Origin of the sequence: Texcoconibacillus texcoconensis, assembly GCF_014202575.1 — a bacterium.
GTDB lineage: Bacteria > Bacillota > Bacilli > Bacillales > Salisediminibacteriaceae > Texcoconibacillus > Texcoconibacillus texcoconensis.
Window position 1 is genome coordinate 135,774 of record NZ_JACHHB010000003.1, and the last position, 57,671, is coordinate 193,444.

Consider the following 57,671-nt stretch of genomic DNA (forward strand, 5'->3'; position numbering starts at 1 on the left):
TCCATACGCGCTCTTTTTTCGTCCTCGTAGCTTCCATGATCTGAACCTCCCGAGTAGAAAAATTACCACTCCTAAACCATTTCGAAATAAACTGAATGAATTCCTTCTCATTTGGCATTAACTTTTTTTGATATCTCTTCTTTTTTAATTATGTTATACTTCTAAAAAAATTATCAACTTTGGAGGCGTAAGCATTGTTTAACGTTGAATCATATGAAGGTACTTTAACAGAGCAGTACAATAAAGTTACCAAACAGCTTGAGGCACTTCTCGAAGGAGAAGATGATTTCATCGCCAATTTAAGTAACGCTACATCATTATTAAATCAATTTCTCGATAATATTAACTGGGTTGGTTTCTACTTATGGAAGCAAGACCAGCTTGTACTCGGCCCATTCCAAGGATTACCTGCTTGTGTGCGTATTCCTTCAGGCAAAGGTGTTTGTGGCACAGCAGTCGAACGTAGAGAAACGGTTCGTGTAGAAGATGTTCACAAATTTCCTGGTCATATTGCCTGTGACGCAGCTTCAAATTCAGAAATTGTCATCCCTATGATGAAAGATGGTGAATTATTAGGTGTCCTTGACATCGATAGTCCAATAAAGAACCGCTTCACGGCTGAAGATGAACAACAATTAAACCGTTTTGTTGACACGCTGGTCAATTACCTTTAAATCCTATCGATTGGTCATACATTAAGAGGCTGTACTAAAGGGGGCTTCCTTTTTGCGCAGCCTCTTTTATGATCAAACCGTTATTTTTCCGCGGGTTTACTCATTTGATATTGATTTTTCCCACTATTTTTAGCAGAGTACAACGCCTGATCTGCTTGATTAAACAGTTTTTTTAACGATAGGAATGGATCAGTTGCTTTTGACCAACTAGCGACCCCACATGAAATCGTAATCGCTGGCTCTGTTTCCTCTTTCACACTTGACAATATCCGCTTCGCAACTTTTTTAGCAACCTCTTCATCAGCTTTTCGTAAGTAAATCGCCATCTCCTCGCCACCCCAACGGGCAGCAACATCCATGTTTTCACGTATTTGGCTCTTAAGGATATCGGCAACTTGAACGAGAACGTTATCGCCCACTTGATGTCCATAATAATCATTAATATTTTTAAAATCGTCCACATCAATTAAAATGAGTGTCCCACCTTCGTCTTGTCTCATTGCTTTATCAATAATTTCATCAAGGTAACTACGTGTATACAACTTTGTTAAATAATCTGTAACGACAAGGTTTTCTAATTCCTCATGGAGCTTCGAATTAGCAAATGCTAACGACGAATGATGAACGAGTGCCTGAAAAAGCTTGAACGTCTCAAATGTAAAAGCATTCGGAGGTTGACAAACAACGACCGCGACGCCCATTAGGCGATCATTTTGTTTCATCGGTACAGCTATGACCGATCGATAAAGAGGTTCTTCCTGTTCTTCATTTACTGGAATGAATTCTTCTAAATCATTTACAAAAACCGCCTCTTCCTTTGTACGAACGTATTCTAATACGCAACCGAGCGTTCGTTGACAGCGCTTTGTAAAAAAGAACGGACTACTTCCTTCCAAAATATGTTCAGAGTGATCTTTTTCATCAAAGAAAATAAATCCTACTTCTTCAGCTGAAAAAGAATCGACCATACGGTTTTTCATATAACGAACGACTTCAGATAACTTTAAGTTTGAATTCAACTGTTGAGATGTTTGGTTAATGAGGCGGAGTTCAGCAATATATTTTTGTGACTGTTGATATAAATCAGCATTTTCAATCGCATTTCCTGCCATATCAGCTAACAGTTGAATATCGTGAATATCGCCATCTACAATGTAACGAACGTGTTGAACTTGCAATTGTAATACACCATAAACGCCTTGTTTCCCTTTTAAAGGGACATATACTGCCGTGCCACTATCATCTGTTTCTCTCTGTACTTCTCCTGTTATATACGCTTTGGCAGATGGTTTGTCTCGTTCTTGCATTGAATAGCGGAGCTTATGAATCGGTAATTGATCAGAAACATCCCAATCATGTGATAAGTAAAGACAAACATCATAATGAGGATAAATTTCATTAAGAGCAAAAATGATTTGCTTTAAGATCGCACTTACATTCATCGTTGAATGGAAATTTTGATTGACTTTAAGAAGATGTTGTTTACGCGTGTGTTCATCGTACATTCGTTCAAAATCTACGAGTCTCTTCAAACGTTTGCTAAGCAAATCACATACTTTTTGTATGTCAGAAAAATACGTTTGGTTACATATCCCTGTTGAAACTGAGTACATGAAAAGTGCCTGAATATCTCCATCATATTGAACAGGAAATAAGGCGTAGTCAGCAGGAGCACGTTGGCGATCAAAAAGAGCCATTTTTCCGACATGACATTTACTTATCGCGGAGTAACCTTTACTTTCAAACACTTTCTCATTTTCTTCCCATTTTTCAAGATCTATCGAATAATCGTCAGCACTTTCAATCATCTGTTCGTTTGTTGATGTTAGTAATTGAAATTGCTCAATGATATCCTCAAAAATAAAAAAGGAATAGTCACCATCTACCATACGACTCTTGAGCAGCGCCAAACATTGTTGAGCAAAAGTTGACAGATGGTTCATATCGTCCGTTTCATGTAGTAGAGACATCATTTCTTTTTCGATGTCATCACGTTTGAAAACTTGCTTATGTCCTGCCTCTTCCTTAGCTTTGAGTGAAAAAGAAATCATTTGTCTTGCCAACATTAAAAATGGACCAGTTTGAGACATCTCCACTTCATGATCTACAACCATGAGACCGACGGATGCGTTTCCCGCCTTGGTGTCGTACTCTAATGAAACGTCCACGAGATCAAAACGAAAACCCTGAAACAAACTCGTCTTTTCGCCTAATGTACGTGAAGCTTTCCAACGACAAAACGCATCGAGCATGTCTTCATTAACATCTCCAATTTCCTTCATCAAAATGACATTGTGCTGTTCTGTTATTAAAAACAATACTGCCCGTTGAAAATAATCAGTCAACGTTGCGTCAAGTTGAAACATATCTTCTAATAACATGTTATAATCGACCTTCTCAATGATTCTGTCCGTCATGTTTACCACCTACTTTTATTTAAACGGAAGGTCTACACTCCGATATTACTAACTTCTACTGTCATTTTACTAGAACTCACGTTTCAAAACGACCATTTTACTCCATTTTTTCAATATGAATCAAATAACACAACAACCTTGACAGTAACAAAAAAAGATTATACACTATTCTTTGTGTTAAATAAGACAGCCAAGGTGAACATCATGTGACGCATTTTATTCCCATTCCCAGCGGCTGATTACTGGAATAATGAGGTGTATCGCGTAACCCCTAGCTGTCGGGGCGAAGGTACATGAAAATAAAATGCCCATGTGAGTGAGATCACCCCTGTTTTTATTTTTTCACAAAATAAAGACGATAAAGGAGGAGTCTCCATGGCTCGATACACAGGTCCAACATGGAAAATCTCCCGTCGCTTAGGTATGTCCTTAAGCGGTACAGGGAAAGAATTACAAAAGCGTCCTTACGCTCCAGGACAACACGGTCCTACTCAACGTAAAAAACAGACTGAATACGGTTTACAGCTTCAAGAAAAGCAAAAGCTTCGTCACCTTTACGGAATGAACGAACGTCAATTCCAACGTTTGTTTGATGAAGCTGGTAACATGAGCGGGATCCACGGTGAAAACTTCATGATCCTTCTTGAATCTCGTTTAGACAACCTTGTCTACCGTATGGGTCTTGCACGCACACGTCGTGCAGCTCGCCAGCTTGTTAACCACGGACACGTAACAGTTGACGGTGGTCGCGTTGATATTCCATCTTACCGCGTTAAGCCTAGTCAAGTGATCGGCGTTCGCGAAAAGTCCCACAGCATGGACGTAATTAAAGAAGCTGTTGAAGTAAACGACTTCGTTCCAGCTTACTTAGACTTTGATGCTGAAAAGCTAGAAGCTACATTCACACGCCTACCAGAGCGTTCTGAACTACCTGCTGAAATTAGCGAACAGCTCATCGTTGAGTGGTACTCTCGTTAATAATGACGCATATAGTCAGAAACCCTATTTCAGGGTTTCTGACTTTTTTTGTTGCTGACACCGTTATACATTTATAGAATCGGCGATAAAAGACGAGAAATCGCTTCTTTAAATTTGATAAATAGAGGTCGCTTCTGATACCTTTCTAAAGTCAATTCTGAACAAACTTCACGATCTTCCAAGAACATTTCATGGAGATCGGCAGCCACTTGCTGGTCATAAAGTAAGGTGTTAACCTCAAAGTTCAATTTGAAACTACGGTTATCAATATTCGTCGTACCTACAGAAGCCACTTCCCCATCAACGACAATCGCCTTGGCATGCATAAACCCATTTTCGTATATCAATATTTTCGCACCATATTTTAAAAGCTCTCCAACATATGACCAAGTAGCCCAATAAACAAACGGATGATCCGGTTTATTCGGAATCATAATATGTACATCAACACCAGATAACAAAGCAACTTTACACGCATCCATGAAGCTAGCATCAGGAATGAAATACGGCGTTTGTATGTACACGTTTTTTTTCGCAGACATCATGAGTTTGATATACATGTTTTTTATGTATTCGGTTTCAGAATTGGGGCCACTTGCAAGCACTTGGGCTGAACTCTGTCCATCATGATTTTTAGTTCGAAATGAAAATTGTTCACTGTTCAATTGTTGTTGTTTCGTAGCATAATGCCAATCTAAAATAAACCTCCCTTGAATTTGATCAACAGCTCCCCCTCTCACTCTAAGATGGGTATCACGCCAATAACCGAACTTTTCATCATGCCCTAAATACTCTTCACCTACGTTAAACCCACCAATGTAACCTACTTCTCCATCGATTATACAGAGCTTTCTATGATTTCTATTATTGATGCGAAAGTTAATCAGTTTCAAAAAGGAAGGAAAGAAAACGGCGACTTCACCCCCATGTGCCACCATTTCTTTAAAATAGGAAGGTGAAATTTTACGTGATCCAATTTCATCGTAAAGAATACGTACTTTTACACCTTGTTTCGCTTTTTTTGTCAGTTCATCGCGGAGTTTTTCGGTTAGTGAATCCCTTTGAATGATGTAATATTGGATATTAATTTCTTTTTCAGCCGCACGAATATCATCAAATAATGCAGCAAATTTCCGATGCCCGTCATTAAAAATTTCTACTTCATTGTCCGTTGAAACCAACGCATTCGGTGATTTTAAGTTCATTCGAATTAAACCTAAATATTTTTCAAATAAATGCTTTTGCCGATAGCTAGGATCCTTTAGTTTTTCCAACTGTTTGTCTACAGAAGATTGAAGGTAATCTTGTTCTTCATCAGTAAGTTTGTAAAAGTTTTTTTGGTTGATACGACGCCCTAAAAAGATATAGAAAATAAACCCTAGAAGAGGAATAAAAAATAAGACCATCAACCAAGCCCAAGTGTGTCCGATATCTCTTCTTTCAATAAAAACAACGACACAAGCTAACAAAATATTTATGATCGGAATCATCGATAAAACCCATGTACTAATATTGGTTAATTCCATATATAACTCCCTTCATAAATTACTAAAAGTAATTCTCATTTGTTGTCGTATTATTTCCGATAAACCAATCGACATTCTCTAGCTTCAAATCAAAAACGGGCATGATTTCAAATCACTCATGCCCGCAAATGATCAAACTTTTAAAATGTAATGAGGTAGTATTTCTTTTTCCCTCTACGTAAAACGATGAAACGATCATCTAAACGTTCTGCTTGCTCAACAACTTTTCCTGTATCTTGGCAACGTTCTCCATTAATGTAAATCGCACCGTTTTGAATATCTTCTCGTGCTTGACGCTTTGATGAAGAGATCCCTGCTTGAACAAGAAGGTCAACGAGACCGATTTCTTCAGCTTCGCAATGATAGCTAGGTACATCTTTAAAACCTTGCAAAACTTCTTCAGCTGACAGTTGTTTCAGATCTCCACCACCAAACAATACATCTGTAATTTTTTGCGCTTGGGCTAGTTTTTCATCACCATGAATAAAACTGGTCACTTCTTCTGCCAGTTTACGTTGTGCCTTCCTTTCATGCGGACGCTCCTCAACTTCACCTTCTAATTCAGCGATCTCTTCTTTCGTTAAGAATGTGAAGTATTTTAAGAAAGTGATAACATCACGGTCGTCTGTATTCAATAAGAATTGGTAGAACTCATATGGTGATGTTTTTTCTGGATCTAACCAAACTGCTCCACCTGCTGTCTTACCAAACTTGGTACCATCACTTTTTGTCACAAGTGGAATCGTCATACCAAATGCTTCTTGTTCAACATCTGTTTCTTCAGGGTTTTCACGGTGCTTACGGATTAATTCTAGGCCAGCAGTGATATTGCCCCATTGGTCACTGCCTCCGATTTGTAAACGACATCCTTCACGTTGAAATAGATGGTAGAAGTCAAGTGACTGTAAGATCATATAACTAAATTCTGTGTAGGAAATCCCTGAAGAAATACGAGACTCAACAGAATCTTTAGCAAGCATGTAGTTAATGCCAAAGTGCTTCCCTGTATCCCGAAGGAAATCTACCACTGACATGGAACCGATCCAATCATAGTTGTTGACCATTTTCGCTCCGTTTTCACCATCAAAATCTAAAAAGCGAGAAAGTTGTCCTTTAATCTTTTCACTCCACTCTTCAACAACATTTTGTTCATTCAAAGAACGCTCAACATTTTTACCACTAGGGTCACCAATTAACCCTGTTGCACCGCCGACAAGCGCTAATGGTCGATGACCATTTAATTGAAAGCGGCGCATCGTTAAAATTGTCAGTAAATGTCCGATGTGCAAACTGTCCCCTGTTGGGTCAAACCCGCAATACAACGTAATGGAATCATTTTCTATTGCTTTTTTCAGACCTTCTTCATCAGTGACTTGGTTAACAAGTCCACGAAACGTTAAATCTTCATACAATGACATGTTTTATCCCTTCCCTTTCTTTGATAACTCTCTTTATATTTTCCATAGAAAAACAAAAAAACTCCTCCCTAAAAAAGGGACGAGTTGATCGCGGTACCACCCTCGTTGAAAGCTTACTTCTCGTTTACTTTCCACTTCAAAGAACTAACGGTCTCACCCGTCGCATGCATTTAGCTCACAATGCACGCGAAAGCTCCGAGGACGTAATTCATTTGCCATCTTTGCGTTGGTTCACAGCAACCACCAACTCTCTGTAGCAGGGAGATGACCACTACTTCATCCTCATCATTGCTTGATATTTTTCTTTATTGATTTATGTAATATTTCTCTTTTACCATATTTCTGCTGCAAATGTCAAACTTTCTATATCTTACTTTTCGACGTATTTCATCTTTTGTTTGATATGCTATAATGAATGTTGTATTTTGAGGAGGTTTCGACATGAGCAATAAACGATATACAAATCGCCAAGACGCTAAAGGGCGTTCATTTAATCGCCAATCTTGGTTCAAAAACCTACGTATTACTTCAAAAGTCGTTTGGAACTTATTTCTTGTCTTTTTAGCTACTATTCTTATAGGAACAATGTTCGTCGGTGGGGCTGGGGCTGGTTATTTCGCATCCCTCGTTAATGATGAGCCTATTCGTAGTTATGATGACATGAAAAAAGATATTTATGACTACGAAGAAATCAGCGAAGTCTATTTTGCCGATGACATGTATTTAGGTGAACTTCCATCTGAATTGGAACGACGTGAAATTCCTTTAGAAGATATCTCCGACCACTTAATCGAAGCGGTCATTGCAACTGAAGATGAGTATTTCTTCAACCACGATGGGATTGTACCACGTTCTTTAATGCGCGCTACTTATCAAGAATTCTCTGGAGCCCCTGTGCAAACCGGTGGAAGTACACTCACACAGCAACTTATTAAAAACCAAATCTTATCAAGTGAAGTTTCCTTTGAACGCAAAGCAAGTGAAATTTTATTAGCCATGCGACTAGAAAACTTCTTTGAAAAAGACGAAATTCTTGAAGCATACCTAAATGTTGTTCCGTTTGGTCGAAATGCATCAGGGCGACAAATAGCTGGTGCACAAGCTGCAGCTCAAGGAATTTTTGGTGTGGACGCTAGCGACTTAAACCTTGCACAAGCTGCATTTCTCGCTGGAAAACCGCAGAGCCCTTTTGCTTATACACCATTCACTTCAGTTGGAGAAGTCAAAGATAACTTTGATGCTGGTCTCAACCGTATGAAAACTGTGTTAAATCGAATGAAAGGCGCAGGGTTTATTGACGAAGAAGAGTATAATGAAGCGATGGATTATGACATTCGTGAAAACCTTACAGAAAGCACACCGTCTACTTATAGTAAATATCCTTACCTGACACAAGAAGTTGAAAGACGCGCAGTTAGGATCGTTAAAGAACAACTGCTCGAAGAAGACGAAATCAACCTTGATGAAATTGATAACATTGAACAACGCCAACAACTGTCTGCTGATTATAGTCAACAAGCACGTCGAAACTTAAGACGAAACGGGTATCGTATTCATTTAACGATCGATAAAGAGATTTACGATGCCCATCAAGAAGTGGTACAAGATGATTCATTATTTGCCAACAATAAATCACTTGACGGGGAAGATTATCAAGAAGAAGTTGGATCCGTCATGATTGAAAATGGAACGGGTCGAATTCTCAGTTTCGTCGGTGGACGTGATTACGAGATTCAAAATTACAATCATGCAACGCAAATGTTCCGTGATAATGGATCAACGATGAAACCTTTACTCACTTATGCTGTTGGGCTTGAAACAGGACATTTACAGCCTGGTTATATTACACCAGACATTCCATACGAGTATGAAACCAATGGGCAGCAAGTACGCAACTTCGATCGTAACCACCTCGGCTTTATAACAGCTCGTGAAGCGTTACAAAGATCTCGAAATGTTCCTGCTGTACGTGAATTTAATGAATTAGATCACGACGTTCTTCGAGAGGGTCTTCTAAATAACGGAATCACGAACCTAGATGACCACCAACCTTATGAGGCTACAGCATTAGGCTCTCACGGCACGACAGTAGAAATGAATACAAATGCATTTTCCACATTCGCTAACGGCGGTGAACACGTTGAAAGTTATATGATAGAAAGCATAGACACCCCTGACGGCGACTCTATTTACGAGCGCGAGTCTGAAACAAATGAAGCATTTTCTGAACAAACTTCATACCTTCTCGTAGATATGATGAGAGATGTACTTAAAAGTCCTGGTACAGCATCCGGACTTCCGGGTATGCTGAATTTCCAAACAGACCTAGCGGGGAAAACCGGGACCTCTAGTGATTACGCCGATTCCTGGTTTGTTGGTAGTAATCCAAACGTAACACTCGGTGTTTGGATTGGTTATGATGATAGCCGCTTACGTCTTACTTCAGTGCACGAAGGACGATCATACGGAGTCCGTACACAAAGAATTTGGGCTAACTTAGCAAATAGCGTCCATGATATCGACGAAAACATCTTTTCAGCTAATGAAGAGTTTCAAATGCCTAATAACATCGTTAGACAATCCGTTTGTTCAATTTCAGGTAAGCTACCATCTGATATTTGTGAAGAAATTGGACTTGTTGAAACAGATTTATTCAACGCAGAACATGTTCCAACTGAGTCTGACGATAGCTTAACAAAAGCCGAATACGTTCAAATTGGTGATGATTTATACACTGCATTAGAATCTACACCAGAGGTATTTTTACGCGAGGGTGTTGCCGTTGACGAAGAATACTTTGATTTCCTTGATGGAGACACTGCTGAACTACTCAACTATTTTCCTGACGATTGGGAAGAGTCGTTAGTTCCAGATGAAGAAGCTCCTGATAACGGCAATACACCAGAATCTCCTAATGTCCAAGAAATTGACGGGCAGATTACATGGGAGGAACATCCAGAAGAAGATGTCGTTGGTTATAACATCTACGAACGAAGCGACGAAGACGACAACTGGTCAGAAGTAACTAATATAAGAGCTGACGAATCTCTCGCTTATGAAGCAAGTAATGGCATGATTGCTATCACAGCCGTTGATGTAGCAGGAAGAGAATCAGATTATACTGAAGTCATCCTTAACGTAATCGATGACGAAGAGGATGAGCAAGATCGTCAAGATGAAGAAGACGGAGAAAAAGAGGAAGAAAAGGATGAAAACGAAGATTCTGAGGACGATGACCAAGACGAAAGCGATGAATAAACGTACACTTTATCTGCTTCGTATCAATATTATGATATATTCGTAAGAAAAAACGGTGACCATTTTCGGTCATCGTTTTTCTTTTATTCGCATACATAGTAATGAATTGAATTAAACGCTCCTAAAATGTCACCATCGATCCTTTCAGTATGATATATTATTTGTAACAAAAGTATTTTCCTTACTTCCTTACCTATACCATTCAAAAAGGCAGGTTATGCGAATGGAGCACAACAAAACGTATCATTCGCTCGAACTAAATTCAAAAACGCCTCCCTTCATCGTCGAAGGACCGATTACAAAAGAACAATTCGTTAGGTATGAAATGGACGAAGGACTCATCGCGTTTCGTCAACCAGATAAACAACGTGAAGCCCTCAAAAACGTCCTAGAGTTACCAGAGAGTCGATTAATAATTGCTAGAGACCATCAAACGATTGTCGGTTATAGTATTTTTTTATACCCCGACGAAATCGAACGATGGTCAGAAGCAAACCTTTCTAATTTACTAGAATTAGGTGCGATTGAAGTTTCCGCAAAGTATCGAGGTTATGGGATTGCAAAACATTTGTTGAAAGTGGCGATGGCAGATGATGCTATGGAAGATTACATTATCATTACAACTGAATATTATTGGCACTGGGATTTAAGAGGGGCTGGTTTATCAATTTGGGAGTATCGAGACATTATGCAAAAAGTGATGAATGTCGGCGGTTTAGAATGTTATGCCACAGATGACCCTGAAATTTGTTCACACCCTGCAAACTGTTTGATGGCTCGAATTGGTGAACGTGTCGATGCTGAATCTATTCACGAGTTCAATCGTATTCGCTTTAAGTATAAGTACATGTTTTAGCACTTTGACGATTATGAAAGGGGATTCGACTTATGATTGTGCGACAATTGATGAAGACAGATTTTAATAAGGTTCATCAATCAACGACAATTGCTGAGGCGATTGCATTATTGGAAGCTGCAAGAGTCCGTCATTTAATTGTTACCGATGAGAAGGAAAATATGGTGGGTATCGTTTCCGATCGTGATTTACGTGATGCCAGCCCTTCTACGCTGAACAATAAAGAAAGCGCTTACTCAATGGAAAAACCGCTATCTTCCGTAATGACGCACGATGTCATCACCGCTCACCCTGATGATTTAGTTGAAGAAATCGCAACACTTATGACCCAGCAACGTATAGGGTGCGTTCCTGTTCAGCTGCATGATGAAATTATCGGTGTTGTTCGGGATAAAGACATTTTACGGATGCTCGTTAAGTTAATGGGGGCTGATCAACCAACCTCTCGCATAGAAGTTCAAGTTCCTAACGTTAGTGGTATGTTAGCTGAAGTATCAGCAATTATACAAAACTTTGAAATCAATGTACAAAGTGTGTTCATGTACCCAGCTAAACGGAACGATAAAAAAATGTTAGTTTTTCGTTTGCAAACGATGGATCCACGCAAAGTTATTGACGAGGTCCGAGATCACGGCTATGAAATTCACTGGCCGATCGGTCCGGAGATGAATCGTTATGAGTAAAGGTAAAGATGCTGTTTTCATCTATTCAGATGAACAACAATCATATAAATTTAGCAATGACCACCCTTTTAATCAAGACCGTTTGAAAATGACACGGGAACTCCTTCACACATTAGGCGCTTTGCAAAAATCAGATGAATTGAGCGCACGGATAGCGAAGGAAAATGAGCTATCACTCATCCATAATCAAGACTTTATCGATGCAGTCAAAAAAGCAAGCCATGGTACATTCCACTCTTCAATGCAAACAACATTTGGTATTGGTACCGATGACACACCTATCTTTCCCGGTATGCATGAAGCTGCTTCTTGGTTAGTGGGCGGAACGTTGAAAGCGGTGGAAGCCGTTTTTGAAGAAGGGTATTTGCATGCTTTAAACCTTGGTGGCGGGCTACATCATGGGTTTCGCGGGAGAGCATCAGGATTCTGCATTTATAATGATAGTTCCATCGCCATCCAGTACTTAAGAAAATATTACGATGCGAAAGTTATGTATATTGACACAGATGCCCATCATGGGGACGGCGTTCAGTGGGCATTTTACAATGACCCTAACGTTTGTACTGTTTCCTTGCATGAATCCGGACGTTTTTTATTTCCAGGTACGGGGTATGTGAATGAAAGAGGGCATAGTGAAGGTTACGGGACGGCTGTAAATGTACCATTTGAAGCTTTTACTGAAGATCAATCTTGGCTCGATGCTTATTACACCGTTATAAAGGAAGTAGCTGCACAGTTTAAACCTGATGTCATCCTATCCCAAAACGGTGTAGATGCACATTATTACGACCCTTTAACTCACCTATGTACGACGATGAACATTTACCATCATATCCCGACTCTCGCTCACGAACTGGCACACAAGTATTGCAACGGACGATGGATTGCTGTTGGTGGTGGTGGTTATGACATTTGGCGTGTCGTTCCGAGAGCTTGGTCGATTATATGGTTAGAGATGACAGATCAACGACATTTGCTAAATCAATCTCTTCCAACCGAATGGCTTGATCGTTGGCAACAGGCAGCACCAGTTACGCTACCAAAACAATGGTACGATGAGGAAAATATATACCCTTCAATTCCACGAAAAAGAGAAATTGAAGAAAAAAATAATAGGACGGTCGAAAAAGCGTTACGCCCTTTTCGCGATAAAAAAAAGCGCCCTTTCTCACCTAATTACTAGTTTGGATTGATTTCATTGATTAAGAGAGTAAATTCTATCTAAAACAAAAAGCTGACTTAAAACGGTAGATTCCTTTACAAGTCAGCTTTTATTTTATTCATCTTCATGGGCAGGATCAGAAATCACAATGACAACGCGGCGATTTTTTTGCATGTTCTCTTCACTTGTATTTGGTGCAACAGGTTGTGTTTCGCCATAACCAATAGCTGAAAAGCGATTTAAATCTACGTCAGCATGTTCATCAATAAAGCGGATGACACTACTCGATCTTGCACCTGATAATTCCCAATTAGAAGGGTAACGATAGTTTTGAATAGGACGACCATCCGTATGCCCTTCGACTTTCACGTCATTTGGAATCGTTTCTAATAGCGTCCCTACTTTTTCTAAAAAGGGTTCTGCTGCAGGCAAAATTTCTGCTTCAGCGGTATTAAACAATGTTTGTTCTTGAAGGACAAGAACGACGCCACGTTCATCCCTTGTTGCTGATATATTTTCATGCAAATTATGCGTTTCTAAATAATCATTGACTTCAGCAAGAAGATCATCCAATTCGTCTTCCCCTTCTTCAATCACTTCTTCGTCAATAAACTGTTCGAAAGGATCTACCTCTTCTTCGAATGGATCATCTTTAATATCTCGATCTTCTGCTGGATTTTCAAATGGAACGATAGACGGATAATCATCGAAAATGGCGCGATTTTGAAACGACTCAGCGATCGCATTAAATCTTTTTGCATCAATAACAGACATTGAAAATAGTAAGATAAAGAAAACGAGAATTAACATCATCATATCAGAAAACGTCTGCATCCATTTCGGCGACCCTTTCTCTTCTCGCTTTTGTTTCCTACGCTCTAACATCTTCAGACGCCTCCACTTCCTCGTCATCTTGATCTTTAGCGTGGTTTGGTAAAAAGGCACTTAGTTTCTCTTCTAATATTTTCGGGTTTTGACCTGATTGAACACCGATAACTCCCTCAACGACAATCTGCTTAACAAACACTTCCTCTTCCGTTCTCATCGATAGCTTATTTGCCATCGGAATGAAAACAAGGTTCGCTAATAGCGTTCCATACAATGTTGTTAAAAGAGCAATCGCCATGTTTGGGCCTAGTGTTTCTGGGTCATTTAAGCTCTGTAACATGAGGACAAGTCCAACAAGTGTACCGATCATTCCCCATGCTGGTGCATATTCTCCTGCTTTTTCAAAGATTGAGCGCCCTTTACGATGACGTTCTTCCATCGCCACAACTTCAGCCATCATAATATCTTTAATGACATCAGGCTCAATCCCATCAACCGCCAAAAGAACACCTTTTCTTATAAATGGATCTTCTACTTCTTCCATCCCTACTTCCAAAGCAAGTAACCCTTCCCGCCGTGCTTTCGTTGAAAGTTCAACAAACGTGTTAATGAGGTCTTCGAGATCATGATCATCCGATTTGAATGTTTCTTTCAATACTTTCGGAAGTAACTTTAATTCTTGTAATGAAAAGTTGATAAGTATTGCAGCTGCAAGCCCTCCAAATACAATAAGTATCGATGACCATTGCACAAAAAATTGGACATTGCCTGCCCCTGCATTCGAATAAATCGCAAAGAATACCATCGTTAAACCGACGAATATTCCAACCGGTGTCAAATAATCTAGTTTCTTCATAATCCTCTCCCTAGCCACGTCTTGTTCTATTTTCTCTCTCTCAATTCACGCTTTAGTTAACTGACTCACCTTTTGTTGATTGGCGGTCTTCAATTCGGTGCGGTAAAACGACGACATCTTCATCTACATTTTCACCGTTCATCAATTTGGTTAACAAACGCATTGAAACAGCACCAATATCATACATTGGTTGTACGACTGATGTGAGCGTTGGACGTACCATCATCGCTAAACGTGTGTTATCAAATCCGATGACCTCAAAATCTTCTGGCACACGATAACCACGATCTTGAGCACCGTGGATAACACCTAAAGCCATTTCATCCGTTGAGGAAAACACAGCCGTAGGCTTATCTTCAAGAGATGTTAATGATTCCATAGCTTCGATTCCTGAATCATATGTATAGTCACCAATGACGACATAATCTTCATTAAAGGAAATGCCATGTTCTTCTAGAGCACGTTTGTAGCCTGCGTATTTTTGATATCCGTTAACTGGATCTTCGAGCGTTCCTGTTAACATCGCAATTTTATTGTGTCCTTGATCAATAAAAGATTTGACAGCGTCGTAAGACGCTTGTTCATAATTTATATTTACAGAAGGTAATTTTCTTTCTTGATCAAGTGTTGCAGACATTACAACCGGAACTGGAGACTTTTCAAATGCTTCGACATGATCATCAGTAATTTCGCCTCCCATAAACACAATCCCATCTACTTGCTTTTCTAACATTGTGTTAATGAGATGAATTTCCTTTTCTTTGTTTTGATCAGAATTTGACAAAATCATGTTGTATTTATACATTGTTGCAATATCTTCAATCCCTCGTGCTAATTCTGAGAAAAAGATACTCGAAATATCAGGAATAATAACGCCTACCGTCGTTGTACGTTTACTTGCTAAGCCTCTAGCAACCGCGTTTGGCCGATATCCTAAACGTTCAATAGCTTCTAAAACGCGCTTTCTTGTTGTTGGTTTAACATTAGGGTTTCCGTTTACAACCCTTGAAACTGTCGCCATTGACACCCCAGCTTCTCGTGCTACATCGTAAATCGTTATATTCATTTTTATTTCCTCCTTGATATTTTTACCATTTTATGGCTTTCATACTTTCATAATGTATTGTCATGATACGACAATTTCAGCAGGGGCGCAATCTCAATAATAATATCGACAAAATTTGCACCCGTTTTCAGTTTTCTTCAAAATTTTTTATAGAAAATTCCTTATTATTTCAATTGTATTGAAGAAATGTTTAAGTTGGTGACTAGGAAGAGGTTATGATTTCTTGTTATCGTAGTTTCATTGGATCCATTTCATCATTCATATTTCACCATTCATATAATGACTCATATGGCACCTCTGTATTAGCTTGGCACTTTGTGAAAAGAAGTATACGTTTTCGTGAATTTTTTTCCTTTAAAACAACAAGAAAACGCCGAACCTACGCTTATCAGCCAATGCGATAAGCTTAAAGGTTCGACGTTTAGAAGAAAGACCGCATTAAACGCGTACATCTTGTAAATAACCGGACGTTCTTAAAGCCTCCATAAATTCATTAAATTGTGGAATATCCATTTGTTGAGCTGAATCGGAGAGGGCTACTGCAGGGTCTGGGTGAACTTCCGTCATCACACCGTCAGCGCCAATGGCAAGCGCAGCTTTTGCTGCTGGCAATAGTAAGTCCCGTCGTCCTGTTGAATGCGTCACATCCACCCATACTGGTAGATGTGTTTCTTGTTTTAAGATTGGCACAGCTGAAATATCTAACGTGTTTCTAGTTGCTTTTTCATAAGTACGAATACCACGTTCACATAGCATGACTTGATCATTTCCTTTTGCTAACACGTACTCAGCTGCATTCATGAACTCTTGAATTGTTGCCGACAATCCTCGTTTCAATAGGACTGGCGTCTTAATATCTCCGGCTGCTTTTAATAATTCAAAGTTTTGCATATTTCGGGCACCAATTTGGACAACATCAAGGTATTCAACCGCTTTTTCTAAATCGGCTGGATTGACAATTTCACTAATAACCGTTAAATCATGACGATCGGCAACACGTCGTAAAATTTCCAACCCTTCGATTCCGAGACCTTGGAAATCATAAGGAGATGTTCTTGGCTTAAAGGCTCCTCCTCGTAAAAATGGAATGCCTTGTTCTTTAATCGCTTTGGCTACTGCATCCACTTGTTCTTCATTTTCAACAGAACAAGGACCAGCAATAAGTTGTTGTGTACCATTTCCAACAGGAACATTGTTAAGGTCGATAATCGTATTATCTGGATGTTTCTTACGTGATACGAGCAACGCTTTACTGTGATCATCTTCTTGCAATTCTAGACTTGCTTTAAATATTTCTTTGAAAATATGTTGAAGAGTAGATGTTTCAAAAGGGCCAGCATTATTTTCAGAAATTGTATCAAGCATATCCCGTTCACGAACAGGATCAAAACGATTTGACCCTTGTGCACTCTTTACTTTACCAATCTCTTGTGCAACCCTAGCTCGTTCATTAATAAGATCTAATAACTGCAAATTAACATCATCTAATTGTTTTCTTAATTCCTCTAGCTGCTCGTTTGCCATAAACCAAAACTCCTCCCCTTCATCTTTTATGCTATGTTCTAAATTAATTAGAGACTATTATAACTGATTGGCAATTATCTGTCACGTAATTTTTCTTTAATCATTAAACGCTTTTAAGCATTAAAGTGACGTAACCATTTTTCTCCCCCTCTTCTGTATCTCATTGAATCATGTATAATAAGGGCAGAGACAACATCATATTCCATAATCCGACAAATGCCATTGAGTTTGAAGTAAAGTAGAGGTGGACATATGAACGAAAAAAACTACGAGCCTATTTTTGCACTTGATATCGGAACACGCTCCGTCGTAGGACTTTTATTACATAAACAGTCTGACGGATACAAAGTCATCGATATTAAGCAACGTGAGCACCGCGAGCGTTCCATGTTAGACGGACAAATTCATAATGTCATTGCCGTTAGCAAAATTATTAGCGAAATTAAAATGACATTAGAGGAAAAACACGGACCACTAACATCTGTTTGTGTTGCTGCTGCGGGCCGGTCACTTAGAACTGAGCGTGCTGAAATGACTGTCGACATCGAAGGAAAACCGCTGTTTCAGCAGAGCGACATTTTGCATTTAGAATTGAGCGCAGTCCAGAATGCTCAATATGCACTTGCACAACAAGCAGAAAATGAAAACCAACCTCTCAATGATCATTGTGTTGGTTATTCTGTATTAAATTATAAGCTGGACGGCGAAGTGATCGGAAGTTTAGTTGACCAAAACGGAAAGCAAGCATCCGTTGAAGTGATTGCAACCTTTTTGCCAAAAGTCGTCGTCGAGTCATTGTTAGCGGCCCTTCATCGTGCTGAGTTAAGACTTGAAGCTTTAACATTAGAGCCTATCGCGGCGATTAATGTATTAATTCCACCATCTATGAGGCGATTGAATGTTGCGTTAGTTGATATTGGGGCTGGTACTTCAGATATCGCTATTACAAATGAAGGGACAGTCACGGCTTATGGAATGGTGCCCGTTGCAGGTGACGAAATTACAGACGCGATTAGTGAAGAGTTTTTGCTCGATTTTCCTGATGCCGAGTATGTAAAAAGAACCGTTTCAGAACAAGAAGAAGTAACAATGATGGACATTTTAGGTTTTGAAACGACTTATCATCAATCTGAAATCATTGAAAAAATAGATCACGCAATTGAAAAGTTGGCGGAAGCGATTAAAGACGAAATATTGTCTCTGAATCAACAGGCACCTAAAGCTGTTATGCTTGTCGGAGGCGGAAGTATGACATCTGGGTTAACCGAAAAACTAACTGAAAAACTTTCACTACCGACAAATCGTGTCGCCATTCGTGGCATTGATGCGATCCAATCATTAGCAAGTGATCACGAACTAAACCCGACACCTGAGTTAGTCACACCAATCGGGATTGCTATCGCTGCGAAAGAATCGCCTGTCGAATATTTAAGTATTGAAGTCAATAACCAAACGGTTCGACTATTTGATATGAAACAATTGACCGTTGGAGATGGGTTACTAGCTGCCGGTATAGAGATTTCAAAACTTTATGGGAAGCCGGGGATGGCAAAAATTGTCGAAGTTGACGGTCGAATTGTCTCATTACCTGGGAAATACGGACAATCACCAGTTTTAACGAAGAACGGACAAAATACAACTTTAGATTCTTCTCTAGAAGATGGGGATGTGATTTTTGTCGAACGCGGATCCGAGGGACATGATGCTGAAGCTACTGTTAAGGATATCATTGGATCTCTCCCAAATCTGACTGTGACATACAATGATCGACCTGTGACAATAGAGGGGAAAATATTCATCAATGATGCCCCTGTCTCATTAACAACGACCGTTAACGACCGTGACATCATAACGACCCAAGTTGCTTCGACTGCCGGCGAGGTCGTTAAAGAGATCGAACCAGGCTCACCATTGGATGAAGGGTTTATCCGTATCACCATCAATGGCTCTGAAAAGCGTATGCAAACCGATGATGTGTTACTAGAAAAAAATCATCGTTCAGTAAGTGCTCGAACGCCCGTTCAAGATGGTGATCACATTCATTATAAGCGAGCATCTTCACCTATACTTGTGGCACATATGCTCAAAGAGTTGGAAAGACCACTCACCTTTACAATCGATGTTTCTTTTAACGGTGACCGAGTTAAGTTAACGAAAACGTTAATTAAAGTTTACCGACATGGAGAGATATTAAATGAGCATACGGAATTACAAGACGGAGATGAACTAACTATCAATGAGCAAGATGTCAATCAAGGGACGTTTATTTTTCAAGACTTATTTAACTACGTTGATGTCGATACCTCTCCTAAACGTAATCAGAAACCTGTCCTTTTACAGAATGGAGAAAGCACTTCCTTTTCTGCCCCTATTCAACATGGGGACGAATTGGAGATACAATGGCTCCCGATTTGATTTAAAACAACATTTTAACCGTAAAAGGACTCTAGAAGGTTGACTTATCCTTCTAGAGTCCTTTTTGAAGTATCTTGCTATTGAGATGAAACAGCATCACTAAGCGCACTCGTCGTGATGTTAAAATGAGAATCGTGCCACACAGCGCGATCATTTACAATAAGAAGCACCTGTGGTGACTGGTGTTTAACGCTATAATACTCAGCGATTGCATTGGATAAAGGTCTCGCTTCCTGAACATTCAAATAATAAGTCGGCACATTAGCATGGTTATTGGCAAATGTTTCGTAAGCTTTGAATGCTTCATCACTAATCGGACATGTCGTGCTGTTTTTAAACAAGAAAAACGTTTCCTGCTTCTCTTTTACTTCCTTCCAATCGTTTTCGTTTTCGAGCACCTTTAACTCCATGTCTTTTCCCTCACTTTACTTTTCCTCTTCTTGTTGTTCAGCAGATTCTTGAACTTCCTTAGCGAGTTTCTCAACGGAACGCTGTAAATCTTCAACCTCTTTCTTTACTGAAGCTGCGAGTTCTTCGCCGACACCCTGTAAATCTGATGTTAAATCTTCAGCTGAGTCTGTTAATTCATCTACATCCCTCTTGACAGAACTGCTTAATTCTTTCACTTTATCAACAAGGTTTGTCGATTGAGTAGATACAGTTTTCGCCCATTCACTTGTATTTTCACGTGCAGATTGGGCGAATTGGTTTCCTTTTTCAACAGCTGTCGTTTTCAAATCCGATGTCTTATCCCTTGCTACTTTCGCCCCTTCATTTAAATCTCCTCTTAATTCTTTTCCTGATTTCGGTGCCAACAACAAAGCAGTCGATGCACCAATAATCCCTCCAACAAGCGTTCCAATTAACAAATCCTTTGAATTCATGTTCTTATCACTCATTTACGACCCCTCCTTAGATTGATGATGATCGCTAGTCACTGCTTCTTTTTTAGCTTTCCATTTGCTCCACAAGTCAATCATAACATGTCCCCATTGGACAGCTTGTGCGGTATTGTCAGCTTGTTCTTCAGCTTTCACCGATACTCGCTCAGACACATATCTAACAGACTGGTTAACTCGTTGCAAGGAGTCTCCCAACTCCCTTACCGACGTAAACACCGTATCAAGCGATTCAGATTTTGTCTGAATATCATCCGCTAAACGGTTCGTTTTATGTAAAAGCTCTTCCGATTCCTTTGTAATCCCGTCCATCTGTTTTTCCAAACTTTCAACAGTACTTGCGACATTTGTCAACGTTTTTTCTAAGGATTTAAGCGTTCGAATTAAGTAAACGACAAGAAAGGCAAAAGCAATCGCAATGATTGCGATACTTATGTAAAGTAACCAACTCATATTATTATTCACCTCCCACTTTCAGTATGACATTCCCGTTTTTCAAAAGGTGCAAACATAAACAACTACATACGTTTCCTATATTTCGTTATCATCCGGCATAACCCTTCCCGAGAAAAAAATTTTCTGTGACGTGGCCTCATTTGTTCGTTATGATAGAATATGTACCATTAAATAAAGTTTATAAAAGGAGGCAATTCTATGCGTGATCAACGGCTGCAAACGTTAGCCAAAAACCTGATTACTTATTCTATTGATTTGCAAAAAGGAGAAAAGCTACTTATTGAAAATTTTGGTGTCCAAAAAGAGCTTGTTAAAGCACTTGTAGAAGAAGCTTATTCAGTAGGTGGTCTTCCTCTTGTATCATTAAAAGAACCAGAAATTAATCGGACGATCTTAAAAGATGCTACAGAAGAACAGCAACAGTTAACAGCTGAGTTGGAATCATATGCTATGGCACAAATGGATGCTTACATCGGCCTTCGTGCGGGTGATAATATATCTGAACTTTCTGATGTTCCTGCAGAAAAACTGAGCCTCCATTCAAAGACAGTTGGAACGAAAGTCCATCGTGAAATCCGCGTACCTAACACGAAATGGTGTGTACTCCGTTATCCAAGTTCATCGATGGCACAATTAGCAAATATGAGTACAGAGGGTTTTGAAGACTTCTATTTTAACGTATGTAACCTTGACTACAGTAAAATGGAACAAGCGATGGATGCACTTGTCGATTTGATGAATCAAACGGACAAAGTTCAAATCAAAGGGCCAGGTACAGATTTAACATTTTCCATACAAGGAATCCCTGCTGTAAAGTGTGCAGGTAGACTCAATATCCCTGATGGTGAAGTATATACTGCACCAGTCCGTGATTCAATTAACGGCCACATCACATATAACACTTCTTCACCATATCAAGGGTTTACATATGAAAACATATCTTTCACCTTCGAAAACGGAAAAATCATCGATGCTTCTGCCAATGATAACGAACGGATCAACAATGTCCTCGATACAGATGAAGGTGCTCGTTATATTGGGGAATTTGCAATTGGTGTCAATCCTTATATCCTCCATCCAATGCAAGACATTTTATTTGATGAGAAAATCGACGGCAGTTTTCATTTTACCCCCGGACAATGTTATGACGACGCACCAAACGGAAATCAATCAGCCGTTCATTGGGATATTGTTAATATTCAGCGTCCAGAATATGGTGGAGGAGAAATCTATTTTGATGATGTGCTTATCCGAAAAGATGGTCGTTTCGTCATAGACGATTTAAGTGATTTAAACCCTGAACATTTAAAGTAAGTTTGTTTATAATCGATAATATAAAAAACTTTAAAAAGGTCAGCCTACAGTACGTATCAACCATGCGTGGTTGAAAAACGATTGGAGGCTGACTTTTGTGTACTTCCATCATTGTTGTTCATATGCTTGTTGGAACTTTTGAATATCGCCTGCACCCATAAACAACAATACGTCGTGTGCATGGTCCTTTAGTTTAGACATGTCTGTTTGCTCAATGAGCTTCGAACCAGGCAAACGCGCTAATAAATCATCAATCGTTAATTCTCCGCGATTCTCTCTTGCTGATGAGAAAATATCGCATAAATACACATAATCTGCGTCTTGCAAACTGTTCGCAAAATCATCGAGAAATGTTTTTGTTCGTGTAAACGTGTGTGGTTGGAAAATCGCCACAATTTCTCGATTAGGATATTTTTGTTTGGCTGATTCAATCGTTGCGGCAATTTCCGTCGGGTGATGCGCGTAATCATCGATTAACACTTGCGTTCCAAATGACTTTTCACTAAAACGACGTTTGACGCCTGAAAAGGATTGGAGTTGAGCGGCGATCAGTTGTTGGTCAATCCCTTCATAATGACACAACGCAATCACGCCTAAGGCATTTAAGACATTGTGCGACCCAAACGTTGGAATTGTGAATGTGCCATAAAAACTGTTACGCACAAAAACATCAAATTGTGTCCCATCTTCATCAACTTTCACATTACGTGCTTGAAAATCATTATCCGACTCATAACCATAAAACACAACAGGTATTTGTGGCGTTAACTTTTGTAAATGCGGATCGTCACCACACGCGATAATTGCTTTTTCTACTTGATCAGCCATTTCCTCAAATGCTTGAAAAACATCATCTACATCATGGAAGTAATCTGGATGATCAAAGTCAACATTGGTCATCAAGGCATAATCTGGGTAGTAGTGAAGAAAATGACGCCGATATTCGCATGCCTCGAAGACGAAATATTCACTATTTACTTCACCTTTTCCTGTTCCGTCACCAATTAAATAAGATGTCGGTTTTGCCTTTGATAGTACATGAGACAAGAGACCGGTCGTTGATGTTTTGCCATGTGAACCTGTAACAGCAACGCTCGTAAATTGCTTGATAAAAGAACCTAGGAAGTAAGGGTAGCGTTGAACATCAATACCATGTGCTAATGCAGTTTGAATTTCTTCGTGTTCTTCCTTATATGCTGGTGAAGCGATTACCTTGTAATCAGATTGAATATTTTCTTTTTGAAATGAAAGGATTGGGATTCCTTTATTTTCTAAAGGGGTTTGTGTAAAGAAGCGCTTTTCAACATCAGAACCTTGAACACGGTAGCCCATGTCATGCATGATCTGAGCTAAAGCACTCATACCTGCTCCTTTAATACCGATAAAATGATACACTGTCATTTTGGACCTCCACGATCAATTAATCGTATCGCACCAATGCGAACACTTTCTTTTCTTTATAATGTATTGTATCCGTTGTATTTCTATTCCGTGAAAAACATATAAGCTAAATTTAGGCAGACTTATTATAGCAAAATGATTTCACTTCACCAACGGGATATTTCACATTGTGCGAACTTCTATTTATTATGTATTTTCCACATATTACGCCATCATCCATACATCTCATCCTTGTTTGATTACAATCTTTTCTCATCAACGATTTGGGCTACATTAGAGGTACCATATAAAGATGATATAAAGATCATTTTGTTTCCACAAACATACATGTGGATGTATGGTATCTTACAAAACAAAAAGGAGGTTCACAATTAACATGAACCACCTTTAACTTAAAATGGTTAATCAACTCGTTCAAGACGAGGGTTCGGTTGAAAATTTCGCCCTGTTTTCGCCTCATGCTCTCCGTTTAATAAAACATTATCACCTGTAAAACCGATGTTGATTTTTAACAAACTACTACCAACACCATACATATCAATGGGTACACCGATTCTTTCATACTCTTCAATACGCTTTGCGTCAAAACCACCTGATGCGACAATTTTCACATGATAAAACCCTTCAGCATCCAAGGCTTCTCTTAGTGCAAACAGCAATTGCGGGTTTACACCTCGAGGGTCAAAGCGTCCCATCATCTCTGGATTTCGGAAAAAGTATTGATCCACAAGTGTCTTGGAAGTATCGATACGTACAGCGTTCAACTTATCTCCAAATTCACGAGCTACTTTTAAAGAGTCATTGATTACATCATTATTGTAATCTACAAGAGCCATAATATCATCGTCGGGATAAGTTTCGTGATAAGCTTGGGTTGCTTTCACAACATCACCACGAAATAGTTGAATGAGTGCGTGGGGCATCGTCCCCATTCCTTTTTTGCCCCACCATTCATTCATCGCATGTGTCGCTTGTGCTTTGGAGCCACCAATATAAGCTGCATAACCATCTCCTGATTGCTGCGTGAAGTGGTCATCACGATCTCCCATAAAGATGATTGGCTTTTCTTTTCCAGACGTTTTTGCTGCCTTAACAACATTGTACACATTTGTCGCTACAGACGTACGGCGACCTAAAATTCCGTCTATAACCCCTTCAAGAAATCCAAATGACTGATAAGACCCCTCAATTGTTAAAACTGTTTCATAAGGACCGATCTTATCTCCATCCTCCAGAGAATGAATTTCTAAGTCTTCTGGATCTGTAGCGAAAGTTTTAATTAGCGCGATCACTTCATCCGTACCGCATAGCACAGCATGTTCCTTTTGAAAAAATTGCATCGTTACGCGATTATCTGGAATGAAACTTTTAGCGATTTCTTTTGTTTTTAAAAAATATACCGCAGAAAACCAACCATCACCTACTCGTTCATCAAACTTGAACGTTTTATTGGTTAACCGTTTTAATTTCCCTTGCATTTTTAAATCAAGTTCTTTCATAGGTACATTTACTCCTCAATGTTTTCCTTGCTTGATTGATTGATTTCGTATTTTGCTTAATTCCTCAATGGTAAAACGGATCTTGACGGTGTTCTTCAATAACTGCTTCCACAATTTCTTTGACTTCAGCATCTCCAATTTGTTGTAACCCGTTCCTTAAGACAATTTCTTGTTCTAATTCCGTTTCTCTTAATAGGGGTTGTAAGTGTGGCGAGACAAATTGTAAAAGGTTCGCGATTTGAATCTGTTGCATACGATCTCCTCCTTCATAAATGTAGGATGATACGTCTTGCACGTGATTCATTGAAAAAACCTATAAAATTGCCTAATTCCAAGTTCTGCATCGAGTGTTTAACTTTAACATTCTACACTATTAGAGACTGGTCATTTTCCAACAACAATGGATCCAAGGAGCATCTTACAACCTTTGAATGAAACAAAATTATTATAACATATATCCAAGCCATCTTGGATGATCTAATGATCTCCTATGGCTGAATGCACCATCATTATTCATGATAATCATTTTACCCTTTTTGTAATATTGTTGCTTCAAATTGCTCTTTTGTCAAATGAACATCTCTCGGCTTACTACCTTTTGGTTCTGAAACAATTCCTCGTTCTGCCATCATTTCGACGAGTCGAGCGGCTCGATTAAAACCGATACGAAAATGTCTTTGTAATAATGAGGAAGAAGCCATTTGCTGTTCCATCACAAAGTAACATGCATCGATAAATAGTTCATCCTCCGCTTCCCCATCATGTTGATTTTGTTGTAGTTCTTCTTTTTCAAAAAGGTAGTTTGGATTTGCTTGGTTACGCACAAATTCCGTCACACGTTCGATTTCATCATCTGAAACGAATGTACCTTGCAATCGTACTGTAGAAGAAGCACCGTTTTCGTAGAATAACATATCTCCTTTTCCTAGAAGGCGTTCTGCTCCATTCATATCTAAAATCGTTCGTGAATCGACTTGAGACGATACAGAAAAAGCAATTCGAGTTGGAATATTCGCTTTAATTAACCCTGTAATGACATCAACAGATGGACGCTGTGTTGCCACAAGTAAGTGTATCCCACAAGCTCTTGCTTTTTGTGCAATTCGGCAAATGGCGTCTTCTACATCTTGCGGAGATACCATCATTAAGTCTGCTAATTCATCAATGACAACGACGATATAAGGCATTTTTTCATCAGGTTTACCTGATTTCTCACAACGTTCGTTAAATCGGGTAATGTCCCGGCACCCTGTTTCTGAAAAACGTTCATAGCGACGCTCCATTTCACTAACTGCCCATTTTAAAGCTTGGGTTGCTTGCTTTGGATCATTGACCACCGGTGTCACAAGGTGAGGAAGATCATTATATGGTGCCAATTCTACAACTTTTGGGTCAATGAGCAGTAATTTCACTTCTTCTGGGCTCGCTTTATATAAAAGACTTAATAATATTGAATTAATACATACACTTTTACCTGACCCTGTCGCACCAGCAATGAGACCGTGTGGCATTTTTTTCAAATCTGTCACTACTGTCTCACCACCAATATCAACACCTAGAGCAGTTGTAAGTGGTGACTCAGCTTTTTGAAAGTCTGGTGTTCGCAATAATTCTCGTAATGATACAGGCTCACTCACATCATTAGGTACTTCTATCCCTATCGAGCGTTTTCCTGGTATTGGCGCTTCAATACGTATATCTTTCGCTGCTAAATTTAACTTTAAATCATCGCTTAAATTTGTAATTTTATTTACTTTCACACCTGGTTCAGGTTGAATTTCTAAGCGGGTCACCGTTGGGCCTTTCGTAACATCAGTCACTTTGGCCTTTACTTGAAAAGTTGCCAACGTTTCATCAAGTAGTTCACGCTTTTCTTCAAGCCATGAAGCATCTTCATCCGTCGTTTTATTCGGAATGTCTAACAACTGCAAATGCGGGCGAGTAACCCCGTTGCGTTCTTGATTCTGTTTTTTCTTTTCTTTTATGCGATCTCTTTGAAACATCATCACATTTAAAGGAATTGCCTGAGCGTTCGCTTCTTTTTGATCGTTCTCAACTTTATTATTTTCTTTCGATTTTTTCTCCACTTGCTTCGCATGAGCCGATGTTACTTCTTCTTGATCATGATATTCTTGATCATTAGGTTTCATATCATTGATTGTTTCTTGCTTATCTTCTTGTTTACTTTCTATCGGAATAATATTGCTTACTTCAAGCTCCGGCTCACTTTCGTGATAACCTTCTACTTCTTCAAATTCAACCGAGTTGTTTTCCAAGATTTCATCTTCATCTTCTTGAACTTTTTCATTGAGATGTTGACTTTCTCCTTGTTCATATTCGGAAACCCGTGGTTTTACCTCCCAATCGTCTTCGCTGTTGAAAAGCTTTTCTTCCTGTACATATTCGTCTTTTTCCATTTCTAATTGGTCTGTTTCACTAACCTCTTCATGCTCTTCACTTTCTTGGTAAGGGTTGACTTGATCCTTATACTCGCTTGCCTGTTCAAAATTGGCGTTTTGACTGAAGTGTCCTTGTTTACCATCGTATTCAGTTTGTAACGTTTGCTCTAGTTTTTCGTCATCAAAAATAACAGATTTTTGTTTGTTTTGCTTCGATCCAGGCGTTTGAAAGCCGTGGATAGGTGATGGAATATCTCGTACTTGAAAAGGCTGTCTTTCAGATCGATCCTTTGAAGTATTCCATTTCGGTTTATCAGTCGATAAGGGAGGATGTTGTTCAGTTTCACGTTCATTCGAATTTACCTCAGGTCGGGCTTCACTTTGATTAGAAGGAGGCTGCTTTTCTTGTACGCCTTCATCAACATCAAGCGGAAATCGAAAAGAACCGCTTTTTGGATATTGGTGAACAACTTTCGCAGTTTCTTCTCTGTGAACCGATGATATTCTTCCAGACCGAAATGGTACCGGTTGACTTGGTTCTTCCTTCTTTTCTTCAACAGGTTCAGAACTTGTATCCTCTTTTTCAGGGTTAAAATAACTTTGAATGCTTTTAAATAAATGTTGCCATCGCGATGTCACTTTTATCACCTTTTCTTTCTCTATTCAATCAGCACAGTTTGGAGCCATTCAATTATGTAAAATGTGACCATATTTGATTCTATCAAAAATTCCTTGTTTTTGTTGCGCTGATTTGATTTTATAGCAAAAATGCATCGTATCTCTTAGTTCGCACAAAAAGCCACCTTCAATTTCATTCGCTAAGTAAACGAACTTAAAGGTGGCAGCGTTATTTTTATTTAAGACTTTATTTTTATTGTTTACCATCCTGCGGTTTCTTTTGTGCAAGAATAAAGATCGGTTCTAAGTCACCTTCTTCATAGATAAATGGAAGCGCAGTAATAGGCACTCGACCTTCTGAGAAAAATTGGAACACCATTTGAGCTAGTACATCATACCCTCTCTCATTAATGATATCACCGAAAATTAAAACGTCTTGGTGAGGAATGGCCACCGTTAATGTTCCTTCTACTTCACTGGCCATTTTTTGTAACAAACGCTCATCGAGAATACGGCTTGCATCATAACCATCATTTGTATTCAAAAAGTAAAACGTGTTTCCTGCCACTTCATCTTGAGAAAGTTTCTGTGGTAAAGAACGGATGTTAAAGCGAGCGGCTTCCTTTACCGACTCAAAACGAACCCCTTCTTTTTCGAGCATTGACTCATTAATCAGTGTATAAGTTTTACCGTGATCATAAGCATAATAAATTCTTGATTCTGCTGTATGTTCTTCATAGACAAGTGTCTCTCCCTCATCCGTTTCAGTCGGGAAAGATGGCGCGCGTAACACAGGGTAGATATTCGATTCATTGCCTGTTAACTGCACTGTACGTGTCATTGCTGTTAGCGCCTCGCGAACATCATGAACAACTTGTTGAAGTGCTCCCTCTTTATCTTCTTTAAACTTTTCAGTTAATGGCGGTAAAGAAATGGTGACTCCTTTATCAATCGTCTTGTCAACGATACGTAGCTTTTCTGCATCTTTATCGTAAGAAGTCATCCAATGACCTTCTTGCAAATGTTCTTCTAATAGTCGTTTAATTTCAATCGGTTTCATCGTTTCCTCCTATCAACTGACGATTACTCATGTTAAGAGATTATACATTTTTCGGGATACTTTGGAGAAATTGAACAATTTCTTCTTTCGTTTTTCTATCTTTACTCACATAACGGTCCACTTCTTTTCCTTCCTGAAAAACAACAAAGCTCGGAATGCCGAAAATGTCCATTTCTTGACAAACTTCAATAAATTGATCACGATCAACGTATATAAATGTCATATTCGGAAATGTCCCTTCAATCTCTGGTAAATCCGAATCTAACACAACACAATCCGGACACCAATTTGCAGAGAACATCAACACTGTCGTTCCCTTTGCTGTTTCCTCGTTTAATTGTTCCACTGAAGTTAAGTTTTTCATAACCTTTCCTCCTCATCATTGTTGTATCCTCATATCACCATCGCGAATCCACTGTTTTTTGCGCATCCATATCGCTAGTGGCAAACTTACAATCGCTGGAATAAGAAAATGGAAAAAGAGAACTGCTAATGCCACATCAATATGAAAACCCATCGTTTGAAACGTCATAATTTGACCGACAAATCCGCTTGAACCCATGCCTGCACCTGCAGGGTTGTTTTCCATCACGAAGACAGTTGTTGCAAATGGAGCAACTACTGCCCCCGCTACCGTTGGTGGAATGAGTATAAGCGGGTTTTTCACCACATTTGCAATTTGTAACATCGAAGTTCCTATACCTAAAGATAACAAACCTGAAACCCCATTTTCACGAAAACTGCTTATAGCAAAACCAACCATTTGTGCTGTACAACCGACTGTTGCTACACCTGCTGCCACTCCTTCAAGTTCTAACATAATGGCAATCGCTGCACTCGATATTGGTGCTGTCAATGCGAGCCCCATAAGCGTGGCAACAAGAACCCCCATGATGATCGGTTGTTGGTCTGTTGCCCACATGACAAGTTGTCCAAAAGAACGCATGCCAGATTCTACATTCGGGCCTATAAAAGCTGCTATCACTGATCCAACTGTGATCGTCGTTAGAGGCGTTACAATGATATCAATTCTCGTCTCCTTTGATACCATTTTTCCACATTCTGTAGCGATCAGGGCCGTAATATAACTACCAGCTGGTCCGCCTAAATCTTCACCCGCGGCACCTGCAATGGCAGCGGCAAATAACACGAGAGGTGGAGCTTTTAAGCCATATGCAATCGCGACACCAATCGCAGGACCTGTCATACTCATCGCTAATACGCCTACTTCTTCTACGGATGGAAGGCTTAGTTGTTGACCTGTCGTTTCGATAATTAATCCAATAATTAAACTCGAAAATAGTCCTAACGCCATAAAACTTAACGAGCGAACAACGTATGTATGTAGCGAAGGGTTAATCCCTTTTCTTTGCAAAAAAGCTTTCACCTGTACTCCTCCTTTCAGTATATATGTACTAAAAAAAAAGAATAAGAGCAATGCCCTTATTCTAACATACAAATTTATCATTCACTCTTTTCTGCGGAGCGAACGATATCAAACATCTCTTCCGTACCTTCTGCCAAATCACTAATTGGTAGGATTGATGAAATTTTCATTTCATTAAAGCCGATCACAACTTCATAATTTTCACTATCTTCATCGTCACCTTCACCATGATCGTAAGGTTTAATGAATAGGAACGTATCCCCGCCGTCGAAGTTTTCCATTTCTAAAATAAGAGGTTCGTCTTCAATGTTTAACTTCTCTTTTAATCCACCAATGTCTTTAGGCATGTCCATGTATTCATCAGCAAATAAGACATACATGCGATTTCTTTCTTCTATCAAGAGGTTGTTTTCATCTTCTTCATTAATCGTAGCAAAACTTGGTAAATAAAGGTCAAAATTGTCTGTTTCAGTATTTTGTTCTGCAGGTTCTGTCTCAACTTTCTCTGCAAACATTCCTTCAGCGTAATCGATCACTTCTTCTTCTGAAACCGAGCACCCAACTAAAAGTAAACTTAAGGCAGTTGTTAAAAAGAAAAACGTCCACTTTCGTTTGACTAACACGATTGTCCCTCCCACTCCTCAATCTAGGTGTCTGGAGCATCGTATCATTACGACACTTGACATACCCATTACCCCTATAATACTAAGGGAAGTATATGTATGCAATAGTTGCTTCGACATTATTTAACACAATGTTACACCTTCAAGGGTCTAAGAATAAAAAATCATTGTGAAGCAAGTAATCATTATTATGCAAACAATGAATTTCATTCAGAACTAGAGAATTTTCCAAAATTTGATTAAACTGTAATTACATCATATAAAAGGAGTGGTCGAGATGAGACTTACCGTTTACTTAGCAGGTCAAATTCATGATGATTGGCGTCGTGAAGTGAAAGAAAAGGCAGAAAGCAAAGGGTTACCTGTCGATTTTGTCGGTCCGATGGACAACCATGAACGCTCCGATAATATTGGGGAAGAGATACTCGGAGAACAACCTAATGCCATTTATAAAGATGAAGTGGCATCGAGAATGAACAACTTACGTACGCAAGTATTACTAGAAAAATCTGACATCGTCCTTGCTTTCTTCGGAGAAAAATATAAACAGTTTAATACAGCGATGGATGCTGCGACTGCTATTTCCATTGGGAAGCCGCTCATTCTTATTCGTCCAGAAAACTTACACCATCCATTAAAAGAACTTTCTCAAAGAGCGAATGTAACTGTGGAAAATATCGATCAAGCTCTACAAACGATTCAATATATTTTTGACACAGAATAATCCGACTACTTAAAGGTTGTACAATGAAAGTCTGCTTTCAGGCTTTCATTTACGACCTACAGTTTGGTCGTTTATTGACAGCAATTTATTTTTTAGAAAATGACCATTGTCCAAACAATCCTCGTACAATCATTTCAAATAAATCTGTACGAGATACGAAACCGTTGGTAAGAATCCCTACAGTCCCCTCGTTTTTACTCACTTGATGCTTGTGCGTCCACTGATCAATCGCCTCCCCTAACGTATGTCCTGAACGGATTAGATGCGCAACATCCTTTGGGATTGGAAGTCCTAGTCCAGAAGTGAAAAACAACTGACCATCATCTGTTTTTAAAGCTCCCCAATTACAAAGCCACATCGAATCATCTTCATCGACAATCCCTCCTTCTAACCCGATTGCAGCCATCGCATGAGATGAAGATAGGGCACCTTCAGCTCGATTGGCTGCACCTCGTTTTGTTTCATTCTGAGAATATGGTTGCTCTGAGACAAAGGACGGCACATCTTGACTATATACTTCATAACCGTATGGCTGAAAAACACGACTTACGGCATTGATTTTCACTCGATTTGTTGAGCCTACTACGATTGATTTCACCTTTTCACCCTCTTTAAAATTTCCCTTTATCAAAAAAACGACGCCTCCCCCCATCTACAAATAAAAATGGGTGAGAACGTCGCTTACGTCGAGATGAGCGACTTTTATGTATTCGCTCGAATCGTATCCAAGGCATTGCGATCTGTTTTTTTCGCTAGTTTAACAATCAATTCTTTTGCCGCTTCATAGTCATCGACGTGAACAATGCTCGCTGATGTATGAATATAACGTGAGCATATACCGATAACAGCTGAAGGGACACCGTTATTTGCCATATGAACACGCCCTGCATCTGTTCCACCTTGAGAAATAAAGTATTGATACGGAATATCTTCTGATTCTGCTGTATCAAGAACAAATTCACGCATACCGCGATGGGTGATCATCGTCCGATCAAAAATTCGTAAAAGCGCTCCTTTACCAAGGTGACCAAAAGCATCTTTACCACCTGTCGCATCATTAGCTGGACTTGCATCAAGTGCGTAAAACACATCAGGTTGTATCATGTTTGCAGCGACTTGAGCACCTCTTAAACCTACTTCTTCTTGTACTGTAGCTCCTGAATAAAGAATATTAGGTGTATTTTCCCCTTGCAACTCCTTAAGAAGTTCAATTGAAAGACCTACACCGTAACGGTTATCCCATGCTTTGGCAAGAAGCTTCTTCTCATTGGCCATTTTTTCAAGCGGGCAGATAGGAACAATTTGTTGACCCGGCTTAATACCAATTCTTTTCGCATCTTCGCGGTCATCCGCACCAATATCTATGTACATATTCTTAATATCCATTGGTTTATTTCGTTTTGACTCATCTAAGAGGTGGGGTGGCGTTGAACCTACGACACCAGTAACTGGTCCTTCATCGGTTATAATTTGGAACCGTTGTGCTAATAATACTTGGCTCCACCACCCACCTAATGTTTGAAAGCGAATTAACCCTTTCTCGGTAATTTGTGTCACCATAAATCCGACTTCATCCATATGTCCGGCAACCATGACTCGTGGTCCTTGTTCGTCTCCCTTCTTCACACCGAACACACCACCTAGACGATCTTGGATCACGTCATCCGCGTACTTTTCTAACTGGTTGCGTACGTATGCTCGAACGTCGTGTTCAAACCCTGGTGCTCCTGGGATTTGGGTTAATGTTTTAAACATTTGATATGTTTCTTCTCTCATGACAAACTCACTCCCACACGATTTATAATATGTATGTCCTTATTTTATCGGAAGAATTCTTTCATTTCCACTTTTCAAAAGAATTCTTGTCTATCTTGACCACAATTTGGCATTTCGTACATCGTCCGATATACTAAAGATGATGTCACTCGTTTACGATTCTAAAGAAAATGAGGTGTTGATATGAGTTTAAAACGATTTATTTTTGGATTAGGTGTAGGTGCTGCTGCAGGCTACCTACTGAAAAATCAAATCGAACAGTCCGGCGTTCAAATGTCACCTGAAAAAGCATTACGAGAAGTGAAACGACACGTTGAATCGATTGGTACCATCGATGGCACTTGGATCCATATGGTTCCCGAAACGTATACCCAAAACCAACTTGACTACGATGTGTACCGAGGTGGTGTGTCATGCACAACAGATGATGAGTTGAAAACATTCGAGTTCCTCGTTGATGCTTCAACGGGAACCGTTTTACGGCTATATGAACAAGAATCATAATCCGCGCATAATGAAACGCCCTTTATTGATTAAGCAAAGGGCGTTCTCTTCTTCATTTACTTCCGCTGTCTTTCAAGTGATCCGATGACACTTCCATTTTCATCCAACTTCAGCGCACGGTATTTATAATCATGGTAAAACAAAAACCACGCGTTCTGTTTTATCGCAGGTAATAAATGCTCTTGCTTCATAGCAATCGAATCCATTGGATAATCATCAAACGCTAATACCCAAAGGGCATTTTGGTGTGCGTGGGTCGGCATTAAATCCGCCATATGCACGATGTGTTCACCTTTGCGGTCAATCTTTAAAATCGCATGACCTGCACTATGTCCCCCTGTATGGATTAAACGAATGCCTTCTACAACTTCATAAACATCCTCATAAGTTTCCACTTGGTGACGGATCGGTTTCCAATTCATTTCAAAATACGTACTTCTGGAGCGGATATTCGGATGTAATAACTCTTCCCATTCCGTTTCTTGAACAATCACCGTTGCATTTTCAAATGTCGGAACAAGTTCACCAACTTCATTATAACGAGCTAAGCCACTAGCATGATCAAAATGCATATGCGTCATTAGGACGGTATCAATATCCCGACAAGTTAACCCTAAATGTTGTAAACTTTCTTCAAGCTTTGCTTCCTCAAAAATACCAAAATTGCGCATTTGTTTGTCGGTAAATTTACGATTGCCTATACCCGTATCAATCAAAATGTTTCTACCTTCTACTTGCAATAAAATCGGGTCTGTACGCAACTCAACTTGGTTTTGCTCATTACACGGGTATTTTTTACTCCAAAGCGGTTTTGGGACGACTCCGAACATCGCACCACCGTCCATATGTGTGACACCGCCATTCAACCATGTAAACGTCATATCCCCTCTTTGGAATTGTTCCAACATACCCACTCCTTACGTGTTCATTACGAAGGGAAAGAAGCTTCACAACGATATATTCGATTCCCTCGCTCTGAAAACTTTTCCTCATATTCAGTCATTACATTAAATGATATGTCGCTATTGTGTAAATCTAAACTAATGTTTTGTAACTTTAAACCGTACTTAGAAAAGCTTTCGAGTGAGTATTCAAATAAGCCTTGATTATCTGTTTTAAAATGAACTTCACCTTTCGGCTTTAACACTTCTTGGTACATTGATAAAAAACCTTCATGAGTGAGTCGGCGTTTTGCGTGACGCACTTTCGGCCAAGGGTCAGAAAAGTTGAGATAGAGTTGATCAATTTCCCCTTCAGCAAAAAAAGAACGTAATTCTTGCACATCTTCATTTAAAAATACAAGATTTGGTAAATTCGCTTTTTCTGCACGTTCAATCGCACTTACGATCACGCTATCAAATTTCTCAATACCAATAAAGCAAACATCTGGGTATGCTTGAGCCATTTCAGTTAAAAACTTTCCTTTCCCCGTCCCTACTTCGACATGGATAGGACCATTATGATTAAAATAAGCCGCCCATTCTCCACGGTATTCTGACGGATTTGGCGGAACAATATTTGGGCTGTTAGCGATTTTTTCTGCCGCCCAAGGTTTGTTTCTTAAACGCATTTTTTTCACCTCTGTTTGTACATTTATGAATAACCCTCTAATTATCACTGTTCATCATGCGAGGGAAATTTAAGCAAGTATCAAATAATACAAGGTCGGACATTCCTAAAAAGAGTGTTAATGAATTGATGAGGAGGATGTGTTTCAATGCCAATGAACGAACATCATCAATTACAACTATTGATGGATATTTTAACAAACCAACAACAAGAGCACTTTGGCACTCACGATGAGCTTGTTCAAATGGAACAATTAGCAAGCTCTCTCTTGAAAAAAGATACTGTAGATGATGAGTTAAAACCTGTGCTCATGGCGATTGAACAGTACTGTCACCAACACTTACAAACTGGAGAGCAACAATTACATTCTACAGAAGAAATTAGTCAATGGCATCAAGCCATTTTCCGTCATGAACAAGCAAACCATACACCGTTTCCTTGATGGCTTGACTATTTTTTAAGGTTATAAAAAGGGCTGAAGCTTTCTTCGGCTCAGCCCTTTCAAATCATCGTTTCAATATCATAGTAAAGAGAGCCTTAATTTTGCGCTCCTTCGAACTGTTCTTTCGTTTCTGTAATCAATGATTGCAACCCATTTGTCCATCGAATCACTTCTGAATATGCTTCTCGTTCTGTATGCCAAATGATCGCTTCAACGGATTGAGAGATCATATACCAAAGCATTCTTTGATATAAGTCTTTCGTAAACGCTATTCCATATGCTTCAAGCCACTTTTCCCAATCTGATCGAGGTATATATGAATATAATAGCAAACTAATATCAAAAGCAGGATCAGCAACCATCGCTCCGTCCCAGTCAATTAAGTAAAGACTTCCATCGTGACTAACCATCCAATTGTTATGATTCACATCACAGTGACATACAACCATTTCATTCGATTCGACTCGGTTCGCGTATTTATATAAAAGCATCATTGCATCATCGATATGATCATTTTGCACATCTTGCTCCGCAAGCACCATTTCTAACCCTTTTAAAATTGAAAAAGGGGTTAACGGCTTATTTCCCATTCGTTTAAACATTTCCAATAGTTCAGTAGAACGGTGAATGGTACTTAACAGTTGTGCAACTGCCGTTTGGTTCATTTCTGATTGTTCAAGCCTTCTCCCGTTGATCCAACGCTGTGCAGTAATGACATCGCCATTTTCCAGGCGTTTTGTCCAAAGAAGTTTCGGGACAATACCTTCAGCGGATAATACGGCCAAAAACGGGGAAGAATTTCGCTTTATAAACAATTTTTGATCGCCCTGCTGAGCGATATACGCTTCACCAGTCGCCCCTCCAGCAGGATGCAACTGCCACCCTTCTCCTAAGAAATGTTTCAACCAATTCACCCTCAATTTCGTCTAGACTTGATGAATATAATCACAATCGCCAAATCAAAGGCTTTGTGATCAACGCCGTTCCCGCTCGCTTAGCCTTCCCGAAAGGTCTTACTTTCTGCACGTTCATGACGTCCTCAACGTTTATAACCATCCCTTTTTAACTTCCTAAAAGGGAAAAGTCTTTTATCATTGTAAAAAAGAATCCTTCTTTGTTCAACTTAAGAACCAAAATTTTTAGTTCTTCAACTCAAGTCATGGACTCTGCTCTTTAGCCCAACCTAGAAGGTCATCATTAATATAGCGCCACTCTTCGATCGTCATGGCTGGTAAAATTTGCACGAGTGAGCTTTCACTCTTGTGATAGCCGATTTTCTCCTTCAAGTCTTTTTTTGCATCTTTAAACCGTGTTGCAAAGCAGACTGTCTCTGGCCATTCCTGCACGTATAAGGCTACGCCAATCGTTCCTACCCAATCATACTCTTTGCGTACATAAATGGTGTACTGATCATTTCGTTTATTATGAGCAGGTTGATGTTTCTCAGTGCTAATCACGCTTCCCCCTTTTTTTATAACATCAATAAATGTCATTATTTCTCTCTCCGTCATATAAGGTGAATGCTTGACGTATTATACGATGTAAAAAGACAGATTTCAATCACTTTAAGACGCTTTGTTAACATCCTACACCGTTTTTTCATTAAAAGTCTTCATCATCACTATTTTCGCTTTTATCTGTCGTTGTCATACAATGGAATAATAAATGCTCAACAGCTTTTAATTGATTGTGCTTCACAGGTGAACCATGTCTAATCAATGACTGACGCCATTGATAAAGCGAGCGCTTATCAATATGACGTACAGTTGGGTGAACATCAACTCGGTCAATGAAGCTATCTTGAGCAAGGAATACGCCTTTCAGACGAATGTCACTGCCTATTTCTTGAAGTATTGGTGAAATCACCGTTCGCATCCGTTTCAAACGGATCATCGGATTTAAAATACGTTGGCGGTCTTCTCCGACTTCTTTCACCCAATAGCGCTCACTTTCGTAACGATAAATTGTTTGATCATCCCCAGGGAGTGGAACAATCATTTGTATATCAGTTGGTGTTACAAGCAAAATATCTAACTCAATGGGTGCTTTATTTGACTGGAAGATCGGATAGTAAAATAAAAACATGTTATCTGGACACTCTTTTACAAAACGAGATAACCAAGGGTCATGATAATATGCTTTTTTAACACGAGACTTTTCCGTTATTGTAGAACTCGCCCAACTAATTTGAAAATGAAAAATCTCATCGAGAAAAGCTTGTTTTAATGCTTGTTCAGAAGAACGATAGGAAGATGGTTTCTCTGACTTTACATTTACTTCATCTATCTTTTTCCCATTACCTCGTTGGAATGGAAGCCATGACTTTATGCGAGACAACGATTTCCATAATGGTTTTGTCTCCCCTTCAGCAGTAACTTCATAAGCATCTTCAATGCTTTCGTTTAGCTGATTGTCATGGTGCCCCCACTCTGCTTGCATTCGTTTCCAACGTTCTTTCTTTAGCCGAACAAGTTGACTTGGATAACGATACATATCCAATTCATACCTAGACACATAGTCTTCCAGCTTCACAAGATGAGCCACTGATTCTCCTCCTCATATAAAACGAACTCCATTATTCCTCTACTTATTTTACCATAATCATCGTTCATTTCGCTCTGAATCGTTATTTAATTGAAATGTTAGACACTTTCTTATACATAGGTTCTTTTGTCGGGCTGACTGTAAATATACAAACATTTTCAACATTCCAAGTCATTGGTTCTAGCGTGAGGTTTTGACGATCAATCGCAAAAGAAGACGACGAACGTTTATTTTTTTTCGCTAACGTAATATGGGGACGAAAAGGTCGCTTGTCCACAGAATAGCCCTCATTTTGTAACATCGTCTGAACTTGTTGGTGCAAATCATTTAGGGCCGCTTGTTCTTCAATTCCACCCCATACAACGCGTGGCTCACTAACCGAACCAAAAATACCGACATGAGATAAGGTTAGTGAAAAGGGACTCATTTGTTCAGCTATTTTTCTTATTTGATGGTCTAATCGATCACGCCCCTCATCAGAAACGCCTCCTAAAAAAGCAAGCGTAATATGAAAGTCGTCTATATGGGTGCATCTCTTAAAATGTTCAAAAACATTTAACTGTTCTTGCTTCGTCACCAACAATGACCTTACTTTATCGGGTAATGGCAACCCGATAAATGTATGTTCCCCACTCATGTACTACCTCCTTTTGTCGCTTGCAGCTTACTTATGATAAAATAAAGGTTAGATAACTGATCATACTGATCAACTTTATGAACGAAATGTTGAACTAACATTGTAACCGATTAAAAGGATGTGATAACAATGCGCGTTGTAGAAAATATGGCTGAATTGATCGGCGATACACCTGTTGTTAAACTTAATGAGTTACCAGATGCCAATGGTGCTGACGTTTACTTAAAGCTCGAATTCATGAATCCTAGTGGGAGTGTTAAGGACAGAGCTGCTTTTAATATGATCGTTGAAGCTGAAAAACAAGGTTATTTAAAACCAGGTTCTACCATTATCGAGCCTACATCAGGAAACACTGGAATTGGCCTTGCCATGAATGCCGCTGCTCGCGGTTATCGAGCAATTCTTACGATGCCAGACACAATGTCTCAAGAAAGAATTAACCTCTTAAAGGCATATGGCGCTGAAGTTGTACTCACCCCAGGAGAAAAGAAGATGCCTGGTGCCATCGAAAAAGCACACCAACTTGTAAAAGAGATTGACGGTAGTTTTATGCCAATGCAATTTGAGAACGAGTCAAACCCTGATGCCCATCGTAAAACAACGGCTCGTGAAATAGAAAAAGCTGTAGAAACGATTGGTAAACCTCTTGCTGCATTCGTTGCTGCATCCGGAACAGGTGGGACTGTCACAGGTACAGGTGAAGAATTAAGAAAGTCATTCCCTGATGCGACCGTTCACGTTGTTGAACCAAAAGGGTCTCCTGTTTTATCTGGTGGAAAACCAGGCCCTCATAAACTCGTCGGTACAAGTCCAGGATTCATACCACCAATCTTAAACCAAGACGTATACGACGAGATTTTAACGATTACTGACGAAGATGCTTATCGTATTACACACCAACTCGCTTCCAAAGAAGGGATCCTCGTCGGACCGTCATCTGGAGCTGCTTGTTTTGCTGCCCTTGAAGTCGCTAAACAGAAACGTTCAGATGAAGTCGTCATCGCCATTGCATGTGATACTGGTGAACGTTACTTATCGACTGATTTATTTGATTTTGATAAGTCTTAATACTGAAGGGTCAGGCCCATGTGGTCAGACCCTTTTATTATTTTCTTTTTGAATATGTATGATTCACTGCGTCTCGTTGGCCAACTCATAGATTGCTTGTGCATAAATCGCGGTCATAGCTAATAGATCATCAACATGAATATATTCATCAACTTGGTGGGCTACATCGTCTCTTCCTGGAAAAACTGGTCCGAAAGCAACACCCTTTTTCAAAGCACGAGCATAGGTTCCACCACCAATTGCTAGTAAATCACTGTTTCCCTGCGCTTGTTCATAAATGGATGCGAGCGTTTTAACGAGTGGATCTTTAGGATCTATATAATGAGGACGTTCGTGGGAATGGATGTCCATCTGCCAACCATCTTCACGAAAGTGGTCCGCTATTCTTTCTATCATTCGATCACCATCTATGCCATTCGGATAACGAATATTTAAACCAAGCTTTCCTTTTCCTTCACACCACTCAATGACCCCTGCATTGACACTAACACTTCCAAGCTCAGAGTCAGAATGAGCAATCGCCATTTTCTCCCCGTATGGGTCGTCTATAATGGTATTGATGAGTTTTTCAAGAAATAGCATATCCCCTTTTGATAATGGCTGCTCTCTTAAAAATGTTGCTAGGTAAAACCCTGCATTCTCCCCTTTTTCGGGCGTACTACCATGGGCAGCCTTCCCATTCACTACAAGGTGAACTTGATGATGATCTATGAGCTCTGCTTTGCCTTTCAGTTTCCTTTGATCTAAAAAGTTTTCAAAACGATCTATGAGCTCATTTGCTAAATGGCCTTCTACATAAACTTCTGCTTGATCTGGGACCATGTTCAGGCGTTCACCCGCTCTCATTTCCTTCATACAAAGAGCTTCGCTTTCAACATTCATTGCTTCTAAATGATAGCCTAGTTCGATATCGATGATTCCCTTTTCAGCATATATAACAGGAAATGATGCATCCGGTACAAAACCTACATGAGGCATTTGTTCATGACGAAAGTAATGGTCAACACACTCCCAATCCCTTTCTTCATCAGTTCCTAAAATCAATCTTACCCTTCGTTTTAAGGGCAGATTCAACTCTTTAATGATTTTTAAAGCATAAAAAACAGCCATCGTGGGCCCTTTATCATCAACAGCTCCACGCGCAAATAATTTTCCGTCTCTTACCTCAGCTTGAAATGGAGGAGACGTCCACCCTTCATTTGCTGGAACAACATCCAAATGACCTAGAACGCCTACAATTTCCTCACCATCACCATATGTAATGTGCCCTGCGTACCCATCGATATTTTTCGTTTCAAAGCCAGATTGATAACCATGATGAAGCATGAAAGATAAAGCTTCTGCAATCGGCTTTCCAAAAGGAGCACCTAGTACAATCGATTCTTCTTCATAGGTACTTTCAATATTTAGCAAATCCATTGTATCTACCAATAAGTCATTTTTCCGCTTTTTTACTTCCTCTATCCAATCAATCATTATGTTAAACTCCCTTCTTTTAAAAATACCGCGCCCTAACAGTAAATAATGTATTGTCTTTGCGATTTTTCAGAAATTCAGTTAAAATAGATATAGCCTTGGACGGAATATGTGGCCAACCCATATCGTTATATGATGCCGATCACCGTCCTTAACCTTTAAAGGAGTGGTTTTTTGAAGCCTTCGACTGACCGGATGTTGACCCGGATCAAATCGATCTACCTTTACATTAAAGAGAAAGGGACCGTGACGACAAACGAATTAGTTGAAGAATTCGGTACGACAAAGCGAACCATTCAGCGCGATTTGAATGTACTCGAGTATAACGACCTTGTTCACAGTCCGAGCCGTGGCCTATGGACAGCAAAGAAACGGGACACGAACGTTTCCTAACAAAAAAATCAGGTAAACAAACTTTGAAAGGCCAAAGAAGACCTCTCTTCTTTAGCCTTTTTTCTTTGTACATAACTTTCTTGCTAAGCCTCCGCTTTTAACATCTCATACTCTTCTTCCGTCAAATCACGGTATTCACCTGGTTCTAGGTCTTCATCTAGCTGTAACGAACCCATCGCTTCTCGCTTTAAACGGACGACACGATTTCTGCGAGCAGCAAACATCCGCTTCACTTGATGGTACTTCCCTTCATAGATTGTGACTTCTACAACATCCCCATTTTCATTCTCGGAACATAGTTCTGCTGGTTTTGTCACATAGCCATCGTCCAATTCAATCCCTTGCTGAAAAGCTTCTATATCTCCATCTTTTAAAGGCTCTGCTAACCAAGCACGATATTTCTTCGGAACGTGCCTTTTCGGTGATGTCAATTGGTGCGCAAACTTTCCATCATTCGTAATGAGCAACAAGCCTGTTGTATCTTTATCTAAGCGACCAACGGGAAACGGCTCATACCTTACATCTTCTGGTTCAAGGATATCAATGACCGTTTCTTGGTTTATATCTTCTGTCGCTGACAAAAGACCATCAGGTTTGTTCATCATTAAATAAATATAAGGTTTGTATTCAACTTCTACACCAAAAACTTTTACTTCTTGCTCATCTGGGTCTACATGCATTTTTCCATCCTTGGCAACTATACCATCGACGGTCACACCACCTTTTTTGAGCGTTTTTTTCACTTCTTTTCTTGTTCCAAATCCGCTATTCGCTAATAGTTTGTCAAGTCTCATCACGTTCTTTTACCTCCTGCAAAACACGTTGTCCAAACGTACCAAGTTTCCCTTGATGATACGCTTTCGTTACTCCTAAAACAATTTGCCGACTTGCATAATCGATGATTTGATCATCAATCGATTGCTCTTTTAATTCTTTTTGTAACATCGTTACCATTTCAATCGTTCTTTTTGTTGCTAAGCGGTTCACTTCTAAAACGTCTTCTTCTGCTCCTTCAATAACAGTCATATTTTTCCCTAACAATGCTTGAACATGTTCTCTGTCCTTTTTGTGTACGGGTGTTACAACAGCTAACCCTTCACCGTCTTCCTTTAATTGATCAGCTTGGGTCACAAATTTGCACGCAACAACGCGCTGGCCCTCTTTTAAATAAGGGATGACATCACTTTGCGTCGCTTTTGTCACTGGCAAATAAAATGTAGCATTACCTGGAAATTCCTCTGCGTATGTAGACAAAAACGTCTTTAGTGCTTGCACAGGTAAAAATAACCACACGTGCTCATAAGCAGCAAATTGATCACTTTCTATGCTGACAATACGTTGATCGTTTTCTTGTGCAGTTCTTATCCGTTCTTGCGTTCGATTGTAAATTGCAACCTGCGCAGATGGCGGCATTAAAGTTAACAAAGCTTGAGGTAATCGCCCATACCCGATAAACAAATCCATAACACAGCCCCCTTAAGTAGAAAGAAAAAAGGGAGCGTAAACGTTACTCCCCTTTTCCAAACATATAATGTTTTGTACGCATATTAACATTTAAGACGATCCCAATCGCAATCATATTCGTTATTAAAGCACTACCACCATAGCTAATAAATGGTAAGGCTAATCCTGTTATTGGCATAACCCCGACAGCCATCCCGATATTTTGAAATACTTGGAAAACAAGCAGCCCGACCGTACCAGAAACTAAATACGTACCAAACGTATTATTACATGTAAAAGCAATAATGATCATTCGATAAAACATAAGAAAATAGATAACGATCAGTACAGTCGCACCAAAAAAACCAAACTCTTCCGCTATAACAGTGAATATAAAGTCTGTATGGATTTCTGGAATAGCACCACTTTGCGACTTAACACCTTCGGTAAAACCAGACCCGTAAAGCTGACCAGCACCTATTCCCTGCAATGCATGGATTAACTGATACCCGATGTCTGTTGGATAATTGTAAGGGTCAAGCCATGCATAAATTCGGTTTAATTGGTGCGTATTAATAAAATTCGTGAAGAACTCGAAAAAATTATTGTGCAACCATACAAGAAATCCGATACCAACTGTAATCGTGCCAACGATTAAACCAATCATCCTCCATGTCACACCAGCCATAAGAATCATCGTTAATATCACAGCTCCGACCACAAGAGCTGTCCCTAAATCAGGCTGTTCCAAAATCAAGACAAATGGAGGAAGGCCAATCACAAGGACACTCCCCACAAGTTTACAATCTTCTTTAAATGTCTTAGGCCTAGGTCGTTGAGAAATATGATAAAGATAGTGCGCCAAAGCTAAAACAACAAAGATTTTAACAAACTCCGACGGTTGAAATAACAAGAAGTCTGGATGCCCTAGCCAACGTTGAGCACCATTTTGCTCAATACCAAATAGCGCAACCAACAAGAGCAAGAAAATGCCTAGACCATAAAAGGGAATCGAGAAATTTCGAAATAAGTCGTAATCAATACTCATTGCACCAACCATAAGTACAACACCAATTCCGTACCATACAACCTGCCTTCGCAAAAAGAAGGTTGGGTCATTCGGAAAATATTGACCCGAAGCACTATAAACAGCTAAAAAGCTAATGCACATGAGCAAAAACAACAAAAATAAGAGGGTAAAATCTATTTGCTGAAACGCGGTTTTTCGTTCTTGCATCGCATCCTCCACATCTATCACATAAGTGAAATCACCCAATATACGGCTGGGAAATATCACTTTTTGCTGAAACTGAACTTTCTTCACGCTCTTCTAAACGTGATTCCTCCTTGGTCATTTTCCCATTGTAACGATCAATATTCAACAAAATTCCGATAAAAATGAACGTCACTATAAGAGAAGAGCCTCCATAGCTTAAAAACGGAAACGGTATACCAGTAATTGGTAAAACGCCACTAACTGCACCTGCATTGAATATCACCTGTATAGCTAATTGAAAAGAAATTCCGAAAGCCAATAGACTTCCAAATGTGTCAGGACATCGCAATCCAATTAATAAACCACGCAGAATAATGAGTCCTATCGCTCCAAATACAAATGTAACACCTAGAAACCCTAACTCTTCACTAACAATAGCAAGAATAAAATCAGTATGGGCTTCAGGTAAATAAAACAATTTTTGTACGCTTTGTCCTAGCCCCGCACCTGATAGACCACCATGAGCAATCGCCATATATGATTGAATTAATTGATAACCATCACCACTTGCACTTGCAAATGGATCCATAAAACCGGCGATACGGTTCCAACGATAGTCTTCTGAAAAAGCGTAATACGCCACAACACTGACACCAAAAATGGACATTGCAAACAAATGCCACGTTCGCGCACCAGAACAGAATACGATCAAACCACTCACAATGACGATCGATGTCGCCGTTCCTAGGTCAGGCTGCATTAAAATTAACACAAAGAAAACAGCAATGACACAAAGAGGCGGAAACACGCCACGCAAAAAATCATCGATATAAGATTGTTTACGGGAATAGACGTAAGCTAAATACATGATTGCAGTCAGTTTGATAAATTCAGAAGGTTGTATCGTAAAACCACCGAATCTAATCCAACGTTGCGCACCATTCACATCATGTCCAACCCCAGGAATAAACACAAACAGCAAGATGAATACTGATGCTAAAACAAGGATTGGAGCTAATTTCTTATAGCGCCGATACGGAAAAAAAGCAAAAAAGAACAGTAGCATAAATGAAATAATGATCCAAACTAAGTGGCGTTGAAAATAAAACGTAAAATTGTCGTAAAATTCAAATCCTAAAACATAACTCGCGCTATAAACGATCACGAGACCGAAAAGACTTAAAAGTGCAACTACGATCAACAGTGTCCAATCAAAATGTCGTCGTTTTTCCTCATTCATAGTAACCCCCAGAAGCTTATCTTACTAATAGCTTCTCTCCTATCATTTATTCTAGTTTATATATTATAACAGAGTCTCTACAACGCTAAAAGAGACGCTATACTCAAATTAGGCAAAGATGAAAATAAAAGGGTGGCTCAGCAAGCCACCCTTTACTTCGTTTTACATGCTTAATTATGCAAGGCACCTGCAACACGCGTTACACGAGCACCTAATCGTTGGGCCATCGTTAAATCTCGCTCATCTGGCTGCAAACTTCCATCCGTACCTGCAATTGTCGATGCACTGTACGGTGAGCCACCGATCGCATCGGATGACATAAGCTCCGGGTTTTCGCCGTACGGTAACCCTACAAAAATTAACCCAAAATGAAGAAGTGGAACAATCGAAGTAATCGCTGTTGTCTCCTGTCCACCATGAACAGACCCAGTACTCGTAAACACAGCTGTTGCTTTTCCTTCTAACTCACCATTTGCCCAAAGTCCCCCTGCAGCGTCTAAGAACTGTTTCATTTGCGCGGGCATTGCCCCATATCGGGTAGGAATCCCCCATATAATACCATCTGCCCATTTTAAGTCATCATGAGTTGCTTCAGGTACCTCCGCTTGCATTTTTTGCGCCTCAACATAAGCCTCTTGCGAAGACATTGCTTGTTTTGTTGCCTCAAATTCAGGAATTTTAACCATTTTCGCATCAGCTCCTGCTTCTTGAGCACCTTTTTGAACTGCTTGCGCCATCGTATATACATGTCCGTATGAACTATAGTAGGGGATAAGAATGTTCGTCATTATATACCAGTCTCCTTTTCGTTATTTCATTTCTAGGATGTCTAGATTTCAAATCGATAAACAAAAAGTTGGCATCTTTTATCGATCTTCACGAATGCCCTATGATGAGCCGTTTCAGCTTTTTCGCTTTTTCGGGCTCTCTTCAATTGTCCGGATAAACTTGGGTTCGGACAGGTATACTGCTTTTGCTCTGCAACCTGTCCGAAGAACGCCTACCTTCGGACAGGTCTACTGCTTTTGCTACCAAAACTGTCCGAACATTCCTTGGCTTCGGACAAGTTTACCTTTTTCCTCTGCAAACTGTCCGAAGAACGCCTACCTTCGGACAGGTCTACTGCTTTTGCTACCAAAACTGTCCGAACATTCCTTGGCTTCGGACAAGTTTACCCTTTTTCCTCTGCAAACTGTCCGAAGAACGCCTACCTTCGGACAGGTCTACTGCTTTTGCTCTCAAAACTGTCCGAACATCTCCTACCTTCGGACAGGTCTACTGCTTTTGCTCTCAAAACTGTCCGAACATCTCCTACCTTCGGACAGGTCCACTGCTTTTGCTACTCAAACTGTCCGAACAACCCCTACCTTCGGACAAGTCTACTGCTTTTGCTCCCAAAACTGTCCGAACATCTCCTACCTTCGGACAGGTCTACTGCTTTTGCTACTCAAACTGTCCGAACATCCCCTACCTTCGGACAAGTCTACTGCTTTTGCTCCCAAAACTGTCCGAACATCCCCTACCTTCGGACAGGTCTACTGCTTTTGCTACTCAAACTGTCCGAACATCTCCTACCTTCGGACAGGTCTACTGCTTTTGCTACTCAAACTGTCCGAAACTCGACCTTTAGTTCACATATCAGCAGCGTATTTTTCTCCAACAGGAATTAATTATGAGATTTCACCACTATTTGGTGATGAAACGTTGATATATCGCAATAAAAAAAACGCATGTGATTTTCTATTTGAAAATCAATGCGTTTTCCTTTGTGATTTGATTGTTTGCACCTCTGAAGTAAACCGTTACTTTTAGATAAGAAATGCTTTCTTTCACGGTCTATTCTTTTTGCTGTAGAGGTCTTTTTTTGTTAAGAAAACGAAAGCGATGTCCTAATACGTCTCCAGCTAAACCAGAACGTACAGTTAATAAGAAATACGTAAGCGTCCCGACTACAACTGGAACAGCTAAAGAAATTAGGCTATTGCCCCATGATTCTAACGGGAACCATTGTTGAAGCAACCGATTCGTTAAAATGACGACAACAGCCATTGCAAACGTGAACATCACAATGAGAAGTGAACGTTTCAAGAGAAACACATAGTTATAAGACGTATACTTAGAGATCGCCCAAATCGTTATTGCAATCGCAGCTAAATACCCTATCGCTGTTGCAAAAATCGCCCCCGTTGCCCCTAACCAACTGATTAACAGTGTGTTTAACAACGCTTTTAACAACACGCCAACCGTTAGTGCAATGACAGCATATCGTTGCTTATCTATTCCTTGGAGCAGTGCAGCAGAAACCGGAAACACTGAGAACAAAATCGCAACCGGTGCGTAGTATTGCAAAATATCTCCACCAATTTCTAGATCATCAAGTCCAAATAACGTTGCATAAGCCGGATCAGCTAGCAAAAATAAACCAATTCCCGCTGGTACACTAATAAATAAAATAATCTGGAACGTTTGTGTCACTTGTTTTTTTAACCCCTCATGATCACCATGTGTATATGATTTTGTTAGTGCTGGTAAAATCGTCAGTGACATCGCCGTTGCTACAGAAACAGGGATTAAAATGAGCTTGTGAGAAGCTGATGTAAAGGCGCCAAAGTATCTTTCCGCCTCATTTTGACCAAATCCAATGTCCATCATCGCTTGGTTAAATGTAAATAAATCGACCATTTGAAACATCGGAATCGCTAAGCCGACAAACGAAATTGGTAACGCATATGCGATTAACTCTTTGTACATTTGCTTTAAAGGAAGACGATGGTCAACCTCACTTTGCTCAATTTGTACAGAAATCGCGTTTCTCCTTCGCCACCAAAATATAAATAAGACGACAAGACCACCAAGCGCACCAATAAACGCCCCAAATGTTGCAAATCCTACAGCAACACCGAGCTCGCCCTCAAATATATGAATAATCAGATAAGCTGCTGTTAAAATAAATACAATTCTTACAAGTTGTTCAACGACTTGTGAAACGGCAGTCGGTCCCATCGATTGAAACCCTTGAAAATACCCACGAACAATCGACATAATCGGTACGATAAGAAGAGCAACACTTACCATTCGGATCGTAAATACGACATCTGCCAAATCATTACCTTCCATATTGTTCGGGTCAATCACTTGTCTAGCAATCGGTTCAGCTAGAAGAAACAATAATAAAAACGCAAAAAATCCTGTCACTGTCATGACGAGAAGTCCTGAATGGAACAACCTTTGCCCTGTTCGAAAATCCCCTAAAGCTTGATATTTTGATACAAACTTCGAAACCGCAAGCGGTATCCCAAGTGTCGCTAAGCTTAGTAACACGGTATAAGGTGTATAGCCATAATTATAAAGCGCTAAGCCGTCGAGGCCTACGATCGCTTGAAAAGGGAATATGTATAATAATCCTAGTGTTTTCGAAATAAAAATAGCTGCTGTTAAAATCATCGTTCCACGGACGAGTTGGTTATTTGACATTCTATTCCCGTTCCTTTCAAGTTTCATCACTTAATGAAAACACACTTCAAGCATTGTACCATAGATCGCCCGCTTCGTTCGATAAAAAAAGGGCCAGACATGCATTAAAGAAGTCTGCCCCTTATACCTTTATCCTGCGATCACTTTCACATTGACTTTACGATGTCTCGGCCCATCAAACTCACAGAAGTAAATGCCTTGCCATGTACCAAGAACGAGCCGACCATCTTGAATGATAACTGCTTGTTGCGGTCCAACCGTACTTGTTTTCAAATGTGCTGCAGTATTCCCTTCCATATGACGGTCTTTTTTATGTTCCCAAGGGAATACTTCATCTAATCGCATAATCATATCTTTTTTTACGTCTGGGTCTGCATTTTCGTTAATCGTGATCCCTGCTGTTGTGTGCGCTGAAGCAATATGTACGACCCCTTCACGCACGCCTGACTCTGCCACGATAGTTTCAATGTCTGATGAAATATCAATCATTTCGTCTCTTGCTTTCGTCTTTACACTTAATGTTTTCACGTTGCTTGCTCCTCCTTTCTTTTCCTCTACAATAACAAAAAAGGTTGGCAACAAGTAACCACTCTTTCTTTCATCGCTTTTATCAATAGCGACTTGTTTACGAATACACATTCGCTGAACACGACAATTTTTTTAAAGAAGTTACTAAGAAGTTTTGCAATCGATCTTTTGTCTGATAAGGTAAATAAGTAAATATATCAAGTTAGGAAAAAGGTGATAACCTATGGCGTGGGACGTCATCGTGATCGGTGGGGGACCTGCTGGCCTTATGGCTTCAATAGCCGCTAGAGAACAAGGGGCTTCAGTTCTACTCATCGATAAAGGGAATAAATTAGGAAGAAAACTCGCCATATCTGGCGGAGGACGCTGTAATGTAACGAACCGAATGGAGGAACAGCAGCTCATCGAACACATACCTGGGAATGGTCGCTTTATGTACAGTCCATTTTCCGTATTCAATAATGAAGACATTATACATTTTTTCGAACGCTTAGGTATTCGTTTAAAAGAAGAGGACCACGGTCGCATGTTTCCAGTGGATGACAAAGCGGTAACTGTCGTGCGTACACTTTTAGATCAAATTCATAGGCTCGGTGTATCCATTCGAAAAAACACACGCGTGATTGATATTGACTACAGCGATGATCAAACAGCTGTTGAAGCGGTCCACATTGAAGGCGGAGAACGCCTTGAAACAAACGCCGTGATTATTGCTACTGGCGGGAAGTCTGTTCCTCATACTGGTAGTACTGGTGATGGGTACCCATGGGTTGAAAAAGCTGGCCACAAGGTGACAGAACTATACCCAACCGAAGTTCCACTTACTTCTAGAGACCAACTTATAAAATCGAAAAAATTACAAGGACTATCATTGCGCGAAGTCAAATTAAGCGTCATTGACCCAAAGAAAAACAAACCGCTCATATCTCATGTTGGCGATATGATTTTTACACACTTTGGTTTTTCCGGTCCGATTGCACTTAGGTGTAGTCAGTTTGTCGTAAAAGCATTGAAAAAACATCACGTTCAAGATGTGAACCTTTTGTTAGATGTATTCCCCTCTCAATCTAACAATGCGCTCATCGATCAATTACGATCTTTACTTGAACAGGAACCCAAAAAAGCGATCCGTAATATTTGGAAATCTTTTGTTCCTGAACGACTGCTAGATGCGATCTTAGAGCAACAAGAGATTGACCCTTATCATACGGTTTCTACTCTTTCAAAACAGGACCTTGAGCGTTTTGCAAATACACTCAAGTCGTTACCCTTATCTACAAATGGAACCCTTCCTATTGATAAAGCATTTGTTACAGGTGGGGGGATTTCTACGAAAGAAGTGGACCCAAAACGTATGGCATCAAAATGGATACAAGGTCTTCACTTTTGTGGTGAAGTGATGGATATTCACGGTTATACTGGTGGCTATAACATTACTGTCGCCTTCTCAACAGGATTTACCGCTGGCAAAGCGGCAGGTGAGGAGTCTCAATACAACAATCATTAATGCAAAAAAGCAGCTTCTAGAGGAGTCTGTACTCCTTCTAGAAAGCTGCTTTTTTATTAATTGGCAACAATATTGACAAGTTTCCCTGGAACAGCGATCACTTTCCGTATTGTTTTCCCTTCCAATTCCTCTTTCATTTTCTCTTCGTTCTTGGCCAACTCTTCCATTTCTTCTTTCGTCGCATCTTTTGCTACTTTTATTTTTGCTTTTACCTTGCCATTTACTTGTACGACAATTTCCACTTCATCATCAACAAGTTTGTCTTCATCGTACGTTGGCCATGCTTCATAACTAATTGTTTCACTGTGGCCTAGCTTCTGCCATAACTCTTCAGTGATATGTGGTGCAACAGGTGCGAGAAGTTTTACGAACCCTTCCATGAATGACTTTGGTAACACTTCTTGTTTATAGCCTTCATTAATAAACACCATCATTTGTGAAATGCCTGTATTAAAACGTAAGTGTTTAAAGTCTTCACTTACTTTTTGCACCGTTTGGTGATACGTCTTCTCAAACTCTGAATTGATATTCGCATCGTCAGTGATTTTCGAATTTAATTGACCTTCATCTGTAACATATAAGCGCCATACACGATCAAGGAAACGACGCGCCCCATCAAGGCCTGTTGTGCTCCATGCTACAGATGCATCGAGTGGCCCCATAAACATTTCATACAAGCGAAGCGTATCTGCACCGTGGGTTTGAATAATATCGTCAGGATTTACGACATTGCCTTTCGACTTACTCATCTTCTCGTTATTTTCACCAAGAATCATCCCTTGGTTATATAACTTTTGAAACGGCTCTTTCGTTGGAACAATGCCAATATCATATAACACTTTGTGCCAGAAGCGAGCGTACAGCAAGTGAAGAACAGCGTGCTCGGCTCCACCAATGTAAATGTCGACAGGTAACCAATGTTTTAATTTTTCAGGGTCTGCAAGCTGCTCTTCATTGTCTGGATCAATATAACGTAAGTAGTACCAGCAGCTTCCTGCCCATTGCGGCATCGTATTCGTTTCACGGCGCCCTTTCAGGCCTGACTTTTCATCATAAACGTATAACCATTCTTCATTGTTTGCTAGTGGTGATTCACCTGTTCCAGAAGGTTTAAATTCATCCATATCCGGAAGCGTAAGCGGTAATTCTTCCTCTGGTATCGGTGTCATCGAACCATCTTCCCAATGAATCATTGGAATGGGTTCACCCCAATAACGTTGGCGACTAAACAACCAATCGCGCAGACGGTACGTCGTTTTACGCTCACCTTTTCCGTTTTCTTCTAACCAATCGATCATTTTCGCGATCGCTTCTTGATTGTACAATCCGTTTAAAAAGTCAGAGTTTACGTGTGGCCCATCTTCCGTGTACGCTTCTTTTGACAAGTCACCACCTGAGACGACTTCTTGAATCGGTAGATCAAACTTATTAGCAAATTCGTAGTCACGCTCATCGTGACCAGGAACCGCCATAATCGCACCTGTTCCATAACTAATAAGCACGTAATCAGCAATCCAAACCGGCAACTTGCCACCAGTGATCGGGTGCACAGCATAAGCACCTGTGAAAACGCCTGTTTTATCTTTAGTTAATTCCGTTCTTTCTATTTCACTCTTTTCACTTGCTTTCTTTTGATAAGCATCCACAGCTTCGCGCTGATCTTCTGTCGTAATAGTTTCTACAAGTTCATGTTCTGGGGAAAGGACAATATATGTGGAACCAAAGAGCGTATCAGGTCTTGTTGTAAATACTGTAAAAGACGCATCATGACCTGAAATATCAAAATCGATGTTTGCTCCTTCAGAGCGACCGATCCAATTGCGTTGCATTTCTTTAATACTACCTGGCCAATCAAGCTCTTCTAAATCTTCTAACAAACGATCCGCATACGCAGTAATTTTTAACATCCATTGTTTCATCGGGCGGCGTTCAACAGGGTGTCCCCCGCGTTCACTGACACCGTCAACGACTTCTTCATTTGCAAGAACAGTACCTAATGCAGGGCACCAGTTTACTGGAACTTCATCGATGTACGCTAAACCGCGTTCATATAATTTGATAAAAATCCATTGTGTCCATTTGTAATAGGACTCATCTGTTGTGTTCACTTCACGGTCCCAGTCGTAAGAAAAACCGAGTGATTTAATTTGGCGTCGGAAGTTATCGATGTTGGCAATCGTAAATTCACGTGGGTGCTTACCTGTATCTAGCGCAAACTGCTCTGCAGGTAAACCAAAAGCATCCCATCCCATTGGGTGCAATACGTTATAGCCTTGCATCCGCTTCATGCGCGATAAAATATCAGTAGCTGTATACCCTTCAGGATGTCCAACATGTAAACCAGAACCCGATGGATACGGAAACATGTCTAAAGCGTAAAACTTTTCCTTTTGGCGATCTTCTGTCGTTTTAAACGTTTTGTTCTCTTCCCAATACTTTTGCCATTTCGTTTCAATTTGTTGGTGATCAAAAGCCATGACAATACGCCTCCTTCAGAATGTTATCGATTGATGAATTTGTCTTCGGTATCAAAAAAACCCCTCGCCCCAATAAAGGGACGAGAGGTATCATCTTTACCTTCCCGCGGTACCACCCAGCTTAGTACAACGCGTACTCACTTTCACCCGTAACGAGGGTAACGACAAGAGCTAGGAAATCAATTCACTCTTGCAACTTCAAGGCGAGTTCGTGAGCGCGAGTGGATGACTTGCACCGACCGTCATCTCTCTAAAAACACCGCAAACTTCACTACTACTCCTCTTCATCGTTTTTCAATTTCGACATCATTCATCATCCGTTATGTATAATATGTATTGTAGAAAGGACAAGTACAAATGTCAAGTTACCAGAAAAGCTGAAACGCCTTGGGCACGAGCAACAAGCAATTCAGGATCGAGGAGCATGCCTCGATAACCCTCATGCTCCCTCTCTCGCAACAGTTTGATTGCTAGGTCCTTTATCAATACGACGATCATAAATGCTCGTCGTAACAAAACCGATGATAAACAAAGCAACAAGAACGTAAAATAACGCCTGCATGCCAAAAACGTCAGCCATAAAGCCTCCAAACAATGGTCCGATCATCCTTCCTCCTGTGGCAACACTATTAACAATCCCTTGGAACAAACCAGCCTTCCCTTCTGGCGCTAATTGATGAGCAATCGTCGGTACAGCCGGCCAAACAAACATTTCCCCAATCGTTAAAACGATCATCGCGGCAAGAAAAGCCGTAAATATTTCAGCTTGTGTAAGGATAAGATAAGCCACCATAAATACCGAAAGTCCAATATAAATTTGCGACTTTAACGAATGTACCCAACGTTGGATAAACATACGCATAAACGGTTGGCAAAACACAATCATTGCTCCATTAATCGTCCATAACAAACTATACTGAGACAACGGGATCCCTAAATCTTGCGTATGAACAGACACTGTCGTTTGCCATTGTACATAAGCAATCCATGAGATAAGAAAGCCAACACACAAAATGAGTAAAGCACGAAAACGTTTTTTATGCTCCTGTATCCCATCTGTTTGCAGTAAACCACTACCAGAACTGGATACATCTTTTTTCGGCTGTAAATAACGAAAGCCGAAAAAAGCAATCACTAAAAATAGGGTATACATGAGTCCATTAGCAAGAAAAACCAAATCAAAGCGATAAGATGCCACAAGTCCAGCAAGGGCCGTACCTAGAGATACGCCAACATTTTGTGCTACATAAATGGCATTAAACGGCCTTCTCCCCCCTTCTGGCCACACGCTACCTGCTAAAGCATACATCGAAGGAATGATGATCCCTGCTCCAAAACCAAGCCCGATAAGCAGGATGACATACGCTTCAAAATGATTAAAAACCGCTAATGTGAACGCACTAGCCATCGTAACCATGATACCTAGTAAAATGGAACGATACCCTCCAATTCTGTCAAACAAATATCCTCCTATTAAATTACCAACCATTCCTGCGCCAGCATTAAATACAAGAACCGTTCCAGCAATCGTCAATGATCGCCCTAATTCTCCATGAATATATATTGTGTTAAGAGGCCAAATAAACGACGCACCTGTTACATTGATAATCATACCAACTACGAGCAACCAAAGTGCTTTCGGCATTTCCGCCAACCCTCGTATGAATGCTTTAGGTGCAGTTATAAGCGTTTTTAACGTTGTTACCATCAGTATTACTCCCCTTAATTTCGAATCACTAAACAATTCTAGAAGAATAAAACCATTCTCGCAACTTAAAACCGTTTAGTTCCACTGACCCCCATCTATCTAGAAGCCTATCCCTATGTTAATATTGAAGAACCTTGCTCTTTACAAGACGGATAATACTTTTCATTTTAAATATATATGAAATAGTGAAACATCGGCGGGAAGGAGTTTTTTCAATGATTGACTTACGAAGCGATACGGTTACAAAACCATCTGAAGAAATGAGAAAAGCCATGTATGAAGGTGAAGTAGGCGATGATGTATACGGAGAGGATCCAACAGTACGAAAACTGGAAGAGCGAATTGCGGAAAACCTCGGAAAAGAGGATGCCCTTTTCGTCCCTAGCGGAACACAGAGTAACCAAATTGCTGTATTAACAGCAACTTCTCCAAGTCAAGAAGTGATTTTGGAAGCATCGTCTCACTTGTTTTATTACGAAGGCGGTGCAATGAGTGCACTTGCTAACGTTCAACCAAGGACGCTTGTTGGCAAACGAGGGGTACTCGACCTCGAGGAAGTGGAACGGGCTATTCGTCCAGATGATATCCATTTTCCAAAAACTGGGTTGATCTGTATAGAAAATACACACAATAAAAGTGGCGGCTCCCTTGTTCCCTTAGAAAATATGAAACAAACTTACGAGTTAGCTCAGCGTCATAATATCCCCGTACATCTCGATGGCGCTCGATTATTTAACGCTGCCGTCTCTGCGAACCTCGAAGCAAAAACGTTCGCACAATATGCTGATAGTATATCTATTTGCTTTTCAAAAGGGCTCGGTGCACCTGTAGGTTCAGCACTCGTAGGTGATAAATCTTTCATTGATGAAGCTCGCGTATGGCGCAAACGATTAGGAGGAGGCATGAGGCAAGCAGGTGTACTTGCCGCTGCAGCTCTTATCGCCCTTGAGGAGAATACGAGCCGTTTGGTCGACGATCATAAACATGCTAAAATGCTCGCAGACGGATTAAGAAACATCAGCAATATTACAATTGATAACGAAGTCGATACAAATATGGTCATCGCAAGCGTACAAGATGAAAATATGACAAGTAATGAGCTACTTTCTTTATTAAAAGAACGTGATGTCCTCGGTGTACCTGTAAGTCCTGAGGCGATTCGCTTAACGACTCACCTTCATATCCAAGAAAATGATATAAAACAAACAATTCAAGCATTTGAAGACATTTTTACCTGAAAGGAAGAAATTGATGACAAATACAACAACGAATGAACCTGTTTTATTCGGTGAAAAAAGGTACCATACATGGAACTTTCATCTACGACAACAATTTGGAGATAAAGTATTTAAAGTACCATTGGATGGGGGATTTGACTGCCCAAATAGGGATGGCACCGTCGCAAGTGGGGGGTGTACATTTTGTAGTGAACGCGGGTCAGGAGACTTTGCAGGCAGCCGTAAAGACGACCTCATTACACAATTTCAAACCATAAAAGAACGCTCCCATAAAAAGTGGAAATCTGGCAAATACATCGGCTTCTTCCAAGCTTATACCAATACGTACGCTCCTGTTGAAGAATTACGAGAAATGTATGAAGCCATTTTAGAACAAGAAGGCGTCGTTGG

General features: G+C 40.0%; 53 protein-coding genes and 2 other annotated features (2 of these 55 cut by a window edge). Of the genes, 16 read left to right on the top strand and 37 right to left on the bottom strand.

Annotated features, from left to right (window positions below):
- Positions 1-37, bottom strand: partial view of a forespore capture DNA-binding protein RefZ gene (gene refZ / locus HNQ41_RS04440; RefSeq protein WP_184663219.1) — the start only. It extends 584 nt beyond the left edge of the window; 37 of the gene's 621 nt are visible here — the first part of the coding sequence; it begins with the start codon at positions 35-37; its stop codon lies beyond the left edge, outside the window.
- A 157-nt stretch (positions 38-194) separates the two neighbouring features.
- Between refZ and HNQ41_RS04445 the strand changes: the two genes are divergently transcribed.
- Positions 195-674, top strand: coding sequence for a GAF domain-containing protein (locus HNQ41_RS04445; RefSeq protein ID WP_184663220.1), 480 nt, complete (start codon positions 195-197; stop codon positions 672-674).
- 80 nt (positions 675-754) lie between these two features.
- On the opposite strand, the gene HNQ41_RS04450 is transcribed toward HNQ41_RS04445, so the two are convergent.
- Complete coding sequence (locus HNQ41_RS04450; RefSeq protein ID WP_184663221.1) at positions 755-3,091, bottom strand: sensor domain-containing diguanylate cyclase; 2,337 nt, start codon at positions 3,089-3,091, stop codon at positions 755-757.
- A 375-nt stretch (positions 3,092-3,466) separates the two neighbouring features.
- On the opposite strand from HNQ41_RS04450, the gene rpsD reads away from it, so the two are divergent.
- Positions 3,467-4,069: a 30S ribosomal protein S4 gene (gene rpsD / locus HNQ41_RS04455; RefSeq protein ID WP_184663222.1), complete on the top strand. Its 603-nt coding sequence runs from the start codon at positions 3,467-3,469 to the stop codon at positions 4,067-4,069.
- 71 nt (positions 4,070-4,140) lie between these two features.
- Here the strand turns inward: rpsD and cls are convergent, their stop codons facing one another.
- Together cls and tyrS are read right to left on the bottom strand one after the other, a co-directional pair.
- Positions 4,141-5,595 (bottom strand): cardiolipin synthase, encoded by a 1,455-nt coding sequence (gene cls, locus HNQ41_RS04460; protein WP_184663223.1) that lies wholly within the window; start codon positions 5,593-5,595, stop codon positions 4,141-4,143.
- 140 nt (positions 5,596-5,735) lie between these two features.
- Positions 5,736-7,013: a tyrosine--tRNA ligase gene (gene tyrS, locus HNQ41_RS04465; RefSeq protein WP_184663224.1), complete on the bottom strand. Its 1,278-nt coding sequence runs from the start codon at positions 7,011-7,013 to the stop codon at positions 5,736-5,738.
- A gap of 72 nt (positions 7,014-7,085) precedes the next feature.
- Positions 7,086-7,311 (bottom strand) — a binding site (T-box leader).
- 143 nt (positions 7,312-7,454) lie between these two features.
- On the opposite strand from tyrS, the gene HNQ41_RS04470 reads away from it, so the two are divergent.
- The 4 genes from HNQ41_RS04470 (at position 7,455) to HNQ41_RS04485 (ending at position 12,993) form a co-directional block, all read left to right on the top strand.
- On the top strand, positions 7,455-10,271 hold the full coding sequence (locus HNQ41_RS04470; protein ID WP_184663225.1) for a transglycosylase domain-containing protein: 2,817 nt from the start codon (positions 7,455-7,457) through the stop codon (positions 10,269-10,271).
- A 223-nt stretch (positions 10,272-10,494) separates the two neighbouring features.
- Positions 10,495-11,127: a GNAT family N-acetyltransferase gene (locus HNQ41_RS04475; RefSeq protein ID WP_184663226.1), complete on the top strand. Its 633-nt coding sequence runs from the start codon at positions 10,495-10,497 to the stop codon at positions 11,125-11,127.
- 32 nt (positions 11,128-11,159) lie between these two features.
- Positions 11,160-11,810: a CBS domain-containing protein gene (locus tag HNQ41_RS04480; protein ID WP_184663227.1), complete on the top strand. Its 651-nt coding sequence runs from the start codon at positions 11,160-11,162 to the stop codon at positions 11,808-11,810.
- Positions 11,803-12,993 (top strand): acetoin utilization protein AcuC, encoded by a 1,191-nt coding sequence (locus HNQ41_RS04485; RefSeq protein ID WP_184663228.1) that lies wholly within the window; start codon positions 11,803-11,805, stop codon positions 12,991-12,993. Before HNQ41_RS04480 ends, HNQ41_RS04485 begins: the two co-directional genes overlap by 8 nt.
- Before the next feature lie 93 nt (positions 12,994-13,086).
- On the opposite strand, the gene motS is transcribed toward HNQ41_RS04485, so the two are convergent.
- The 4 genes from motS to HNQ41_RS04505 all read right to left on the bottom strand — a co-directional run bounded on the left by motS (position 13,087) and on the right by HNQ41_RS04505 (position 17,246).
- Entirely contained in the window at positions 13,087-13,857 is a 771-nt protein-coding gene (motS, locus tag HNQ41_RS04490; RefSeq protein ID WP_184663229.1) for a flagellar motor protein MotS, read from the bottom strand.
- A complete protein-coding gene (gene motP / locus HNQ41_RS04495) occupies positions 13,844-14,656 on the bottom strand; it encodes a flagellar motor protein MotP (protein WP_184663230.1) in 813 nt (270 codons plus the stop codon). Before motP ends, motS begins: the two co-directional genes overlap by 14 nt.
- Positions 14,657-14,708: 52 nt before the next feature.
- Complete coding sequence (ccpA, locus tag HNQ41_RS04500; protein WP_184663231.1) at positions 14,709-15,722, bottom strand: catabolite control protein A; 1,014 nt, start codon at positions 15,720-15,722, stop codon at positions 14,709-14,711.
- A gap of 438 nt (positions 15,723-16,160) precedes the next feature.
- A complete protein-coding gene (locus HNQ41_RS04505; RefSeq protein WP_184663232.1) occupies positions 16,161-17,246 on the bottom strand; it encodes a bifunctional 3-deoxy-7-phosphoheptulonate synthase/chorismate mutase in 1,086 nt (361 codons plus the stop codon).
- Positions 17,247-17,498: 252 nt separating this feature from the next.
- On the opposite strand from HNQ41_RS04505, the gene pilM reads away from it, so the two are divergent.
- Positions 17,499-19,661, top strand: a complete 2,163-nt coding sequence (pilM, locus tag HNQ41_RS04510) for a cell division protein FtsA (RefSeq protein WP_184663233.1) — start codon at positions 17,499-17,501, stop codon at positions 19,659-19,661.
- 77 nt (positions 19,662-19,738) lie between these two features.
- Here pilM and ytxJ read toward each other — a convergent pair whose 3' ends face one another.
- From ytxJ to HNQ41_RS04525, 3 genes are read right to left on the bottom strand one after another with little or no spacing between them, the layout of a single operon-like run.
- On the bottom strand, positions 19,739-20,071 hold the full coding sequence (ytxJ, locus tag HNQ41_RS04515; RefSeq protein WP_184663234.1) for a bacillithiol system redox-active protein YtxJ: 333 nt from the start codon (positions 20,069-20,071) through the stop codon (positions 19,739-19,741).
- Between the two features lie 15 nt (positions 20,072-20,086).
- Positions 20,087-20,560: a YtxH domain-containing protein gene (locus HNQ41_RS04520; RefSeq protein WP_184663235.1), complete on the bottom strand. Its 474-nt coding sequence runs from the start codon at positions 20,558-20,560 to the stop codon at positions 20,087-20,089.
- Positions 20,561-21,013 carry a DUF948 domain-containing protein gene (locus HNQ41_RS04525; protein WP_184663236.1) on the bottom strand — a complete coding sequence of 151 codons (453 nt, stop codon included), beginning with the start codon at positions 21,011-21,013 and terminating at the stop codon, positions 20,561-20,563.
- Positions 21,014-21,214: 201 nt separating this feature from the next.
- Between HNQ41_RS04525 and HNQ41_RS04530 the strand changes: the two genes are divergently transcribed.
- Positions 21,215-22,330 (top strand): aminopeptidase, encoded by a 1,116-nt coding sequence (locus tag HNQ41_RS04530; RefSeq protein WP_184663237.1) that lies wholly within the window; start codon positions 21,215-21,217, stop codon positions 22,328-22,330.
- Positions 22,331-22,438: 108 nt separating this feature from the next.
- On the opposite strand, the gene murC is transcribed toward HNQ41_RS04530, so the two are convergent.
- The 8 genes from murC to HNQ41_RS04570 all read right to left on the bottom strand — a co-directional run bounded on the left by murC (position 22,439) and on the right by HNQ41_RS04570 (position 31,317).
- Positions 22,439-23,731: a UDP-N-acetylmuramate--L-alanine ligase gene (murC, locus tag HNQ41_RS04535; protein WP_184663238.1), complete on the bottom strand. Its 1,293-nt coding sequence runs from the start codon at positions 23,729-23,731 to the stop codon at positions 22,439-22,441.
- Positions 23,732-24,132: 401 nt separating this feature from the next.
- Positions 24,133-25,230 carry a nicotinate phosphoribosyltransferase gene (locus HNQ41_RS04540; protein WP_184663239.1) on the bottom strand — a complete coding sequence of 366 codons (1,098 nt, stop codon included), beginning with the start codon at positions 25,228-25,230 and terminating at the stop codon, positions 24,133-24,135.
- Between the two features lie 64 nt (positions 25,231-25,294).
- Positions 25,295-25,483, bottom strand: coding sequence for a hypothetical protein (locus HNQ41_RS04545; RefSeq protein ID WP_184663240.1), 189 nt, complete (start codon positions 25,481-25,483; stop codon positions 25,295-25,297).
- A 274-nt stretch (positions 25,484-25,757) separates the two neighbouring features.
- On the bottom strand, positions 25,758-28,268 hold the full coding sequence (locus HNQ41_RS16845) for a DNA translocase FtsK (protein ID WP_343043325.1): 2,511 nt from the start codon (positions 28,266-28,268) through the stop codon (positions 25,758-25,760).
- Positions 28,269-28,500: 232 nt separating this feature from the next.
- Positions 28,501-29,307: a DUF1444 domain-containing protein gene (locus HNQ41_RS04555; RefSeq protein WP_184663241.1), complete on the bottom strand. Its 807-nt coding sequence runs from the start codon at positions 29,305-29,307 to the stop codon at positions 28,501-28,503.
- Between the two features lie 40 nt (positions 29,308-29,347).
- Positions 29,348-29,671 carry a thioredoxin family protein gene (locus tag HNQ41_RS04560; protein WP_184663242.1) on the bottom strand — a complete coding sequence of 108 codons (324 nt, stop codon included), beginning with the start codon at positions 29,669-29,671 and terminating at the stop codon, positions 29,348-29,350.
- Positions 29,672-29,686: 15 nt separating this feature from the next.
- A complete protein-coding gene (locus HNQ41_RS04565; protein ID WP_184663243.1) occupies positions 29,687-30,694 on the bottom strand; it encodes a PTS sugar transporter subunit IIC in 1,008 nt (335 codons plus the stop codon).
- Positions 30,695-30,771: 77 nt separating this feature from the next.
- A complete protein-coding gene (locus tag HNQ41_RS04570) occupies positions 30,772-31,317 on the bottom strand; it encodes a hypothetical protein (protein WP_184663244.1) in 546 nt (181 codons plus the stop codon).
- A 277-nt stretch (positions 31,318-31,594) separates the two neighbouring features.
- Here HNQ41_RS04570 and HNQ41_RS04575 point away from each other — a divergent pair, with 277 nt between their 5' ends.
- A complete protein-coding gene (locus HNQ41_RS04575) occupies positions 31,595-32,041 on the top strand; it encodes a YtoQ family protein (RefSeq protein WP_184663245.1) in 447 nt (148 codons plus the stop codon).
- 85 nt (positions 32,042-32,126) lie between these two features.
- On the opposite strand, the gene HNQ41_RS04580 is transcribed toward HNQ41_RS04575, so the two are convergent.
- Both HNQ41_RS04580 and HNQ41_RS04585 read right to left on the bottom strand, forming a co-directional pair.
- Positions 32,127-32,639, bottom strand: a complete 513-nt coding sequence (locus HNQ41_RS04580; RefSeq protein ID WP_184663246.1) for a DUF84 family protein — start codon at positions 32,637-32,639, stop codon at positions 32,127-32,129.
- A 104-nt stretch (positions 32,640-32,743) separates the two neighbouring features.
- Positions 32,744-33,817 (bottom strand): M42 family metallopeptidase, encoded by a 1,074-nt coding sequence (locus HNQ41_RS04585; protein WP_184663247.1) that lies wholly within the window; start codon positions 33,815-33,817, stop codon positions 32,744-32,746.
- A 183-nt stretch (positions 33,818-34,000) separates the two neighbouring features.
- Here HNQ41_RS04585 and HNQ41_RS04590 point away from each other — a divergent pair, with 183 nt between their 5' ends.
- Positions 34,001-34,321: a PepSY domain-containing protein gene (locus HNQ41_RS04590; protein WP_184663248.1), complete on the top strand. Its 321-nt coding sequence runs from the start codon at positions 34,001-34,003 to the stop codon at positions 34,319-34,321.
- Between the two features lie 56 nt (positions 34,322-34,377).
- On the opposite strand, the gene HNQ41_RS04595 is transcribed toward HNQ41_RS04590, so the two are convergent.
- Both HNQ41_RS04595 and trmB read right to left on the bottom strand, forming a co-directional pair.
- Positions 34,378-35,226 carry a YtnP family quorum-quenching lactonase gene (locus HNQ41_RS04595; RefSeq protein ID WP_184663249.1) on the bottom strand — a complete coding sequence of 283 codons (849 nt, stop codon included), beginning with the start codon at positions 35,224-35,226 and terminating at the stop codon, positions 34,378-34,380.
- Between the two features lie 23 nt (positions 35,227-35,249).
- Positions 35,250-35,891 (bottom strand): tRNA (guanosine(46)-N7)-methyltransferase TrmB, encoded by a 642-nt coding sequence (gene trmB / locus HNQ41_RS04600; RefSeq protein WP_184663250.1) that lies wholly within the window; start codon positions 35,889-35,891, stop codon positions 35,250-35,252.
- A gap of 147 nt (positions 35,892-36,038) precedes the next feature.
- Here trmB and HNQ41_RS04605 point away from each other — a divergent pair, with 147 nt between their 5' ends.
- A complete protein-coding gene (locus HNQ41_RS04605; RefSeq protein WP_184663251.1) occupies positions 36,039-36,332 on the top strand; it encodes a YtzH-like family protein in 294 nt (97 codons plus the stop codon).
- Positions 36,333-36,427: 95 nt separating this feature from the next.
- Here HNQ41_RS04605 and HNQ41_RS04610 read toward each other — a convergent pair whose 3' ends face one another.
- The 4 genes from HNQ41_RS04610 to thpR all read right to left on the bottom strand — a co-directional run bounded on the left by HNQ41_RS04610 (position 36,428) and on the right by thpR (position 39,513).
- Complete coding sequence (locus HNQ41_RS04610; RefSeq protein WP_184663252.1) at positions 36,428-37,237, bottom strand: phosphotransferase family protein; 810 nt, start codon at positions 37,235-37,237, stop codon at positions 36,428-36,430.
- A 252-nt stretch (positions 37,238-37,489) separates the two neighbouring features.
- A complete protein-coding gene (locus HNQ41_RS04615) occupies positions 37,490-37,825 on the bottom strand; it encodes a hypothetical protein (protein ID WP_184663253.1) in 336 nt (111 codons plus the stop codon).
- A 109-nt stretch (positions 37,826-37,934) separates the two neighbouring features.
- Entirely contained in the window at positions 37,935-38,876 is a 942-nt protein-coding gene (locus HNQ41_RS04620; RefSeq protein ID WP_184663254.1) for a hypothetical protein, read from the bottom strand.
- 82 nt (positions 38,877-38,958) lie between these two features.
- Positions 38,959-39,513 carry an RNA 2',3'-cyclic phosphodiesterase gene (gene thpR, locus HNQ41_RS04625; RefSeq protein ID WP_184663255.1) on the bottom strand — a complete coding sequence of 185 codons (555 nt, stop codon included), beginning with the start codon at positions 39,511-39,513 and terminating at the stop codon, positions 38,959-38,961.
- 129 nt (positions 39,514-39,642) lie between these two features.
- Between thpR and cysK the strand changes: the two genes are divergently transcribed.
- Positions 39,643-40,581 carry a cysteine synthase A gene (cysK, locus tag HNQ41_RS04630; RefSeq protein WP_184663256.1) on the top strand — a complete coding sequence of 313 codons (939 nt, stop codon included), beginning with the start codon at positions 39,643-39,645 and terminating at the stop codon, positions 40,579-40,581.
- Positions 40,582-40,644: 63 nt separating this feature from the next.
- Here cysK and pepV read toward each other — a convergent pair whose 3' ends face one another.
- Entirely contained in the window at positions 40,645-42,057 is a 1,413-nt protein-coding gene (gene pepV, locus HNQ41_RS04635; protein ID WP_184663257.1) for a dipeptidase PepV, read from the bottom strand.
- 174 nt (positions 42,058-42,231) lie between these two features.
- Here pepV and HNQ41_RS04640 point away from each other — a divergent pair, with 174 nt between their 5' ends.
- Positions 42,232-42,450 carry a DeoR family transcriptional regulator gene (locus tag HNQ41_RS04640; protein ID WP_184663258.1) on the top strand — a complete coding sequence of 73 codons (219 nt, stop codon included), beginning with the start codon at positions 42,232-42,234 and terminating at the stop codon, positions 42,448-42,450.
- A gap of 83 nt (positions 42,451-42,533) precedes the next feature.
- On the opposite strand, the gene HNQ41_RS04645 is transcribed toward HNQ41_RS04640, so the two are convergent.
- The 7 genes from HNQ41_RS04645 to HNQ41_RS04675 all read right to left on the bottom strand — a co-directional run bounded on the left by HNQ41_RS04645 (position 42,534) and on the right by HNQ41_RS04675 (position 50,351).
- On the bottom strand, positions 42,534-43,244 hold the full coding sequence (locus HNQ41_RS04645; RefSeq protein WP_184663324.1) for a pseudouridine synthase: 711 nt from the start codon (positions 43,242-43,244) through the stop codon (positions 42,534-42,536).
- Entirely contained in the window at positions 43,234-43,914 is a 681-nt protein-coding gene (locus HNQ41_RS04650) for a hypothetical protein (protein WP_184663259.1), read from the bottom strand. Before HNQ41_RS04650 ends, HNQ41_RS04645 begins: the two co-directional genes overlap by 11 nt.
- A gap of 43 nt (positions 43,915-43,957) precedes the next feature.
- Positions 43,958-45,130, bottom strand: a complete 1,173-nt coding sequence (rodA, locus tag HNQ41_RS04655) for a rod shape-determining protein RodA (protein ID WP_184663260.1) — start codon at positions 45,128-45,130, stop codon at positions 43,958-43,960.
- A gap of 31 nt (positions 45,131-45,161) precedes the next feature.
- Positions 45,162-46,349, bottom strand: coding sequence for a putative lipid II flippase FtsW (gene ftsW / locus HNQ41_RS04660; RefSeq protein ID WP_184663261.1), 1,188 nt, complete (start codon positions 46,347-46,349; stop codon positions 45,162-45,164).
- Positions 46,350-46,519: 170 nt separating this feature from the next.
- Positions 46,520-47,137 (bottom strand): NAD(P)H:quinone oxidoreductase, encoded by a 618-nt coding sequence (gene wrbA / locus HNQ41_RS04665; protein ID WP_184663262.1) that lies wholly within the window; start codon positions 47,135-47,137, stop codon positions 46,520-46,522.
- A 1,048-nt stretch (positions 47,138-48,185) separates the two neighbouring features.
- Positions 48,186-49,823: a putative polysaccharide biosynthesis protein gene (locus HNQ41_RS04670; RefSeq protein ID WP_184663263.1), complete on the bottom strand. Its 1,638-nt coding sequence runs from the start codon at positions 49,821-49,823 to the stop codon at positions 48,186-48,188.
- Positions 49,824-49,952: 129 nt separating this feature from the next.
- Positions 49,953-50,351 carry a secondary thiamine-phosphate synthase enzyme YjbQ gene (locus HNQ41_RS04675; RefSeq protein WP_343043327.1) on the bottom strand — a complete coding sequence of 133 codons (399 nt, stop codon included), beginning with the start codon at positions 50,349-50,351 and terminating at the stop codon, positions 49,953-49,955.
- A 223-nt stretch (positions 50,352-50,574) separates the two neighbouring features.
- Between HNQ41_RS04675 and HNQ41_RS04680 the strand changes: the two genes are divergently transcribed.
- A complete protein-coding gene (locus HNQ41_RS04680; protein WP_184663265.1) occupies positions 50,575-51,858 on the top strand; it encodes a BaiN/RdsA family NAD(P)/FAD-dependent oxidoreductase in 1,284 nt (427 codons plus the stop codon).
- Positions 51,859-51,914: 56 nt separating this feature from the next.
- Here the strand turns inward: HNQ41_RS04680 and leuS are convergent, their stop codons facing one another.
- Together leuS and HNQ41_RS04690 are read right to left on the bottom strand one after the other, a co-directional pair.
- Positions 51,915-54,335, bottom strand: coding sequence for a leucine--tRNA ligase (gene leuS / locus HNQ41_RS04685; protein ID WP_184663266.1), 2,421 nt, complete (start codon positions 54,333-54,335; stop codon positions 51,915-51,917).
- 73 nt (positions 54,336-54,408) lie between these two features.
- Positions 54,409-54,632 (bottom strand) — a binding site (T-box leader).
- A gap of 142 nt (positions 54,633-54,774) precedes the next feature.
- The gene (locus HNQ41_RS04690) at positions 54,775-55,980 is read right to left on the bottom strand and encodes an MDR family MFS transporter (RefSeq protein ID WP_184663325.1); all 1,206 of its coding nucleotides are present in this window, start codon (positions 55,978-55,980) and stop codon (positions 54,775-54,777) included.
- 278 nt (positions 55,981-56,258) lie between these two features.
- On the opposite strand from HNQ41_RS04690, the gene ltaE reads away from it, so the two are divergent.
- Both ltaE and mnmL read left to right on the top strand, forming a co-directional pair.
- A complete protein-coding gene (gene ltaE / locus HNQ41_RS04695) occupies positions 56,259-57,281 on the top strand; it encodes a low-specificity L-threonine aldolase (RefSeq protein WP_184663267.1) in 1,023 nt (340 codons plus the stop codon).
- 13 nt (positions 57,282-57,294) lie between these two features.
- Positions 57,295-57,671 carry the beginning of a tRNA modification radical SAM protein MnmL/YtqA gene (mnmL, locus tag HNQ41_RS04700; RefSeq protein ID WP_184663268.1) on the top strand. 592 nt of this gene lie beyond the right edge of the window, so the window shows 377 of its 969 coding nt (coding positions 1-377); its start codon is at positions 57,295-57,297; the stop codon falls past the right edge of the window.

What these genes read in the sequence shown, in the direction of transcription:
- HNQ41_RS04450 (WP_184663221.1), bottom strand. Translation starts at nt 3,091, where the DNA reads ATGACGGACAGAATCATTGAGAAGGTCGATTATAACATGTTATTAGAA.
- rpsD (WP_184663222.1), top strand. Translation starts at nt 3,467, where the DNA reads ATGGCTCGATACACAGGTCCAACATGGAAAATCTCCCGTCGCTTAGGT.
- cls (WP_184663223.1), bottom strand. Translation starts at nt 5,595, where the DNA reads ATGGAATTAACCAATATTAGTACATGGGTTTTATCGATGATTCCGATC.
- tyrS (WP_184663224.1), bottom strand. Translation starts at nt 7,013, where the DNA reads ATGTCATTGTATGAAGATTTAACGTTTCGTGGACTTGTTAACCAAGTC.
- HNQ41_RS04470 (WP_184663225.1), top strand. Translation starts at nt 7,455, where the DNA reads ATGAGCAATAAACGATATACAAATCGCCAAGACGCTAAAGGGCGTTCA.
- HNQ41_RS04475 (WP_184663226.1), top strand. Translation starts at nt 10,495, where the DNA reads ATGGAGCACAACAAAACGTATCATTCGCTCGAACTAAATTCAAAAACG.
- HNQ41_RS04480 (WP_184663227.1), top strand. Translation starts at nt 11,160, where the DNA reads ATGATTGTGCGACAATTGATGAAGACAGATTTTAATAAGGTTCATCAA.
- HNQ41_RS04485 (WP_184663228.1), top strand. Translation starts at nt 11,803, where the DNA reads ATGAGTAAAGGTAAAGATGCTGTTTTCATCTATTCAGATGAACAACAA.
- motS (WP_184663229.1), bottom strand. Translation starts at nt 13,857, where the DNA reads ATGTTAGAGCGTAGGAAACAAAAGCGAGAAGAGAAAGGGTCGCCGAAA.
- motP (WP_184663230.1), bottom strand. Translation starts at nt 14,656, where the DNA reads ATGAAGAAACTAGATTATTTGACACCGGTTGGAATATTCGTCGGTTTA.
- ccpA (WP_184663231.1), bottom strand. Translation starts at nt 15,722, where the DNA reads ATGAATATAACGATTTACGATGTAGCACGAGAAGCTGGGGTGTCAATG.
- HNQ41_RS04505 (WP_184663232.1), bottom strand. Translation starts at nt 17,246, where the DNA reads ATGGCAAACGAGCAGCTAGAGGAATTAAGAAAACAATTAGATGATGTT.
- pilM (WP_184663233.1), top strand. Translation starts at nt 17,499, where the DNA reads ATGAACGAAAAAAACTACGAGCCTATTTTTGCACTTGATATCGGAACA.
- ytxJ (WP_184663234.1), bottom strand. Translation starts at nt 20,071, where the DNA reads ATGGAGTTAAAGGTGCTCGAAAACGAAAACGATTGGAAGGAAGTAAAA.
- HNQ41_RS04520 (WP_184663235.1), bottom strand. Translation starts at nt 20,560, where the DNA reads ATGAGTGATAAGAACATGAATTCAAAGGATTTGTTAATTGGAACGCTT.
- HNQ41_RS04525 (WP_184663236.1), bottom strand. Translation starts at nt 21,013, where the DNA reads ATGAGTTGGTTACTTTACATAAGTATCGCAATCATTGCGATTGCTTTT.
- HNQ41_RS04530 (WP_184663237.1), top strand. Translation starts at nt 21,215, where the DNA reads ATGCGTGATCAACGGCTGCAAACGTTAGCCAAAAACCTGATTACTTAT.
- murC (WP_184663238.1), bottom strand. Translation starts at nt 23,731, where the DNA reads ATGACAGTGTATCATTTTATCGGTATTAAAGGAGCAGGTATGAGTGCT.
- HNQ41_RS04540 (WP_184663239.1), bottom strand. Translation starts at nt 25,230, where the DNA reads ATGAAAGAACTTGATTTAAAAATGCAAGGGAAATTAAAACGGTTAACC.
- HNQ41_RS04545 (WP_184663240.1), bottom strand. Translation starts at nt 25,483, where the DNA reads ATGCAACAGATTCAAATCGCGAACCTTTTACAATTTGTCTCGCCACAC.
- HNQ41_RS04555 (WP_184663241.1), bottom strand. Translation starts at nt 29,307, where the DNA reads ATGAAACCGATTGAAATTAAACGACTATTAGAAGAACATTTGCAAGAA.
- HNQ41_RS04560 (WP_184663242.1), bottom strand. Translation starts at nt 29,671, where the DNA reads ATGAAAAACTTAACTTCAGTGGAACAATTAAACGAGGAAACAGCAAAG.
- HNQ41_RS04575 (WP_184663245.1), top strand. Translation starts at nt 31,595, where the DNA reads ATGAGACTTACCGTTTACTTAGCAGGTCAAATTCATGATGATTGGCGT.
- HNQ41_RS04585 (WP_184663247.1), bottom strand. Translation starts at nt 33,817, where the DNA reads ATGAGAGAAGAAACATATCAAATGTTTAAAACATTAACCCAAATCCCA.
- HNQ41_RS04590 (WP_184663248.1), top strand. Translation starts at nt 34,001, where the DNA reads ATGAGTTTAAAACGATTTATTTTTGGATTAGGTGTAGGTGCTGCTGCA.
- trmB (WP_184663250.1), bottom strand. Translation starts at nt 35,891, where the DNA reads ATGCGTTTAAGAAACAAACCTTGGGCGGCAGAAAAAATCGCTAACAGC.
- HNQ41_RS04605 (WP_184663251.1), top strand. Translation starts at nt 36,039, where the DNA reads ATGCCAATGAACGAACATCATCAATTACAACTATTGATGGATATTTTA.
- HNQ41_RS04615 (WP_184663253.1), bottom strand. Translation starts at nt 37,825, where the DNA reads ATGACATTTATTGATGTTATAAAAAAAGGGGGAAGCGTGATTAGCACT.
- thpR (WP_184663255.1), bottom strand. Translation starts at nt 39,513, where the DNA reads ATGAGTGGGGAACATACATTTATCGGGTTGCCATTACCCGATAAAGTA.
- cysK (WP_184663256.1), top strand. Translation starts at nt 39,643, where the DNA reads ATGCGCGTTGTAGAAAATATGGCTGAATTGATCGGCGATACACCTGTT.
- pepV (WP_184663257.1), bottom strand. Translation starts at nt 42,057, where the DNA reads ATGATTGATTGGATAGAGGAAGTAAAAAAGCGGAAAAATGACTTATTG.
- HNQ41_RS04645 (WP_184663324.1), bottom strand. Translation starts at nt 43,244, where the DNA reads ATGAGACTTGACAAACTATTAGCGAATAGCGGATTTGGAACAAGAAAA.
- HNQ41_RS04650 (WP_184663259.1), bottom strand. Translation starts at nt 43,914, where the DNA reads ATGGATTTGTTTATCGGGTATGGGCGATTACCTCAAGCTTTGTTAACT.
- rodA (WP_184663260.1), bottom strand. Translation starts at nt 45,130, where the DNA reads ATGCAAGAACGAAAAACCGCGTTTCAGCAAATAGATTTTACCCTCTTA.
- ftsW (WP_184663261.1), bottom strand. Translation starts at nt 46,349, where the DNA reads ATGAATGAGGAAAAACGACGACATTTTGATTGGACACTGTTGATCGTA.
- wrbA (WP_184663262.1), bottom strand. Translation starts at nt 47,137, where the DNA reads ATGACGAACATTCTTATCCCCTACTATAGTTCATACGGACATGTATAT.
- HNQ41_RS04670 (WP_184663263.1), bottom strand. Translation starts at nt 49,823, where the DNA reads ATGTCAAATAACCAACTCGTCCGTGGAACGATGATTTTAACAGCAGCT.
- HNQ41_RS04680 (WP_184663265.1), top strand. Translation starts at nt 50,575, where the DNA reads ATGGCGTGGGACGTCATCGTGATCGGTGGGGGACCTGCTGGCCTTATG.
- leuS (WP_184663266.1), bottom strand. Translation starts at nt 54,335, where the DNA reads ATGGCTTTTGATCACCAACAAATTGAAACGAAATGGCAAAAGTATTGG.
- HNQ41_RS04690 (WP_184663325.1), bottom strand. Translation starts at nt 55,980, where the DNA reads ATGCCGAAAGCACTTTGGTTGCTCGTAGTTGGTATGATTATCAATGTA.
- ltaE (WP_184663267.1), top strand. Translation starts at nt 56,259, where the DNA reads ATGATTGACTTACGAAGCGATACGGTTACAAAACCATCTGAAGAAATG.